Below are 57671 nucleotides of genomic sequence, written 5' to 3'. Positions count from 1 at the left end.
GTGGCGGACGCGGCCGGTGCCGAGGTTGTCGTCCTGGAAGTGGACCCGCACCGTCGAGCGGTCGCCGAAAAGCTCGGCATCCGCGCCCTCGACCCTGCGCTCGGCGACGTGGCCGCCGAGGTGGATGCCTGGACCGCCGGCGCCGGACCGGCCGTCGCCTTCGAGGTCTCCGGCTCGGCGGCTGGCCTCACCACCGCCGTGGACCTGCTGGCCACCCGCGGCCGGCTGGTCGTGGTGGGCATCCACAACCAGCCACGCGAGCTGGACGTGTTCCGGTTCTTCTGGCGCGAGCTGTCCCTGGTCGGCGCCCGGGTGTACGAGCGCGCCGACTACCAAACGGCGATCGACCTGCTCACCGACGGCACCATCCCGGCCCGGACGCTCATCACCCACGTCGAGCCGCTCGCCAACGCCGCCGCCGCCTTTGCCGCCCTCGACGGCGGCGGCACCGTCATGAAGGTCCTGATCGACTGCCGGGAGGTCACCGCATGAATCCTTTTGACCTGTCCGGCCGGCTGGCCGTCGTCACCGGTGCCCGGCGCGGCATCGGCCTGGCCATCGCCGACGCCCTCGCTGCCGCCGGCGCCGACATCGTCGCCGTCAGCGCCCACCTCGAAGCCACCGGCAGCGAGGTCGAGAAGCGCGTCCGCGGCCACGGCCGCGCTTTCACCGGACGCCGGGTGGACTTCACCGACCGCGCCGCCGTCACCGACCTGGCCGACCGGCTCCAGCACGGCGACCGGCCGGTCGACATCCTGGTCAACAACGCCGGCACCATCAAACGCGCCCCGGCCGCGCAGCACGACGACGCCATCTGGGACGAAGTCCTGGCGGTGAACCTGTCCGCCCAGTTCATCCTGACCCGCCAGGTCGGGAACAGCATGCTGGCCCGCGGCCGGGGGAAGATCGTTTTTACCGCCTCGCTGCTCAGCTTCCAGGGCGGCATCAACGTGCCCGGCTACACCGCGGCCAAGTCCGGGCTGATCGGCCTCACCCGGGCGCTCGCCAACGAATGGGCGGGCCACGGCGTCAACGTCAATGCGATCGTTCCCGGCTACATCGCCACCGACAACACCGAAGCCCTGCGAGCGGACCAGGACCGCAACGCCGCGATCGTCGCCCGCATCCCGGCCGGCCGTTGGGGACGCCCCGACGACCTGGCCGGCACCGCCGTCTTCCTGGCCAGCACCGCGTCCGACTACGTGCACGGCGCCGCCATCCCGGTCGACGGCGGCTGGCTCGGACGCTGACCGAACACCGCCCGACGAGCCCGGCCAGAACGCCCGCGAACCGGGCTGACCCCACCGCTGGACCGCGGCCCGGAACGGTGCCGGCCGGCAGCACCGGCCCGACGAACGGGCCGACCCAGGAACAGCAACGAGCACCGGAGGTGATGTCGGTGATCCAGGATCAGCACCACACCCACGGCGGGGCGCCGGTGATCAGGCAGGTAGCGCTGCCACGCCGGCCCGCGGTAGCGGTGAGCACGCTGAGCTTCGGCGCCGCGCAGGCCGGCAACCTGTACAGCGCCAGAAGCGAGGAAGACATCGCGGCCGCGATCGACGCCGCCTGGGACGCGGGCATGCGCTACTTCGACACCGCGCCGCACTACGGGCTCGGCCTGTCGGAACGACGACTCGGTGCCGCCCTGCGCCGCCGGCCCCGGGACGAGTATGTCGTGTCGACCAAGGTCGGACGGCTCCTGACCCCGTCCCCGCACACCGCGCACCTCCGTGACGCGGAAGGCTTCGACGTTCCGGCCGATCTCCGGCGGGTGTGGGACTTCAGCCGCGACGGCGTACGTCGCAGCCTGGAAGCGAGCCTCACCCGCACCGGCCTGGACCGGATCGACATCGTCTACCTCCACGATCCCGACGACCACGCCGAGCAGGCCATCACCGAAGCGATACCCGCCCTCATCGAACTGCGCGAGCAGAAGGTCATCGGGGCGATCGGCGCAGGCATGAACCAGTCCCGGATGCTGACCCGCCTCGTCGAGCAGACGGACATCGACGTGGTCATGTGTGCCGGCAGGTTCACCCTGCTCGAACAGGGCGCCCTGAGGGACCTGCTGCCCGCCGCCCGACGACAGGACGTCGCGGTCGTCATCGCCGGCGTCTACAACTCCGGCCTGTTGGCCCGGGAACGCCCGCCGACCAACGCCAGCTACAACTACCAGCCGGTCCCCGCGGAACTTCTCGACCGAGCCACCCGGATCGCCGGAATCTGCGAGGACCACGGCACGACGCTGCCCGCGGCCGCCCTCGCGTACGCCGGCGCACACCCGGCCGTCGTGTCGACGACGATCGGGTTGGGCAGCGCCCGGCAGGTGCACGAAACCGTCCAGCGGGCATCAGCCGCGATACCCGCCGCGCTCTGGCCCGCCCTGCACGAAGCCGGACTTATCAGCTGGCTACCGCTGACCCCACCGCCAGGCGACCCGCTCACCTGATCGCCGACGCGGGTGCCTGACCCGCTCTCCGCAGGTCAGGCACCCGGCTAGCGTCGGCTCAGCTGCGGGTCCAACGCTGGTTGTCGCCGCCGTTGCAGGTCCAGATCGCGACCGGGCTGCCGTTGCCGGTCGCGGCGTTGCTCACGTCCAGGCACAGCCCCGACTCCACCCCGACCACGGTGCCATCGGCGTTGAGCCGCCATTGCTGGTTCGTTCCGCCGTTGCAGGTCCAGATCTGCACCCTGGTGCCGGCGGACGTCGCGTGTCCCGGCACGTCCAGGCACTTGTTGCCGTACACGATCAGCTGGTTGCCGGCCGTGGCCGTCCACTGCTGGTTGCTGCCACCGTTGCAGTCCCAGATGTTCAGCAGGGTGCCATCGGTCTGGCTGGCGTTCGGCACGTCCAGGCACCGGCCGGAGCCGACCCCCCGCAGCACGCCGCTGGACCCGCCGGTGCCGCCGCTGCCCGGCGTCACGGTCAGGTTGTCGAACTGGGCGGTGATGCCCTGCCCGGTGGCGTAGCCGACCTGCCCGGCACCCGACGTGTAGTCGGTGACGGTGCCGACGGTGGTGCCGTTGATGCTGGCCGTGATGGTCGCGCCGCTGAACTTGAGCGCCAGGGTGTGCCAGCGCCCGGTGCCCAGCGCCGCGACGGTGCCGCTGGCCAGGGTTCGCACCTGGCCGCTGGTGTTGTTGCTCAGGATCGACCACGACCCGCTGCTGTTGACCCGCAGGTAGTAGCCGTTGAGGTTGGCCGGCGACTGGAACTGGTACGCGGCGGCCCGGCCGATGAGCTGGGCGTAGCCGGTCTTCTCCAGCATCACGTCGGACGAGACGGTGTAGTTGGTCCAGCTCAGGTCGCCCAGCAGCGTGTACGGCTCGGCCAGCTGCGAGGTCCATTTGATCGGCGCCTGCTCCGACATCTGCCGTACGCACCGTCCGGACCGGCCACCGCCACACGCCACGATCTCGAACGAGCCCTGCGCGTCCATCAGGTACTTGGCCTCGCCGGCGACCGGGTAGCTGTCGAAGGTGTCGCTGTAGGGCAGCGGCAGCGTCCCCTGCGCCGGACTGGTCGCGCTGCCCTTCCCCTGCCCGCTCGTCGTGGTGATGCTGTAGACGTAGCCGGGCTGGACGGTCAGTGACATGGTGCCGCCGGACGGCGTGAGGTCGGCGCCGCGCACGAAGTGGTCCGCCGGGTTGTTGGACCGCACGTTGGTGGACCAGACGTGCACGGTGCCCTGGGACAGTCCCCCGGTGACGGTGAAGTTGAGGGTCTGCGCGCTGGTGGCGTCCATCGTCTCGATGATGGTGCTGTAGTCGCTTCCGGTGGGCGACCGGAGGGACACGTAGCTGCCGTTGTTGCGGTTGCCGCCCAGGTAGCCGCTGGAGGAGTCGAGATAGCGCCAGCCCGGGGTGGCGAACTGCGTGGTCTGCGCCATCACCCAGGCGTTCTTACCGATCGAGTAGTAGCCCGACCACGGCTGCGGGGCGACCGCGACGCCCATGGTGGCCCACGGGATGTTCGGCGTGATGGCCGCGATGATCGGCCAGTTGATGTACGCGGTCATCTTCCCGTCGAGGTAGCCGCGGTTGATGCCCCGGGCGAGCGCGTTCGCACCGGCGTTGTAGTCGTCGGACCCGTTCTCGCTGGCCCACAGCGGCTTGCCGCTGTTCACGGCGTTGCTGGAGCTCGGGCAGTTGGTCTGGGCGCTGCGGTACCCGCACACGTAGTGCGAGCCGAAGACCGCCACGGCCCGGCCGAAGGCCGGATCACGGAGGGCTTCGTCGGCGGCGCCCCAGCCGAAGTCGTCCGAGGCGACGATCTTCACGGCGGAGTACCCGCCGGCGTCGAGCGCGGCCCGCAGGTTCTTGTACCAGGTGGCGTTGAAGCCCTTCTCGTTCCACCCGCCGAGGTAGTCGACGGTCAGTCCGTGGGAGGTGGCACACCCGAGCCAGTGCAGCAGATAGTTGATCGAATCGGTGGTCCAGAAGTCGCTGCCGATCCAGCCGGGAGCACCCCAGGTCAGGCCCACCAGCCGGACGCCGGGGTTGCGGGCCCTGGCCTGTTCGGCGAGCCACCACTGGTACCCACGGTCGCAGTTCACCACGCCACGCGTGTGTTCGTGGCTCGGCTCGGCGCCGGACGTCGTGTTGGTGTCCCCGCCGATCTCAAGCTTGAGCAGCTGCACCCCCGCGCCGTAGCCGGGCTTGAACAAGTAGTCCAGCAGCTGGGTGCGCTGCGGTTCCGGATAGTCGATGAGCAGGCGGCTGTTGCCGCCGCCGCCGCTGATCGCGCCGACACCGTCGAACACCCGGCCCCCCGACGAGCCGTTGATGGTGATCGACGTGGCGGCCTGGGCCGGCGAAGCCGTCAGGAACGTCCCGGTGGTGGCGGCGACGACCACCATGGCCAGCGCCATGGTGATCGTTCGGGCGCGGGCCAGTTGGGCGGTGGCGAGGCGGCGCAGGGCGCCGCCGGGATGAGACCTCATGTGTCCGTCCTTACCTCAGGGTCCACTGCTGGTTGGTCTGGCCGTTGCAGGACCAGAGGATGACCTTCGTGCCGTTGGCCGTGGCCGCGCCGTTGGCGTCCATGCACAGCCCCGACTGCACACCGGTGATCGTGCCGTTGGAGTTGACGTTCCACTGCTGGTTGGTCTGCCCGTTGCAGTCCCAGATGATCACCTGGGTGCCGTTGGCCGTGCCCTGACCCGAGGCGTCGAGGCACTTGTTGCCGTACACCTGTAGTTGCTTGCCCGACGTGTACGTCCACGACTGGTTGGCCTGGCCGGTGCAGTCCCACAACTGCATCTGGGTGCCGTTGGCCGTCGTGGCGTTCGGCACGTCGACGCAGCGGCCCGACTGGCCACCCACGAGCTGACGACCGCCGGTCGGCGGGTCCGACGACTGGACCCCGGCCGACGTCATCACGGCCTGGGCCCCGGACGGCCAGTTGTTGTTGGTGACCGTCACGTTGCCGGAGACCACGTTGCCGCGGTCACCGTTGGTCACGTTGGTGCCGCTGCTGGTGCTCCAGTTGTTGGTGAGCGTGAAATTGCCCATGTTCTCCGCGAACCAGTAGTTGGCGGTGGCCCAGGTGCCGATGGACGAGAAGACGTTGTTGGTGGCGGTGTAGTAGCGGGAACCCTCGTCGAAGTAGAGCCCGAACCAGCCGTTGGTCCGCAGGCAGTAGTTGTCGCGGATCAATCCGCTCGGATTCGCCGAGAGGGTGTAGATGCACCCGCCGTCGGTCATCTGCTGCATGACGTCGTGGACGTAGTTGCCGATGAGCCGGTTGTTCGACGCGGTGGTCGGCGTGGAGTAGCGCGGCTGGTAGTTGTAGAGGCCGCGGTCGACGTAGTGGTTGCTGCCGCCGGCATCGTTCGCGCCCCAGCCGTACCCGATGGAGATGCCGGTGTACGGCATGTTGTAGACCTCGTTGTACGACAGGGTCGCGTTGGTGACGTAGGTGGTGAAGGCGGAGACGACGCCGCGGTATTCCAGGCCGAGGTCGTGGATCCGGTTGTTGCTGATGGTGATGTCCCGGTTGACCATCCGGGAGTCGCTGGGGTGGTGGGCGTCGGCCCGCACACCGCCCACCACGATGCCGCCGGCCGCGTTGCGGGCGATCTCCGAGCGGCTCACCGTGATGTTGCTGGCGCCCAGTCCGACCCCGCTGGCGTGGGCGTTGGCGTCGTTGCCGATGCCTATCGCGGTTTGGCCGAGGTTGACGAACTGGTCGTTGGTGAAGGTGATGTTGTTGGCGGCGGAGACCTGCACCGCGGCGGGCATCTGGCTCCAGTTGGGCCGGGCGGCTTCGAACTGCTGACACCCCTCGTTGCAGGATCCGAAGCTGGGCCACGACCAGTTACCGGCGATGTAGGAGCCGGTCTGCTGGTCGGCGTAGCCCTGGTTGCTGCTGGCGCCCAGCCAGCTCGTGCCGGTGAAGGTGATGCCGGAGAACGAGAGGTGGTGTGCCGGTGCGTCGTACGTGCCGCCCACGCCCACCAGCGACTGCAGGACCGGCAGTTCCACGCTGGCGGTGCTCATGTTCTGGCCGGACAGCGGGATGTAGTAGAGCGTCCCGGTGCCGGTGTTCAGGTACCACTCCCCCGGCGAGTCGAGGAATTCGTAGGCGTTCGTGAGATAGAGCGGTCCGGCCCGGTGCGGGCTGTTGAGGACGTCGTACCCGAAGTTGTTGTTGTTCCAGCCGGGTTGCTGCATCGTGATGGCGTTCCCGCTGATGCTCTGCACCGAGACGTACCGGTCGGTGAAGGAGTTGACGCTCTCCACCTGGATGCGGCTCTGGTTGGCCAGGTTGTTCAGGTAGGTCAGCGAGCTGTTGGAGAACCGCATCCCGGATCCGTTGAAAGTGAAGTCCGCGCGGTTGAGCGTGGTGCGTGCCCGTACGGCGAGGGCGCCGTTGACGTAGAGCTGCCGGGGATCGACGCCGGTGCCGACGTTGGCCCGCCAGATGTTCTTCCCGCTGTCGGCCACCGACCATCCGGTGACGGCGCGGGCACCGCTGATCACCGGCCGCGCCGACGGGGCGGCCTGCCAGCTCACCGTGTGACCGTTGGTCCCGGAGTCGGCCGCGGTGAACCGCAGCGGCGCCGACAGCCGGTACACGCCGTCGGCCACCTGGACGACAATGTCGTCGGTCATGTTGCTCGTGAGGGATCGCACCGCGGACTGGGCGGCGGACAGCGAGCACGGCTGCGCCGCGGTGCAGGCGGTGCCGGAGCCGGACGGCGCGGCATAGATCGTCGCCATGGCCGCGAACGCCGGCGGAGCGGGCGCCACCACGGCTCCCACGGCAAGCACGCTCGCCGCCGTGGCACCGGTCAGCACCGCCCTGCGCAGCGCGGGACGAATGGATCTGAACATCAGGTCTCCCGAGGTGTGCGAGGGGCTTCGACTAGCGGCGGCCCGCGGCCACGACGTTGGCCCGGACCGAGTTCTCGGTGGAGTCGGACGGGTAGCCGGCGACGATGGCGCCCTCGTGGAAGGTGCCGGCGGTGCGGCTCGCGCCACCCGCGAGCAGCCGTCGGCGGCTGATCCCTGAGCAGGATTCGGGCATCGCAGGTCCTCTCGAAGCAAGGTCGGTCGGTGGTGGGGCGGGTGGTGCACCCGGGTGGTGTTAGCGCTAACAACAGGCCGCCGGTGGCACCGGTTGCCGATCTCCGGTTGGGGGCGTCGACGTAAGACGTCTGATGGCTGTGGAGACTGCCAGAATGCTCGCGAGCATTCAAGAGGGTCGTTTTCTTATTTGGCCCGTCCCGGGTGCTGCGCCACTCGGCCGGGCCGCTGGCGACCGCCCGAACAAGGCGTTCATAACAGTTTTTCGGCGGTTTCTCTGAGGCCGGGACAGCCCTCGTGCGCCGACGGCGTGTTCCCGGCCGCTCGCCGAGACACACCCCCGTCACGCGGTGGCACCAGCCGGACCGGTGGGTCGGCTTCCACGAACCCTGATCAAGCAGGCGGAGTTGGTCCGCGTCCGGGAAATGCGCAACCGGCGGGCGCGCACCGCGATCCCGTCACCCCTATCTCCGCACCGGCCCGATCCACACCGGAATCCGCCGCCGAAACAGACAGGGCCGGCAATCCCCCGGGGTACGCCTGGCCGACAAGGGCGACCTGGTGAGCGCCCGGCGGATCATTCGGGGCGGCCGGCGGCCATCGTGGCGGCCAGACCGGCGACCGTGGGATCGGAGAACAACGTCCGGATCGGTAGGTCGATGCCGTAGTCGGCGCGGATCCGGGCCATCAACCGGGCCGCCGTCAGCGAGTGCCCGCCGAGGGCGAAGAAGTTGTCCCGCACGCCGACCGGCGCCGGCAGCAGCAGCAGCTCGGCCACGATCGCGGCCAGTCGGGCCTCGACCGGTGTGCGCGGGGCGACCCGCTCCGGGCTCGACGACGCGGTCCACTCCGGCTCGGGCAGGGCGCGGTAGTCGACCTTGCCGCTGCGCGTGAGCGGCAGCTCGGGCAGCACCATGTACGCGGCGGGGACCATGTAGTCGGGAAGCGTCTGCCGCAGGTGTTCACTCAGCCCGGCGGGCGGCTGTTCGGCGCCGTTCGCGGTGATGACGTAGCCGACGAGGCGCACGTCGTCACCGCCGCCGCGCACCGACACCACGGCCTCGGCGACGTCGGGGTGGCTTCGGAGGGCCGCCTCGACCTCGCCGCTCTCGATCCGGTACCCGCGAATCTTGATCTGCCGGTCGACCCGGCCGGCCAGCTCGATCCGGCCGGTCCGGCGCCACCGGCCGACGTCCCCGGTCCGGTACAGCCGGGCGCCCGGCCGCGGGTCGAACGGGTCCGGCCGGAAGCGGGCCGCGGTCATCCCGGGCGAGCCGTGGTAGCCGTGGGCCACCCCGGCTCCGCCGATGCAGACCTCCCCGAAGACGCCCGGCGGGACCGGTCGCTGCCGGCCGTCGAGCACGTACAGCCGGGTCCCGGCGATGATCGACCCGATCTCGATCGGGGCCGGCGATCCGGCGACGGCGTCTCCGCCGGAGTAGATCGTCGTCTCGGTCGGGCCGTACAGGTTCCACACGCGCGCTCCCGGACCGGCGCACAACACGTCGGCGAGGTCCCGGGGCAGCGGCTCCCCGGCGGTCATCCGCAGCGACACGGTGTCCGGGATGCCGCCGGCGTCGACGAGCATCCGCCAGCCGGCCGGTGTGGCCTGCAGGGCCGTCGCGCCGCTGTCGATCAACAGTTCGCGCAGTCGGGCCGGGTCCTTGACCTGGTCGGTGTCGGCGACCACGACGCGTCCGCCGGCCAGTACCGGCGCGAGCAGCTCGACCAGGGCGATGTCGAACGCGAACGTCGACACGGCGACGAACCGGTCCCGCGGGCCGAGGGCCAGCTTCGGCACGACCGCGTCGAGCAGCGCCGCGATGCCGCCCTGGGTCACGGTGACCGCCTTGGGCCGGCCGGTCGACCCGGAGGTGAAGATGGTCACGGCCGGGGCCGACGGCGGCCGGTCGAGTACCGGCTCGGGCTCCTCCAGGGTCGCGGGGAGCGCGGCCAGGTCGACGACCGGTATCGGCGCCGCCGCCGGTGGGAGGGCCGGTGCACCCGCGACCCCGCTGTCGACCACGATCGCGGCCGCCCCGGCATCGGCCAGCATCATGGCGATGCGCTGTTCCGGATAGATCGGGTCCAGCGGTATATAGGCCGCGCCGGTCGACCAGACACCGAGGATCGCGGGCAGGAGCCGGGCGCCGCGGGGCAGCAGGATCGCCACCCGGTCGGACGCGCCGACGCCCCGGTCGGCCAGCGCGGCGGCGATCCGCCGGGCCCCGTCGCGCACCTGCGCGCCGGTCAGTTCGCCGTCGCTGCCGGTGATGACGACCGAGTCACCGGCACACGCCGCGTGCAGCCGGGCCACCGCGGTCGCGTCCGGGTCGAGGTGCGGGCCGCCGTCCGGCCAGCGGTGAGTGACCAGGGCCGACAGGTCGGGAGACATGATCTCCGCGTCGGCGACGGCCCGGTCCGGGTGCTCGGCGAGGCAGCGCAGGATCGCCTGGAAGCCGTCGGTCACGAGTTCCCCGGTCGCGTCGTGGAACAGGTCGCGGTTGTAGGTGACCCGCACCTGGGGGCCGGCCGCCGTCTCGGTGACGGTCAGCTCGATCTCGAACTTCGTCGTGCCGTTCTCCACCAGCTCGGGTCGCCAGTGGAGCCCGCCGCGGTCGGGGACGGCCCAGGACTCCTCCATCGCGAACATCACCTGGGTCAGCGTGAACCGGGCCGGGTCGCGGTCGGGGCGCAGCAGCTCCACCATCCGCTCGAACGGCAACTCCTGGTGGGCGAGCGCCCGCGCGGTCGCGCGGTGGACCGATCGCACCAGGTCGCCGAGCGTGGCGTCCCGGTCGATCCGGACCCGGATCGGCACGGTGTTCATCAGCAGGCCGACCATCGTCTCCGTCTCCGGCCGGGTCCGAGCGGCCATCGGTACCGCGATCACCAGGTCGTCACTGTCGGTCAGCCGGGACAACACGACCGCGTAGGCGGCCAGCAGGACGGCGAACATCGTGGTGCCCTGCCGGGCCGCGAGCTGCCGGAGCGCGTCGGCCAGGCCGTTGTCCAGTGTGGTGTGGATGGACCGGCCGGCGAAGGTCTGGCGGACCGGGTACGGCTCGTCGTTCGGCAGCGACAACGCCGACGGCGCGTCGGCCAGTTCGTGCTGCCAGAACCGGTCGGCCGGCGCGTACCCGCCGTCCTCGGCGTGCCCGAGCTGCCAGATGGCGTAGTCGGCGTACTGGATCGCCGGCTCCGCGACGGTCGGGGCGCCGTCGCGGACGATCGCCTCGTAGTCGGTGGCCAGTTCGTCGAACAGGACGCGGAACGACCAGCCGTCGGCCACGATGTGGTGGGCCACGACCGCGAGGACGTGGGCCTCCGGCGACATCCGGACCAGGGTGGCCACGGCGAGCGGCCCGGTGGCCACATCCAAGGTGATGCCGGCCATGTCGCGGATCAGCGCCTGGGCGGCCGGTACCCGCTCGCCGTCGGGCAGGTCCTCGACCGAGGTGATCAGCAGCGGCCGCGGATCCGGCTCGTCGTCGACGATCTGCACCGGCACGCCGGCCTCGTGGCGGAACGTGGTGCGTAGGGATTCGTGCCGGGCCAGGGCCGCGTCCCAGGCTCCTCGCAGCGCGTCGACGTCGAGCGGGCCGTCCAGCCATACCGCCCAGGAGATGTTGTACGCGGGCAGGTCGGGGTCCATCTCGACCAGCAGCCACATCCGCCGCTGGGCGAACGACGTCGGAAGCTCGTATACAGTCACGCCTCAGCCTTCCTGACTCTGGTCAGCCGTCTTCTGGTCCACTGCGACCAGGCGCAGTTCGCTGGTGTAACGCTGGCCGTCGGCATCGACGAGCCAGGTCTGATCCGGTTCCGGCAGCATCTCGACGACGGTCACCGTCGCCTCGGCCCCGCCGTGGTGGCGACAGCGTCGGACCGACCGGGAGATCAGGTCGATTGACGCGAGGCTGGTCAGGTCCGCGTAGATCGGCTTGCGCTCGCCGGCGAACCGGAGGAACACGTGCCGAGGCAGTCCGTGGCCGGTCACCCAGGCCCGGGCCTGCAGGTAACGGCTGCTCTCGTCGGCCGTCGCGGCGAACGCGAGGTCGGTAGCGGCGAACGTCCACCGCTCCCGGCCGACCACGAGATCGTCGATGGTGACCCGGGGCGTGTGGGCGGCGGGTGGCACCGGGTCGAAGCTGTTGATGATCACGCTTATGATCAGGTCGCCGAGGACCGGGAGCAGGTCGCGCTCGAATGTGCCGTCGCGGTGCCGGACCCGCAGCCCGGTCGGCGAGTCGATCACGTCGCAGTCCCCCACGGCCAGGGTCGAGGACGGGTCGTAGCCGTTGGCGTCGTGCGACCAGACGAGCCACCGGTCGCCCGGGGACACCAGCGCACCGGCCTGCCGGGTGGCGCTGCCGCTGATCTCGGCCGTCTCGGCCTGCCAGACGACCGGTCCGGCGAGGTCGTGGCGCATGGCCGCGTGGTAGCCGCCCGGGTCGTCGTGCAGCTCCAGCCACGTGCCGTAGCGGGCGGTGATCTTGCTGGGGTGGACCTCGCCGAGCACCCAGGTGAGCCGGCCGCCGGCAGCGGCGTCGGCCCCGGCGATCATCAGGTCCGGGCTGTGGAACACGGCCGTCGGCCATGGCCGCGGCGGGGCCGGGAACCGGCCGGCCGCCCGGCGCCGCAGGTCGGCCGAGCGCAGCTGGACCCGCCGGGAACCTTCGGGCAGGTCGAGGATCGCCGACCAGTGCTCCTGCAGCGCCGCCACCGCAGGCTGGATGAGGGTCGGCGCCCGGTGGAACAGGGCGTCGTTGACGAGCAGCCAGAAGTCGGCGAACGGCACGACATCGGTGCCGAGCGCGGCGGCCCGCTTCCGGTAGGCCGCCTCGAACTGGCCGGTGTACACCTCGGCACAGGCGCCGACGAACCATCGGGCGCTGTCGAGCACCAGCGCCAGCGCCTCCCGGATCCCGTCCAACGTGTCGGCGCCGAAGCGCACGGTGTCGGCACGCCGGCACTCCTCGTAGGCGACCGTACGGCCGGCGTACAGTTCACCGGCCCGTCGGGTGGGCGGGACGCCGGCCAGGCGGGTGAACGTCGCCTCCAGGTCGGCCATGGCCGCGGCCAGCCCTTCCGGGTCGCCGGCCGCGCCGGCCAGCTCGTCCCGGGCGGCGGTCAGCTCGTCGAGCGCCCGGGTGGCCGCCGCCCGGACGTCGTCGTCGGTCACCCGGGCCAGCAGCGCCCGCATGGTCCGCTCCGGATGGATGTCGGGCGGGGAGATCTCGACCTGCCAGGCCAGCCGGCGCTGGTCGGCCAGCCGGGCCAGCACAGCGAAAACCTCGTCGACGTCCCGCAGCCCGGCCGACCCGTCGGCGAGCACCCGCTCGGCCACCGCGCCGGCGTCACGCCCACCGTCGACGGCCCGCAGGACCGCCGCCTCGGCCGGGGTCAGCGGCACTGGCGGCGCCAGCGGCACGCGGAGCTGGGTGCCGTCGAGACCGACGAACGGCATCCGCCGCGGCACGAGCCAAGGACGAAGGGCCATCGTGTGCTCGGCCAGGATCGCGGCCACCGCCCAGCCCTCCAGGTAGGTGATGCGATCCGCCAGAAACCGCCCCGCCGGGTCGTGGGTGATCCGGACGCCGGCGCCGTCGTCGATCCGCGACCAGCTCACCGGGCCGAAGAAGCCGATGGTGTCGTTCTTCGCGCAGTACCGCTGCAGGTAGCTGGCGATGAGCGCCTCGTGCTGGCGGGCCTTGGTGTCCCGCTTGGGCGGCTCCGGCCCGCGTCGGACCACCGGATCGAGGCCGGTCGTCAGCGCGTGCCGGTTCTGCCAGGCGACCGCTTCCCGCAGCGCCGGCCGGCTGGCCGCCTCGTGCAGGGTCGCGGACTGGCGGCGCATCGCCGCGGTGAACTCGGCGGAGTAGGCGGCCCTGGCCTGCTCGCCCACGGCGACGACGGCGTCGGCCGCCGCGGCCAGGTCGGCGGCCCCGAGGCCGGCCAGCAGGTGGGCCGGGAAGCCGGCCGCCCGCAGGCAGACCGTCCGCCACAGCGCCCAATCGCCGCCCAGGTGCACCAGATGCGGCGCTAGTTTCGGACCCGGCGGCGGCTGTGGGGCGCGAGTGCGGAAGGCACGGCGGTCCTGGCGGCCGATGGTGGCCGGTCGCGCCGGACCGGTCGCCGCCCGGTCGCGGGCGGCGTCGATCGCGGCGGCACAGTCGACGAGCGTGGGCTTCTCGTAGAAGGTGGCCATGCGCAGCTCGACGCCGAACACCTCACGGATCCGGAACATCAGGCGCGACGCCAGGAGCGAGTTGCCGCCGAGGGCGAAGAAGCTGTCCTCGCGGCCGATGTCGTCGCCGTACGGGCCGCCGGCGGGCAGCAGCCGCCGCCAGACGTCGGCCAACCGCTCCTCGGTGTCGCCCCGGGGCGGGGTGACCGGCCCGCGGGTCTGGACCTCCGGCGCGGGCAACGCGGCCCGGTCGATCTTGCCGTTGGCGTTGAGCGGGAACCGGTCGAGGACCTTGAACCCGGTGGGTACCAGGTATTCCGGCAGTCGACCGACCAGGAAGTCGCGCAGCGACGCCGGCCGCAGGGTGCCCAGGTCGGCGCCGTCGGCCGGCGTCACGTACGCGATCAGGTGCCGCTGCACGCCCTGACCGGCCACCAGGACGACCGCGTCGGCCACGTCCGGATGCGCGCGGAGGACCGACGCGACCTCGCCGGGCTCGACCCGGAAGCCACGGATCTTGATCTGGTCGTCGGCGCGGCCGACGAACTCGAGTGTCCCGTCGGCACGCCAGCGGGCCAGGTCCCCGGTCCGGTACAGGCGTGTGCCGCACCCGTGGGGATCGGGCACGAAGGCCCGCGCGGTGGCCGAGGCGTTGCCGACGTAGCCGCGGGCGAGGCCGTCCCCACCGGTGAACAGCTCGCCGGTCACACCGACCGGCACCGGCTGGCCGCTCTCGTCGAACAGGTGCACGGTGGTGCCCTGGATCGGCCGGCCGACGGGCACCGTCGACGCCACCTGGTCCGGGTCGGTCATGACGTGACACGTGGTGAACGTGGTGTTCTCGGTCGGGCCGTACCCGTTGACCAGCGGTCGGCGACCGCGGGCCGACAGCACGGCGCGCACCGTGGCCGGGTTGAGCGCGTCGCCGCCGGCCAGGAGGACGGGGACACCGGCGACGGCCTCGACATCCGCCTCGGCCAGCTGGTGGAACAGGCCGGCGGTGAGCCACGCGACCGTCACGTCGGCGGAGCGCAGCAGGGCGGCGATCTCCGGCAGCCCGAGCGGGCCGGGCGGCGCGATCACCGTCGTCGCGCCGGTCAGCAGCGCGCCCCACAGCTCCCACGTGGACGCGTCGAACGCGACCGGGGCGAGGTGGAGGAGCCGCTGGCCCGGGCCGAGCGGGGCGAACGACGGGTCGTGGACGAGCCGGACCACGCCGCGGTGTGGCACGGCGACACCCTTCGGCACGCCGGTCGAGCCCGAGGTGAAGCTGATGTAGGCCAGGCTGTCCGGGTGGGACAGGTCCGGTGGCGGCGTCCGCTCGTCGGCGGCGTCGATGGGCCCGGCGTCGACGCACACCGTGTCCACTCCGGGTATCCCGGTCAGGTCGGTGGCCCGCGTCGCCAGCAGGAGCCGGGCGCCCGCTGCGGCGACCATGGCCGCCACCCTGGGCGCGGGGCTGCCCGCGTCGATCGGCAGGTACGCGCCGCCGGCCTTCGACACGGCCAGCAGGGCCACCACGAGGTCGGGGCCCCGCTCGATCGCCACCGCGACCGGCACGTCAGCGACCACCCCGCGGCGGCGCAGCCGCATGGCCAGGGCGTTGCTGCGCCGATCCAGCTCCGCGTAGGTCATGGATTCGGTGCCGAAGAGCAGCGCCGTCGCGTCCGGCCGGATCGCGACCTGGGCCGCGAACAGGGCGGGGATCGTGCGGCCCGGCTCGGCGGCGGGCACCGCCGGCCCGCGGCTCCAGCGCTGCAGCCGTCGCGACTCGTCGTCCGGCATGAGCCGCAGCCCGCCGATCGCGGTGTCCGGTCGGGCCAGGGCGTCGGCGAGCAGGTTCAGGTAGTGCTCGACCATCCGGGACATGGTCGACGCGTCGAACAGGTCGGTCGAGTACTCCCAGATCAGGTTCAGATCGTCGTCCTCGGGCCGGGACTCCCGGCCCACCCGCTGCGCCCCGCGCGGCACCACGATGACGTTGAGATCGGCCTTGGCCGAGCCGTTCGCCCGCTCGGTGACCGCACCGGTGAGCCCGCCGAAGTCGAGGTCGGGCACGGCCGAGTCGTGGAAGCTGAACATGACCTGGAACAGCGGCAGCCGTGCGGAGTCACGTTCCGGCCCGATCGCGTCGATCACCGTGTCCAGCGGGGTGTCCGACCAGGCCAGCGCGTCGAGCACGGTCTCCTGGACCTGGTCGAGCAGGTCGGTGAACGACATCCTGCCGTGCGGCCGGGTCCGCAGGACGACCGTGTTGACGATCATGCCGAGCAGCGGCTGGAGCTCGGGCAGGCTCCGGTTGGCCATGCCGGTGCCGACCAGCAGGTCCTGCTGCCCGGTGTACCGGTGCAGCAGCGCGGCGAAGGCGGCGTACATGGTCGAGAACAGCGACACCCGGTGCTGCCGACTGAACGCGCGCAGCGCGCGGGCCAGCTCGGCCGGCACCTTGATCCGCGGCGCCGCACCCCGCAGGCTCACGACCGGCGGCCGCGGGTGGTCGGCCGGCAGCTCCAGCCGGTCGGACGCGCCGGCGAGCCGGCTGGTCCAGTGGTTGACGTGGGCCTTCAGCACCTCGCCGTCCATCCACTCCCGCTGCCAGATCGCGTAGTCCGCGTACTGGACGGCCAGCTCCGGCAGGGGCGACGGCTGACCGGCGGCGAACGCCGGATAGAGCGCCGACAGTTCGGACAGAAACACCGCGAGTGACCAGCCGTCGTGGATGAAGTGGTGTTCGACGTGGACGAACGTGTTCTCGCCGCCGCCGTGGCGCAGCAGCAGCCAGCGGGCCAGCGGCGCGCTGGTCAGGTCGAACGGCTGGGCCAGCTCGGCGACGACCACGTCGTCGGCCTGCTCGCGCGGCACGTCCAGGACGCGCAGCGGGGCGGCCACGCTCGCGACTGGCTGCTGCACCGCGACACCGTCGACGCTGACGAAGGCGGTCCGCAGCATCTCGTGCCGGCGCACGATCTCGTCGAGCGCGGCGCGGAGGGCCGCGGTGTCCACGTCGCCGCGCAGCGACACGGTGGCCTGGAAGTTGTAGGCGATGTTGCCCGGGGCCAGCTGCGCGAAGAACCACACCCGTCTTTGCTGGAACGACAGCGGAATCGGCCGGCTGCGGTCGGCCCGGGTGATCGGCGGCGGGGTCGGTGGGATCGGGGAGTCCAGGTCCAGGCCGGTGTCCACCTGCGGTCGGCCGGTCCGCTCGTCGACCAGGTCGGCGAACGCGGCGATCGTGCGGGCGCGGGCCAGCTCGGCCAGGCTGAGCTTCGCGCCGAGCTCGACGGCGATCCGGGCCGAGAGCCGGCCGACCAGCAGCGAGGTGCCACCGAGAGCGAAGAAGTCGTCGTCGGCGCCGACCGCCACGCCACCGAGCAGGTCGGACACGATCCGGGCGACCGCGCCCTGGGTCGGCGTGCGCTGGGGTGCGGCCACCGCGGCCAGGCCGGCGGCCACCCGGTCGGGTGCGGGCAACGCGGCCCGGTCCACCTTGTCGTTGGCCGTCATCGGCAGCGCGGGCAGCACGACGACGGCCGCGGGCACCATGTACCCGGGCAGCCGGGCCGCCACGAACGCGATCAGCTCGGCCGGCGTGGCGTCCGCGGCGACGTAGGCGTGCAGCACCGGGTCGGCGGAGCCGGTGCGCCGGGCAGCCACATAGGACTCCCGGACGGCCGGGTGCTGCCGCAGGACGGCCGCGATCTCGCCGGGTTCGATCCGGAATCCACGGATCTTGACCTGGTCGTCGAGCCGGCCGAGGTACTCGAAGGTCCCGTCGGGCCGGCGGCGGACCAGGTCGCCGGTGCGGTACATCCGCTGGCCCGGGACCGCGACGTCGGGCACGAACGACCGCGCGGTCGCGGCCGGGTCGTCCAGGTAGCCCCGGGCCAGGCACGCGCCGGCCAGGCACATCTCGCCGGGCGTGCCGTCGGGCACCACGTCGAAGCCGTCGAGCACGTAACAGCGCACACCGTCGAGGGGCACGCCGATCGGCGGCGGCACCGGCCCGCCCGGCGGCACCACGGCGGTCGTCGCGACCACCGTGCACTCGGCCGGGCCGTACACGTTGACCAGGGTGAACGGCAGGCCGGGCGGCATGCCGCGCTGCAGCGCGGAGCCACCGGTGTGCAGCCACCGGAGCGCGGTGTGCGCCGGCCACGGCACGTCGAGCACCGCCTCGGCCAGCGGCGTGGGCAGGAAGGCCGCGGTGATCCGCTCATCGGCCAGCCAGGCGACCAGGTCCGGCGGCGAGGCGCGCACGGCCGCGGGCGGCACCACCAGCGTGCCACCCGCGGCCAGCGTGGGCCAGGTGTCCCACACCGAGACGTCGAATCCGGGGGCGCACAGCAGCGTGGTGCGGTCCCGCTCGCCCAGGCCGAAGGCGTTCTCGTGCCAGCGCATGAGGTTCGCGAGGCCGCCGTGGCGGACCGCGGCCGCCTTGGGCCGGCCCGTCGAACCCGACGTGAAGATGACGTAGGCCAGCGCGTCGTCGGCCGGCCGCGGGACCGGCTCGTAGCGTCCGGCGGGCGGCCGCGCCAGGTCGACGACCTCGGGGTCGCCGAGCTCCGCGCCGGCCGACAGCAGCGGCCGGGTGGTGATCACGGCGGTGGCCCCGGACAGGCCCAGCAGCTCCGTGGTCCGCGTGCTCGGGTGGGCCGGATCGAGCGGTACGTAGGCGGCGCCGGCCAGCAGCACGGCCAGCTCGGCGACGACGATCTCGGCGGACCGGTCGGCGTAGACGGCGACCACGTCACCCGGTCGGACGCCACGCCGGGTGAGCCGGGCCGCCAGGCCGGCGGCGTGCCTGGCCAACGTCAGGTAGGTGAGCCGCCGGTCGCCATCCTGCACGGCGATCGCATCCGGCGCCTGGGTGACGCGGGAATGGAATTGATCGAGGATCATCACGCACGCTTTCTCTGCTGGTGGCGGCTTGATTCGCGGCGCCGTGGGTCAGGTGCCCGACGCCAGGGCGCGGCGCAGGCTCAGCGGACGCATGTCGGTCCAGATCTCCTCGATGTGGGCCAGGCAGTCGGCCTCGGGGCCGCGGAAGCCTTCACCGCGCCACCCGGCCGGCAGGTCACGGTCGGCGTCCCAGATCGAGTACTGCTCCTCGTCGTTGACGACCACGAGGTAGGTGCGCTCCATCGTCAGTTCCCCTTTCGCGTGGACCGGCCGGCCACCGACAAGGCGCCGGCCATGGTCACCGTTGTCCCGGACCCGGCCAAGGCCCGGCTGATCGGATCGGGCACCCGCCCGTCGGCGATCCGCACCGAGGCCACCCCGCCGGCCAACGCCTCACGGGCGGCGACGAGTTTGAGCGCCATACCGCCGCCGGCGACGGATCCGGGTGCACCGGTCGGGGGCACCTCGTAGGTGCTCTGCACGCTGGTGTCGTCCCCGGCATCGGCGAGCACGCCGGGCGCACCGGTCAGCAGCACCAGCCGGTCGGCGCCGAGCGCCACCGTGAGCGCCGCCGCCACGCGGTCGGCGTTGACGTTCACCGGGTGGTCGTGCTCGTCGATCGCCGGCGGTGAGACCACCGGCACGAAACCGGACCGCAGCAGGCCGTCCAGCAGTTCGGTGCGGACGGCGCCGAGCTGGCCGCTGTGGTTGTCCCGCACCAGCACGGTCCGGCCGTCCACCACCGCCCGGACGGCCGGTTTGCGGCGGGCCCGCAGCATGCCGCCGTCGAGGCCGGTGAGGCCGACGGCCGGCACCCCGAGGCCGGACAGCGCGGCGACGAGCGCCGGTTTGACCGCCCCGGCCAGCGCGAGCACGACGACCTCCAGCATCGCCGGATCGGTGTACCGGGCCGACACCCCGTCCGGGGCGACCAGGGTGCGCTGCGGCACGTCCAGCTTCCCGGCCAGCCGGGCGATCTCGCCGGAGCCGCCGTGCACCAGGACGACGGACTCGCCCCGCTGGACGAGCCGGGCGACGTCGGCGCAGATGCCCGCGGAGTCCACGGCCGGGTTCCCGCCACACTTGACGACCGTCAGCAACCTGGTCACGGCTCTCCTAGGCGGGGTGCAGGCCGGGGAAGGACAGGCCGAAGCTCTCCGGCCAGCCCATGCGGATGTTCAGGCACTGGACCGCGTTGCCGGCGCCGCCCTTCATGAGGTTGTCCAGCGCCGCGATGGTGATCAGCCGGCCGGTGTCCTCGTCGAACGCGAACCCGACGTCGCAGAAGTTCGAACCCGAGAGGATCTTCGGCTCCGGGAACCGGTACCGGCCGCGCTGCTGCGCGACCAGCCGGACGAACGGCTCGTCGCGGTACCGCTCCCGGAACGCCTGGCGTACCGCCTTCCCGTCGACGCCGGGTTTCGGGTTGACGTGACAGATCGTCTGTACGCCCCGCACCGCCTCGACCCCGGTCGCGGTCATGGTGACCCGCACGCCGACGTGCCGGGCGATCTCCGCTTCGTGCCGGTGCCCGGTCGGCGCGAACACCCGCATCGCCCCGCTGCGGAAGGCGTGTAGGTTGCCGTCTCCGGCGGTGGCCCCGGATCCGCTCGACCCGGTGCGCGCGTCCAGGCGGGCGTCCGGTCCGATCATGTTCCGGATCGGGTGGAGCGAGAGCACGCCGGCCACCGCCATGCATCCGGGCACGCTGACCAGGTCGGCGCCGCGTAGGCGCTCCCGGTGCAGCTCCGGGATCCCCGGAACGAACTCGCCGAGCAGGTGCGGCGCGGCGTGCGGGGTCCGGTAGTAGCGCTGGAAGACCTCGGTATCGGCCAGCCGGAAGTCGCCGGTGAGGTCGATGACCTGCTTGGTGTGCCCGATCCAGCGCTCGATCTGGGTCATCGCGGCGCCGTGCGGCGTGGCCAGGAAGACGGTGTCGTACTCGTCCACCTCGTCCACCGAACAGAACAGCAGGTCGGTGGCGGATCGCAGGTTCGGGTGGACACCGTCGACCCGTTTTCCGGCGAATCGGGAGGAGACCGCGGCCGTCACCTCGACCTCCGGGTGGCCGACGAGCAGTCGCAGCAGTTCCCCGCCGATGAACCCGGCCGCGCCGACGACAGCGACGCGGATCACTCGCCCCAGTCCTCTTCGATCTCGGGGGCGAGCGCGAGCACCGCCGGACCCAGGGCGACGATCTCCAGTTCGTTCCGGCAGCCGGCGCACTCGATGATCTCGTTGAGCCGTACCGATTCGCTGATGGACACCTCGTCCGCGCATTGCGGGCAGGCCGACATGGTGGTCATGGGTGACGTCCTTTCACTGGTTGGTCGAAGTGAGCCATCGCGTCGAGTGCGGTGCGGACCATGGTCACGATCCGTTCCGCCGTGATGTCGTAGTGCGTGAGCAGGTATTCCTGGTTGCCGACCGCGTCGACGAACTGGTCCGGCATCCCCAGCCGCAGGACCTTCGTCGGCGTGGCCTCGGCCAGGGCTTCGGTCACCGCGCCGCCGAGGCCGCCGCCGCGCCAGTGCTCCTCGACCGTCACCACGAGCGCGGCCGGTCGCGCCGCCTCGATCAGCGTCTCGGTGTCGAGGGGTCGCACCGTGTGCAGGTTCAGCACGGTGGTGTCGATGCCGCGCCCGGCGAGGGCGTCCGCCGCGGCGAGGCAGGCCAGCGTCGGGTAGGGGCCGCAGCACGCGAGGACCGCGTCACCGCCCGTTCGCAGCGTCTGCGCGCGACCGATGACCGGGGCAGGGGCCGGCGGCAGCGGCGGCGACGCTTTGCGGTCGAGCCGGACGTAGAGCGGTCCGGCCAGGCTCAGGCTCTGCGCGACGAACGCCTCCGTGGCCGCCGCGTCGGCCGGCACCACCACGGTCATCCCGGGCAGCACCCGCAGCACGGCCAGGTCCTCCAGGGCCTGGTGGGTCGGGCCGAGGTGGCCCGCGGCGAGGCCGCCGTGGGTGGCCATGATGCGGACCGGCAGCCGGTTGTACGCGATGTCGATCTTGATGGCTTCCAGCGCCCGCGAGGCGGCGAACGCGGCCATCGTGTTCACGAACGGCATGCGCCCGCACGCGGCCATGCCCGCGGCGATCCCCATCAGGTTGTGCTCAGCGATGCCGAGGTTGAGGTACTGGTCCCCGGCCGCCGCGACGTGCTCCGGGCGGAACAGGCCGGTGTCGGTGTCCAGGCAGATCACCTCCGGATGCCCCTCCAGCAGGGACAGCAGGCGGTCCCGGTACGCCTCCCGGACGGCGCGGCTCATCGGACGGCGTCCGGGACGGCCAGCGCGGCGAGCGCCCGGGCATGGTTGCGCGGCGACAGCGTCACGTAGTGGCTGTCGGCCCGGCCGGCGAGGAACGACAGCCCGTGCCCCTTGACCGTGCGGGCGATCAGCACACTCGGCCGGCCCGGCTCCCACGGTGCGGCGGCGAGGTGGTCGGCCAGTCGGGTCGCGTCGTGGCCGTCCACCTCGCGGACCGCCCAGCCGAAGCTGCGCCAGCGTTCGGCCAGCGGCTCCATCGGCGCGATCCGCTCGGCCGGACCGGTCAGTTGCAGCCCGTTGCGGTCCACGACGGCGACCAGCCGGTCCAGCCGCAGCGACGCGGCCGCGATGGCCGCCTCCCAGACCGAACCCTCCTGGAGTTCACCGTCGCCGAGGAGCACAAAGCTGCGCGAGTCGCGGCCCGCGTACCGGTTGGCCAGCGCGAACCCGCAGGACAGCGCGAGACCGTGGCCGAGCGACCCGGTCGGCAGCTCGACACCGGGCACCGCGCGCACCGGATGACCCATCAACCGGCTGCCCGGCCGTCCGTATCCGGCGAGCTCCGCGACCGGAAAGAAGCCCCGTTCGGCGAGCGCCGCGTACAGGGCCAGGGCGGCGTGGCCCTTGCTGAGCAGGAAGCGGTCACGGTCCGGGTGGTCCGGCCGCCGCGGGTCCACGTTGAGCACCGAGAAGTACAGTGCGCTGAGCACCTCGACGCAGGACAGTGCGCCGCCGAGGTGGCCGCCTTCCGGCCCGGCGCACATGTCCACGACGTGCGCGCGGATGCGGCTGGCGACCGCCTCCAGGGTGTCCTCGGCCGTGGTCATGACGCCGCCGCCGCGAGCGTCGCCACCGCGTCCCGGTTCGCCCAGACCTTCTCGAACGCGTCCGCGTAGAGGCTGAGCAGCTCGCCCGATCCCGGATTGAGGTGACGCTTCTGGAGGGTGAGGGAGTCGGCGATGATCGCGCGGGCCACCGGGTGGTCCGCGGCGGCCGGGGCCGCATCGCCGGTCACCGTCCACGGATAGCCGCCGCCGAACCCGACGCGGTCGACGAACACCTTCTGGTCGGGCAGCGGCATGAGCTGGTACTGCGACATCGGCACGCCCTCGGCGCGCAGCAGCCGCCGCAGCGCCGAGCGCAGCGCCGCCGGCCGTACGTCGTCGGAGAGGCCGAACCCGGCCCGCTCGAACCGGAACCGCAGGATGTGCCAGGCGTGCGTGGTGTCCGGGAGGGCGGTCGGTACGCGCAGGCCGGGCAGCGCGGCGAGCCGGGCGAGGAAGTCGGCGACATTGCGTTGCCGTTGGCGTTCGTACTCGTCGAACCGGGCGAGCTGCGCGGTGGTGAAGGCGGCCTGGATCGCGTTCATCTTGTGGTTCCAGCCCAGGCCGTAGGACACGTAGTCGCGGTCCCGGCCGTTCTCGATCACCTCGCCGAACTGCCGGGCCCGGCGGACCGCCTCGGCCAACTCGGCGCGGCCGGTCACGAGCAGGCCGCCTTCGCCGCAGGTCGGGATGTTCTTCGTGACCTGCAGGCTGAACGCGCCCGCGTCGCCGATCCCGCCGACCGGCCGCCCTCGGTAGGTCGCGCCGGGGGCCTGGGCCGCGTCCTCGATCACCGCGAGGCCGTGCCGGCCCGCGATGTCGAGGAGCCGGTCCATGTCGGCCGGTGCGCCGTGCAGGTGCACCGGGATGATCGCCGCGGTCCTCGGCGTGATCCGGCGCTCGACGTCGTCCGGGTCGAGGTTGAACGTGACCGCGTCGACGTCGGCGAACACGGGAGTGGCCATCTGGTGTACCGGCGCGAGCCCGGTGGCGATGAAGCTGAGCGCGGGCACGATCACCTCGTCGCCCGGTCCGATCCCGAGCCCGGCCAGCGCCAGGGACAGCGCGGCCGTACCGGTGGACACCGCCACACAGTGGTCGAAGCCGAACCGCTGCGCCCAGTTCGCCTCCAGGGTGGCGACCGGGTTGCTGCCCTCGGTGTTGGACACCAGCCGGCCGCCGTCGAGCGTGTCGAGGACGGCCTTGCGGTCCTCGTCCTCGATCAGCGGCCAGTCCACGCCGCGCCGGTCTTTCGGTACGGCGGCCGTGCCGCCGAACGCTGCCAGCTTGCTCATCGCTGCCTCTCCGGGTACTCAGATCGCCGCGCTGACGGCGTCGACGGCGTACGCGTACTTGCCGCGCAGGACGGTGGCGTGGTGAGCGATGTCGGCGGACACCGCCCGGGCGTCGGCGATCCCGTGCGCGCCGGTGATGCGCAGCCCGGTCCAGGCGTGGGCGACCGCCTCGACGGCCCGTCCGGCTCCGGCGAGGGCCGGATCGCCCCACTCCCGGCCGCAGCGGCGCAGCAGTTCGCCGTGCAGCGACGCCTGCGCCTGCATGCCCCAGCCGAACGGGTACAGCTCGCGCAGCGCGGTGGCGTCCCCGGCCCGGCATCTCTCGACGAGTTCTTCGGCGAACGCGTCGAACCCGGCGAGACCGGTGCGGGCCGCGGTGGCGGTGGTGAAGTCGTCGACGTCGACGCGCAGGTAGCCGTCGAGCAGGTCGGGGGTCAGCGGCGCGGGTGGGGCGTCGAGCCGGACGTCGAGACAGCGCCGGCCGATCCGCGAGTCGCTGAAGAACGCGTCCTGCACGTCGGCCGGGTTGGTCGAACCCCAGCTGTTCAGGAACTCCTCGATCGGGACCGGACCGCGGTAGGCCGGCGGCATCGCGTCCGAGACGTACACGAGTCCGCGGTCCTCGTCCAGGCCGTAGATCACCACGAGGTGGGCGGCGTGCACATCGCCGTAGGCGGGCCGGAACGGCAGGTAGAAGTTGTCCACCGCGGCGATGACCGGCTGGTCGCCGGCCAGCGACTCGCGGACCTCCCGCCAGACGTCGTCCCCGTCGGCCGGCTGCCACCAGCGGGCCCGCAGCTCGTGGTGCGGGGCCAGGGCCGCGCCCAGGTCGCCGTCCGGACAGGGGTAGTAGAACTCGTCGAACCGGACGTCGCCGGGCAGGTGCAGGAACCGCCAGCCCGCCCCGAGCACGGCCAGCGGGTCGGCGCCCAGTCGGGCCACCAGCGTGCCGAACGTGGCCTGCAGGCAGCTGATCAGGTCGCGGTACCACAGCTCCGGCTCGCCGGTCAGGTAGGTCCGGGCCGTCACCTCACTGGTCATGGTCGACCCCCGCGCGTTGGAGCGTGACCGCGAAGATGTGCATCGCGACGTTGCGCGGCAGGCGGATGCCGGCGAGGTCGGCCCGCCGGGTGACCGGCACCCGTTGGGCCCACATGACCGCCGGCACGCCCCGCTGCACGTGGTGCGGGTAGTGCATGACCGGGCTCTGGAACGCCAGGAGTTCACCGAACCAGGCCGGCGCCGCCCAGAAGTCGGAGACCCGCAGCGGCTCGGCGTCGACCGGGCCGTCAGTGAAGTTCAGCTCGACGGTGTCCTCGCAGCGCCGCTCGGCCGCCGCCAGGACGTGTACCCAGTCGTAACGGCCCTCCGCCACGGCGATGAACTGTCCTTCGCAGCGGATGTTGTCCGGGCCGGCGCACACCGGCGGGAACCGGAAGGGCACGCCTGCCACGTGGACGAGGCTTCCGCCGGCCGGCAGGTGCTCGGCGGCGAACGAGTTGCCCCACACGTTGAAGTGGCCGGCCTTCGTCGCCGTCGCCGACGAGATGGCGGTGTTGTTGCGGTGACCGGATATGTCGACCGGATCGCACCGGTGGGAAACGGCACTGGAGGCGAGCATGTCTCTCCCTCACTGGAACGCTCTTCGGTGAGACCAATCTAGGTCACTGAATCCCTCATTTCGTCTGCACAACGATTACCGCTAATGTCCAAATTGACCTCTTGAGGTGCTCTCCGGGTAATCCAGCTGACTATTTCGACGCCGGCGATCAGGGCCGGAGCGCAGCCCCGCGCAACCGCTCGTAGTACGGCAGGTGGTAATCGCGGTAACCCCGCAGCACCGGATTCGCATCGACCACCGCGGCACCGCCGCCGGCTGTCCGCCGCCCGAAACCCCCGGTCCGGCTGGTCGACTGGTGCCACCGGCCGGTCGCCTGCCACTCCGGCCGCATGCCCGGCTGCCAACTCAACGCCTCCGGCACGAACGGGATGCCCACCGCCGCGCAGTACGCCCGCACGGTGTCCTCCGGCCGGTCCAGCAGGTCGTCCGAGTCGATCACGATCGGCGTCGTGCCGGTGGCCGACCGCACCGCGTCGAAGACCTCGTACAACCAGGCGAAGCCGATCTCGTCGCGGCCCAGGTTCGGGTTCAGGGCGAAGTGCGAGGCGATGGCCTCACTCGGGTGGCGAACGATGAACGTATGGGTGGCGGCCCTCAGGAAGGCCCGGTCGGCGAGCAGCGCCGGGTAGTGGAAGTCCATGGTGTCCTTGAAGAACACCGGCCGCTCGGCGGCGAGCGCGCGCAGGGCGTCGAGCACGTCCTGCTCGGTGTGCACGACCCGGTCGCCCACCTTCGCCGCGCCGAAATCGACCACCTGGGAGAACGGTTCGTGCACCACGAGGTGGTCGTTCCGCTCCGTCATCATCCGGGCGAAGGCGGTGGAGCGGCAGCGCGGCGCGCTCCACAGTGCGAGCACCGGTATCCGTTCGGGTGTGTTCTTCATCTGATTCCTTCCGCTATGACGCATTGAACGCCGCCCATTGTCGTACCGGCCGGGCGCGGATCAGGTAAGCGAAATGCGCAACCCGCGGGCGGAAATGTCAATGTAACGCGTCGCCCCGGATGAACCTCGCGCGGACGCGTCGAGGTCGGGCCGCCCGTAGCGTCACGAGGCAGCCGAGTTGTGCCGTCCTATTACGGAGGTCATGGTGCCATCGATACCAGCGCGCCACGACGGCGGCCGGATCGCCGTGTTGGCCAGCCGGGTCGGCGCGGACGAGAAGCGGCTGTTCGAGGCGCTCGATCGGCGTGGTGTCGACTTCGACCAGGTCGACACGCGCCGGTGTTGGTTCGCCGCCGGGCAGCGCGACCTGCCCTGGCGGCTCGTGCTGAACCGGGAGATCGGCCAGGTCCGGGCCGAGTACGCGGCCCGCTGCCTCGCCGCTGCCGGCGTCGACGTGGTCAACAGCGCCGACGCGACCGCGGTGTGCGGGGACAAATGGCGGACCACCATGGCGTTGCAGGCGGCCGGGCTGCCGGTGCCCCGCACCGCGCTCGGCCTCACCCCCGAAGCCGCGCTCGACGTGCTGGACGCCATCGGCTATCCCGCGCTGCTCAAACCGCTGGTGGGGTCGTGGGGCCGGCTCGTGGTCCGGCTACCCGACCGCACGGCCGCGGAGGGCGTGTTCGAGTACGTCGCCGCGCTGCCCGGCCCCCAGTCGCACCTCGGGTACGTGCAGGAGCTGGTCGACAAGCCCGACCGGGACATCCGGACGGTCATGGTCGGCGGGGAACTGCTGGGCGCCGTCTACCGGGTCGGCGAGGTGTGGCGGACCAACGTGTCCCTCGGCGGGCGGACCCGGCCGTGCGAGCCGACACCCGAGATCATCAAGCTGTCGACCGACGCCGCCGCCGCGGTCGGCGCCGACATCGCCGGCGTCGACCTGATCGAGGACAGCGACGGCCGGCTGCTGGTCCTGGAGGTCAACCACCGGGTCGAGTTCTCCGGCTTCCAGGCCGCGCTGGGCGACCGCGTCGACGTCGCGGACCGCATCGTGGCACACGTATTGGAGCGAGGGCGCCGATGAACTTCGCATTCACCTCATCCGGCGCGGTCACCGAGACGTACGCCGTGGGCCTGCTGCGCGGGATGCTGGAGGTCCCGTCCCCCTCCTACCAGGAGCGCGCGCTGGCCGATTACCTGGCCGACGCCATGGCGATCCTGGGTTTCCGCTCGCACATCGACACGGTCGGCAACGTCATCGGCGTGATCGAACGGGGCGACGGGCCGACCCTGATGCTGCTGGGGCACCTGGACACCATCCCGGGCGAGATCCCGGTCCACTGCGAGGACGGCAAGCTCTACGGCCGGGGCGCGGTCGACGCGAAGGGGCCCCTCGCGGCGATGATCTGCGCCGCGGCCAGCGCGGTGGACTTCCCCGGCCGGCTCGTGGTGGTCGGCGCCGTGGAGGAGGAGACCCCCTGCTCGCGCGGGGCGATGGCGATCCGGGTCACCCACGACCAGCCGGACGCGTTGATCGTCGGCGAACCCAGCGGCTGGTCGAGCGTGGTGCTCGGCTACAAGGGCAAGCTCGACCTGCGCTACACGGTCAGGCTTCCGTCCACCCACCCGAGCAATCCGGCGCCGAAGGCCTCCGACCTGGCGGTCGCCTGCTGGACCGCGCTGGTCGACCTGCTCGGGCCGGACGCGAGCCTCGGCGCGTTCGACCGGCCGGGCGCGACGCTGTGCCAGCTCAACGCGGACCTGACCACGGCGACCGTCGACCTCAGCATCCGCACCCCACCGGGCCACGACGGCGAGGCGCTGGTCCGCGACCTGCGTGACCGCCTGCCGGCCGGCGATATCGAGGTGCTGAACTCGGTCGCGGCCTGCCGTACGGGCCGGTCCACGCCGGTGGCGCGCGCGCTGATGGCCGGCATCCGCCGGCTGCACGGCCAGCCGCGGTTCGTGGTGAAGACCGCCACCTCGGACATGAACACCCTCGCCGAGGTCTGGGACATCCCGATGGCCACGTACGGCCCCGGTGACAGCCGGCTCGACCACGCCGACACCGAGCACATCGTGTTGTCGGATTACCTGCGTGGCATCGACGTGCTGTCCATCGCCATCTCGGAGCTGGCGCACCTGTCCGTCCGGTCGGGCGGCGATCAACCGGTTCCCGAGAAGACTCTCCAATGATCGATGCGACCAACCCGAAGGGGAGCTTCGCGTGAGCTCAGACGTGAGATCAGTGCCGGGAAGTGTCGCCGGCAACAAGAAGCAGTCGCTCGCCGCGATGTTGGCCAACGCGCGTGCGAGGGTCACCGACGGGCCGCGGCCCCGACAGGATCGCGACAACGTGCCGCTGTCCTATTCGCAGAACACGTTGTGGTTCGTGGACCAGCTGCAACCGGGGGAAACGACCTACAACGTCGCGTTCGCGTTCCGGCTCGACGGCGAGCTGAACGCCGACGCCCTCGCCGCGGCGCTCGCCAGCATCGTCGCGCGCCACGAGGCGCTCCGGACCTACGTCCTGGTCGAGAACGACCAGTACTTCCAGGGGATCGTCGAGGACCCCGAGGTCGTCGTGGAGCGGTCACCCGCGGACTCGGAGGCGGAGGCGAGCCGGATCCTGGCCGAACTCGCCGAGACCCGGTTCACGCTGACGACGTTCCCGCTGTGGAAATTCGACCTGGTCACCGTCCACCGTGACCTGCACTTCCTCAGCGTGGTCTTCCATCACATCATCTTCGACGGCGTGTCCTCGGCGATCTTCTTCGACGAACTGGTGCGGGAGTACAACGCCCGGCGGGTCGGCGTCGAGCCGGAGATCGAACCGCCGGCCGTCCAGTTCGCCGACTTCAGCGCCTGGCAGCGCAAGCGCCTGCAGGCCGGGGCGTGGCAGGCCAGCGTCGACTACTGGACGGAGACGCTGCGCGACGTCGAGGTCATGGACATTCCCGGTGACCGTCCGCTGCCACCCGAGGCGACCTACGCCGGCAGCTCGGAGACGAGCGAATGGAAGGGGGTCGCGGCCGACGTCAAGCGCCTCGCCCTGGCCTTGTCGACCACGCCGGCCACGGTGTACGCGACGGCCATGGCCTGCGTGTACCACCGGTACTCCGGATCCGAGGACGTCATCTTCGGGATGCCCAACGCGAACCGCGGCGAGATCGAGACCGAGCGGACCATCGGCTTCTTCATCAACATGCTGCCGCTCCGTTGCCCGGTCGCACCGGACGAGACGTTCCAGGAATGCCTGGCCGGGGTCCAGCAGCGGCTGCGCGGCGCCCAGGCGCACGGCTACCTTCCGCTCGAGGAGATCATCGCGCACACGAACGTCCAGCGGGACTCCTCGCGGTCGACGCTGCTGCAGTACACGCTGACGATCAACGAGTGGAGCGACCAGCTCCAGCTCCTCGACGGTGTCACGCTGACCGGCATCCTGCCCAGGACGACCCGCGCGAAGTTCTTCCAGCAGTGGACCCTCAACCAGGCCGACGAGGACCTGGAGGTCAACACCGTATACAACACCGACATCTTCGACCTGGCGACGATCCAGAGCATGCAGCGGGTGTTCGTCGGGTTCCTGCGCCGGGCGCTGGCCTCGCCGGACGTCGGCATGCAGCGGCTGTGGGACGCCGACGAGGAGTCCCGGCAGCTACAGGCCCGCCTGGGCGTCGGCACCCGGACGCCGGTGCCCACCGGCAACGTCTTCGCGCACTTCCGCGACGTCGCCGACGAGCACGAGCACCGCGTGGCGGTCAGCACGCCCACCGCGCGGCTGACCTACGGACAGCTCCTGCGCCGGGTCGACCTGCTGCGCGCCCACCTGAGCGCGGCCGGGGTCGGCGCCGGCAGCCGGGTGGGCGTCGCGCTCGAACCGTCGCCCGACTTCCCGGCGACCGTGCTGGCCCTCATGTCGCTGGGCGCGGTCTACGTCCCGATCGACGCGATGAACCCGCGCGGCCGCATCGAGGCGATCATCGACAACGCCGATCTGTTGTCCGTGATCTGCGACGCGACCACGGCCGGGATTTCACCGGAGCTGGAGTGGCGGTTGCCGGCCGACGCCGAGCCCCCGGCCGACCGGCCGGAGGTGGCCCGCGGCGAGGACGCGGTCGCCTACCTGATGTACACCTCGGGCAGCACCGGGACGCCCAAGGGCGTGCTCATCAGCCACGACAACATCCTCGGCTTCATCCGCAACGTGCGGACGCTGTTCGAGCTCTCGCCCTCGGACCGGGTGCTCGGCTACGCGTCCTGCGGATTCGACGTCTCGATCTTCGAGATGTTCGGTGCGTTGCTGAGCGGCGCGTCGCTTCACCTCGTGCCGTCCGGTCAGCGGCTGAGCATGCCGGATGTCCAGCGGCTCCTGGAGGAGCGCCGGATCACCGTGACGGACCTGCCGCCGTCGGTGATGAAGCTGCTCGATCCGGCACCGCTGCACGACCTGCGCATCGTGTTCGTCGGCGGCGAGGCGTTCTCCCACGAGCTCGTCCGGGCGTGGGGCAAGGGCCGCCGCATCTTCAACGGATACGGCGTGACCGAGTGCACCGTCACCAGCATCGTGAAGGAGCTGCGGGAGCCGCTGTCGCCGGCCGCCCTGCCCATGGGCGGACCGATGGACAACCACACGGCGTACGTGCTGGACGACCACCACCGGCCGGTACCCCAGGGGGTCATCGGGCAGCTCGCGCTCGGCGGCGTCGGACTGACGTCGGGCTACTGGCGCCGGGACGAGGACAACCGGGAGAAGTTCATCGCGGACCCGATCGGTCCCGATCCGACGGCCCGGGTCTACCTGTCCGGCGACCTGGCGCGGCTCAACGGCAGCGGCGACCTCGTGTACGTCGGGCGGCGCGACCGACAGGTGAAGATCAATGGCGTGCGGATCGAGATCGGCGAGATCGAGAGCGCGATCCGCGCGGCCGACGGGATCAAGAACGTGTACGTACAGGTCCGGCCGGACGGGGAGCAGAAGCGGGTCGTGGCGTACTGCGCGACCGGGGCGGGCGGCACCGTCTCCGAGGCGGTGCTGCGGGAGCACTGCCGCAAGCGCCTCGTGTCCACGATGCGACCCCACACCTTCGTGATCATGGACGAGCTGCCAATCAACGCGAGCGGGAAGATCGACGAGCGGGCGCTGCCCGCCGCCGACCCTGACGCCGTCGTCGAGTCCACGCCCGTGGAGCAGCTCAGTGACATCGAACGCATCATGCTCACCGAGGCGTTCGGGCCGATCCTGGGCCGCGTCGACTTCTCCAAGACCGCCAGCTTCTTCGACCTGGGCGGGACGAGCCTCCAGGCCGTCCAGCTGATGTCCAAGATCAAGAAGTTGTTCGCCACGACGATCTCCCTGGTCGTGTTCTTCAACGACTCGAGCGTGCAGAGCATGGCCCTGGAGGTCGAGCGGGCCCGGCTGGCCAGCATGTCGGCCGAGGAACTCGAACAGGCCATCGAGCAGATGAGCGAAGAAGACGTGGCCCGACTCCTGGCCAGCGAGTAGGCCGACATGGATGACGGCAAGCGCCTCAGCACCTACCTCAGTGCACGGTCGACGGCGACCCGCGTACCGGGCCTCGTCGCGATGAACCAGCCGGACCAGGCCGAGCGGACCCTCCTGTTCGCGCATCCGGTCGGCGGCAGCCTCCTCGCGCTCCAGCCGCTGGTGCGCAGACTCCCCGACTACCGGTGCGTCGGGCTGGAGGCCGCGCTGGACGTCCTCCTGGACGGGGAGCCGGCCTCGTCGATGCAGGAACTCGCGCGGCGGTACGTGGCGGGCTTCGGCGATCGGTGTCCCGACGTCGACGTGGTGTGCGGCTGGTCGTTCGGCGGCGGTCTCGCCTGGGAGATCGCCTGCCTGCTGGCCCGGCAGGGAGTCCGCCCGAAGGTGGTCCTGATCGACTCGACGTGGCGGTTCCGCGAATACCAGGAGCCCCTGCCGGGCGAGCAGCTACAGGGGTTCGTCGGCGACGCACTGAGGTCGGGCGGACAGGACGGCGAGTGGCTGGCCGACTCGCCGGCGGCGGCCGCCGACGCCCTGGGCATGGACATGGAGACGTTCTCGGAACGCTTCGAGATCTTCGTGCACAATTCCCGCCTCATCGGCACCTGGTGGCCCACGCCCGGCGATCTCGACATCGTCTCGATCCGCGCCACGGCGTCCTCCAAGTCGGACTGGGGCGCGATGACCTCGGGCGAGGTCGACGTGCAGGACCTGCCCGGCGGGCATTACGACCTGCTCAACAACCCGGAGAACCTGACCGCCATCGAAAAGATCATCCGGCACGCTCTGCCGGCCGCGGACACCGTCGCGGGCACGGACACGGACACGGACACGGACACGGGCACGGGCACGGGCACGGGCACGGACGACGGGAACGCCGCGCCCGACCTGTTCGCGTCGCTGACCGAGCTGATCGACACGGCCCGGTGGCGCGACCTCGTGATCCGGTCCCGGCGGATGGACGGGCAGGCCATCGCCGAGGCGTACCGGGAACTCGGCCGACGTGGCCTGCTCACCCCGGACTGGCCGCGCGGGTTCGGCGGCTCGGGGACGCCGACGTGGGTGAGCGTCGAGCTGTTCGAGCGGTTCATCGCGACCGGCCTGCCCGACCTCGTGTACGCGCTCACCGTGCAGATCGTGGGCTACTTCGTGCTGAAGTCCGGCTCCGACCGGCTCAAACGCGAACTGCTCCCGCGCATCAGCCGGGGTGAGGAGTTCGCCACCGTGCTCTACAGCGAACCGGGCGCGGGCAGTGACCTCGCCGCGCTCCGGACGCGGGCCGAGCGCCGCGGCGATCGGTACGTCATCAACGGCGTCAAGGTGTTCAGCATCTACAGCGACATCTCGGGTTCCGCACTGGTTGCCGCACGCACCGGCACGGACGGCAACAAGTACGACGGCATCACCCTCTTCGTCGTCGACCTGGCCGCACCCGGCGTGACCGTCGAACTCGTCGAAACGATCCAGCCCGAGCGCATGTGCCGGGTGACGCTCCGCGACGTCGAGGTCGAGAGCTGGCGCCGGATCGGTGCGGACGGCCGCGGGTGGGGGCTGCTCGACGGCGCCCTGGCCATCGAACGCACCGGCATCGACCACGTCGTCCGGGCGGCCCGATGGCTGACCGCGCTCCGCGCGGCGACCGGCCGACCCGACGACCTCCAGCTGCTCGAAGGGCAGGTCGAGTGCGCCACGACGGTGGCCCGCGCGGCGACCGAGGTGTTCCTGCGCCCCGATGCCGCGGCGACCGACACCGCCGTGGCCAAGCTGTACACGAGCGAGACCTGCCAGCAGGTCGGGCACGAGGTGCTGCGCCGCTGGCGGACGCTGGCGGACCGGACCGACCTCGACGATCTCGTCCGCGAGGAGCTGTACTCCGCGCTCACCGAGTCGCCCGGGCTCACGCTGTCGGCCGGCTCGTCGGAGATCATGCTGTCCACGATCAAGGTGGACCTCGGCGAGGAGTACTCCCGCCGCTGTCGGGAGATTCCCCTCCGTTTCGGGCCGGAGCTGGTCGACACGCTGGTGGAGGTCCTCGAACCGGTCGGCGCCGGCGTCCGGGCGCAGCCCTTGTTCGCCTACTCGCCGAACCGCCGCAGGGCGCTGGCGGACACCCTGGCCGAGCTGGGGTTCGACCGCGTGGAGCGCCCCGAGGACGAGGGCGGTCTCGGGCTCGGGCTCACCGCCGGGTGCGCGATCAGCCTGAGCCTCGGGTATCTCGGCTACGAGAACGCCTACCGACCTGGTCCCACCGGATCGCCCGAAGACCGCGTACGCCACGCGGCGTACGTGCTGGGCCTCGGCGTCGGGCTGTTCCGCACGGCCTGGGAGTACGCGTCCGGCCGCGAACAGTTCGGTCGGCGCCTCGTCGACCTCGACGCGTTGATGTTCCCACTCGTGCGCTGCTACGCCGAGCTGCACGCGGTGGGCACGCGCCTGTACGAGATCGCGAACACCGCGGCGCAGCTGAACGAGAGCGCGCTGCGGCGCTTCGAGCTGGTCCAGCAGGACGCGATGGTCCGCGTCGTACGCGCCTCGATGCAGGTCATGGGTGCCCGAGGCATCACGGCGTGGTCGGTCGCGTCGCGCTTCTACCTGCGGTGCGCGGAGAACATCGGACTACTCGACCCACTGCCAGGCAAGGAGACGTGCTGATGCGAGTCGATCTCGGCGCTCCCGGAGCGTCGGACCTCTACGACGAGTCGCGGTATTCGGACCAGGGCATGCACGCGGTGTGGCGGGAGATGCGCGCACTCGGTGGACTCCACCACCAGGTCACCCCCGATGGTCAGGAGTTCTTCGCGGCGGTGCGCCACGCCGACGTCCGGGAGGTGCTGAGCAACCACACGGCGTTCTCCTCGGCGTACAGCACGATGCTCAGCGTGCGCGGCGACGGGGACGTCGCGGCCGGGGCGGCGATCCACCTCACCGACCCACCGGTCCACCCCGAACTCAAGCGCATCTTCACCCCGCTGATGACGGTGCCGGCGACGCAGCGGCTCGCGCGGCGGATCGAGGAACGCATGCGAGAGTTGTTCGACACCATCCGCGGCCGTGAGTCGTTCGACTTCTGTGCGGACATGGTCACCCTGCCGATGACGGTCACCGGCGCGCTGATGGGCATCCCCACGAGTGAGTGGCCGGTCACCGGCCGGGCGACCGTGCGCGCGATGGGCGCAACGGACGCCGCCGAGTCGGAGTACCAGCGCCGTCTCGACCTCTTCGAGGCCCACACGACGATCATGACGGTGCTCGGGGACGTCCTGGAGGACGCCCCGCCGGATGACACGGTGATCGGCCGGTGTCCACGGACCGCCGCCGTGGTCGACGACTCCGGCCGGGACGTCGCGTTGCTGAACGCCTACGCGTTCCTGATGGGAGCGAATCCGACCATTCCCCAGACGATCAATCAGATGTTGATCCTGCTGGCCGGCGATGACGACCTGTGGTCGTGGTTCACCCGCCAGGAACGCACGGAACAGCGGTTCGTCGACGAGGCCCTGCGGTGGGCGAGCCCCATCAACCACGTGCTGCGGCGCACGACCGCCGACCTGACACTCGCCGGAACCGAGGTCCCGGCCGGGTCGTTGGTCAGCGCATGGCTCGCCTCGGCGAATCGCGACGAAGAGGTGTTCCCGGAGCCGTTCCGGTTCGTCCCCGACCGTTCCCCGAACCAGCACACCGCGTTCGGATTCGGTGTGCACCGGTGCATCGGCCAGCACGTGGCCATCGCCGGGATGAAAACGTTCTTCGATCTCTGGCGCGAGAGCGTCCGATCCGTTTCCCTTGCTGGTGAGCCCAGGCATCTCGTGTCGAACTTCCTGAACGGCGTCGTGAGCCTGCCGCTCTCGGTCAACTGGAAATAGGCGGCACCCACGCCGCGGAGAGAAGGACGTGTGAGTGACCTGATGGCAACCGTGGTCGGCCCGGACGACTGGCCGAGGGTGGAGCGGTTCTTCGGCCCGAAAGGGCTCACCGAACACTGCTTCTGCCAGTACTTCCGGCTGGAGCGGAAGGACTACGCCGCATGTCGTTCCGCAGCGCGACGGGACCGCCTCGCCGAGCTGATCACCACCGGTGAGCGGGTCGGAATCCTCGGTTCGATCGACGAGGTACCGGTGGGTTGGATCGGGGTCGGTCCCCGCCTGGGCTTCCCGCGGCTGCGCACCTCCCGCGCGGCGAAGCTGCTTCCCGGGGACGACCCGGCGCGCATCTGGTCCATCGTCTGCGTCTACCTCGCCCGCGAGCAGCGGCACCAGGGCCTGCTCCGGGTGCTGATCAACCGGGCCGTGCAATGGGCCCGGGACGAGAAGGCCGACCTGATCGAGGCCTATCCCGAGGACGACCGGGACCCGGCGACCCGAATCGACCCCCGCAGCTTCCGCGGCCGGGTCACCACGTTCGAGGCCTGCGGATTCGCTGTCGTCGAGCCCCGGTTGCAACACCGGGCGCTGATCCGCAAAGACCTTCGATAACCTGTTGAGGAGTGCACATGGGCCTGGGGCGTAGTTTCAACCGCCTGTGGTTGTCGCAGGGCTTGTCCAACACGGCAGACGGCCTGGTGTCGGCGGCCATACCGCTGCTCGCCGTGGCGATCACCCGGGACCCGCTGCTGATCGGCGGGATGACCGTGGCGAACTTCCTACCGTGGCTGCTGTTCACCCTGCCGTCCGGTGAGCTCGCCGACCGCATCGACCGGCGCCTCATCATGGTCGTCGGCAACGTGTTCCGCGCGGTCGCGTTCGGCCTGCTCGTCCTGGCGCTGCTCGCCCACCTGCACAGCATCGTCATCCTCTACCTGGCGGTGTTCCTCGCCGGCTCGGCCGAGACGATGGTCGACAACGCGGCGCTGACGGTTCCGCCGCGCCTGGTCGAACGCAAGGACCTCGAGCGGGCGAACGGACGCCTGTTCGCCGTCCAGTCGGCCATCAACACGTTCGTCGGTCCGCCGGTGGGCGCCGCGCTGTTCGCGGTGTCGGCGTGGCTGGTCTTCACCACCGGGGCCGGGCTGTTCGCGATCGCCGCGCTGGCCCTGATCACACTGCCCCGGCTGCTGCCGACGGCCAGTGAGGTCAACAACTCCCGGCCCACGCCCGGGTCCATCGCGCGCAACATCCGGGCCGGCTGGTCCTACTTCTGGAACCACAAGCTGCTGCGTCGGGTGGCGTTCATCTCCGCCTCGATCAACGGTTTCGGAGCCGCCACCGGCGGTCTGATCGTGCTCGTGGCCACCGGGCCGCTCGGCGTCACGCCGGCGTGGTGGGGCGTCTTCATCGCGGTACCGGCGGTGGGCTCCATCGCCGGCTCGCTGATCGCGTCGAAGCTGGTCCGGGTGATCGGCGGTGGGCCGGTGACCTGGCTCGCGGCCCTGGTGCCCGCGGCCACCTACGCCGCGTTCGGCCTCAGCACCAGTGTCGTCCTCGTCGAGATCTTCCTGTTCTGCAGCGCGGTGGCGACCGCGATGAACCAGATCGTGGTCAGTACGCTGCGGCAGGCCTCAGTGCCCGACGAACTGCTGGGCCGGGTCACCGCCGCCTATCGCCTGATCGTGCTCGGCGTCGTACCGCTGGGTGCGTTGCTGGGCGGGGTGCTGGCCCACTACCGGGGAACCTCGGCCACGTTCATCGGCGCCAGCATCGGGTTGACGCTCGCCGCGCTCGTGTTCGCCTCGCGGGTGACCACGCGGGGCCTCCGCGGGGCCGAGCAGGCCGGCCACCCGGGGACGAGCGCGCCGTCGCCCGGACCCGACCGGAGCGATGCCGACTCGGGCGAGCTGGCGGACACCGAGGTCGTCACCCAGCAGAACTGACAACGATGCGCGGACGAAGCTGACCCCGAACGGTTTCGGGGTCAGCTTTGCGCGTGGCCGGGGGCACGTGGTGCCTTCGCCGATTCGAGAACGGGTCCGGATGGCGGCCGGCCGGGGGGGTCCCCCGGCCGGTGTCTGCGCAGCCCACCGGTGCGGCTCGGGTCGGGCCTCCGCCCGTAGGTCGGAACCGCCCGCCATCTGTGGCAAGACTTCGGCCATACGAACATTCACGTCGGGAAGCATGTGTGATTCGCTGTCCGGAAGGCGCCGGACATCGACGTTCGCGCACGCAGGCGATCGCGTGGATCATTCACTCCGAGCGTTCTACAGCATCGGATATGGGAGGCCGCGATGCCATGGACTTGGCGCTGCAGTTGCTAGAGCAACTATGCCTGGACCTACGGCAACTCCGACTCCAAGCGGGCGGCCCCAGCCTGCGTGACCTGGCCGACCTCGTGGGCATCAGCAAGAGCCAGCTGGGTTCGATCCTGTCCGGGCAGGTTCGCCGGCTGCCCGACTGGGACGTGGTCAAAGGTCTGGTGGAGGCGGTCCGCAAGTACAGCGCCGACCGCGGGCGGCTGGGCCAGCTGTCGTTGACCACCGGCGTCGACGAGTTCTGGCGGCCCCGTTACGCGGCGGTCGAACACGCGTTCAGCTACCGGCAGATCCACCGCTCCGAGACACTGCGGATCCCCGAACCGGCTCCGCCCGAGCCGCACCCGCCGGCCGTACCGCACCAGCTGCCGCCCGCCGTGTCCCACATCAGCGGCCGATCGGCCGAGCTGGCCGCGTTGGACGCGGTGATCGCACCCGACGCACCGGCCGGCTGCGCGGTGATCGCGGTCATCGGTGGCATGGCCGGCGTGGGAAAGACGGCGCTGGCCGTGCACTGGGCCCACCAGGTCGCCGGTCGCTTCCCCGACGGACAGCTGTACGTCAACCTCCGCGGGTGTGATCCGGACGGGCCACCGATGCCTCCCGACGCGGTCGTGCGGGACTTCCTGACCGCCCTCGGCGTACCGGCCGGACAGATTCCCGCGACCACCGCCGCGCGCATCGCCCTCTACCGTTCCCTGCTCTACAACCGCCGGATGCTGCTGGTGCTGGACAACGCGCACACGGTCGAGCAGGTGCGGCCCCTGCTGCCGGCGAGCTCGGGCTGCCTGGTCCTGGTGACCAGCCGGAGCCGGATGGCTGGTCTGATCGCCGCCGACGGCGCCCGCTCGGTGATGCTCGACGTACTGGCCGTCGACGCGGCCGGGGACCTGCTGGCACGCCGCCTGGGGGCACACCGGGTAGCCGCCGAGCCGCACGCGGTCCGCGACGTCGTCGAGCGGTGTGGCGGGCTGCCGCTGGCGCTGGTCCTCGTCGCCGCCCGGGCGCTGGCCCACCCCGGCGTGGCCCTGGACACGCTGGCTGTCCGGCTGTTCGACCGCGGCCGCGAACCGAACGCGCTCGGCGGCGATCCGGCCACCGAGCTCGAGACCGCGTTCTCCTGGTCGTACCGCCGGCTCAGCCCGCCGGCCGCCCGGCTGTTCCGGCTGCTGAGCCTGCACCCGGGGCGGGACGTCCGCGCGGCCGCGGCCGCCAGTCTGGCCGCCCTCCCGCTGGCCGAGGCGATCCTCCGGCTGTCCGAACTCAGCGGGGCGGCCCTGGTCACCGAGCGGAGGCCGGGCTGGTACGCGCTTCACGGCCTGGTCGGCGCCTACGCCGGCGACCTCGCCGCGCAGACCGATCCCGAAGACGCCCGGCACGCCGCGACGGTCCGGCTGCTCGACCATTACGTGCACAGCGCGCGGGCTGCCGCGGCTGTCCTGGATCCCGGCGACGATCCGGACCCGGTGCCGCTCGCCCCGCCGGCCGCCGGCGTCATCCCCGAGCCGCCGCACACCGACCGGTCGCCTGCGACGGCCTGGTTCGACGAGCGGCGACCCGTGCTCCAGAGCGTGCTGCATCACGCGATCGGCGCCGGGTTCGCCGCCCACGCCTGGCACCTGGCCTGGAGCCTGGACACGTATCTGGCGCACGGCGGCCACCGGCCCGACCGGGTGGACGTCTGGCAGGTCGCGCTGCGCGCCGCGGATCGACTCGACGACCCGGACGCCCGGGCGGTGGCCCGCCGCCGGTTGGCCGACGCCTCGATCCGGCTGGACCGGACAGTCGAGGTCCTCGCCCACAACGAGCGCGCCCTCGCGCCCCACCCGCGTCGCGGCGGCGCCCGGCGCACCGCCTTCGACGGCGAGGTCAGCTCGCCCGCTTCTCCAGGTCGGGATCGTGCCCAGCCGATTGGATGAGCCCGGACCGGTAGGCCAGCGACACGAGCTGCGCGCGGTCGCGGACGCCGAGCTTGGTACGCACCCGGTAAAGGTGCGTACGCACGGTGGCGACGCCGATGATCAGCTCACGGGCAACGTCCTCGGTCGACATGCCCCGGGCCACCATCTGGGTCACCTCCCGCTCGCGCGGGGTCAGGTCGGTCACCTCCGGATACTGCGTCGAGGCCGTGCTTTCCGGTTGCTCGCGGAACCAGGTGACCAGGCGCTGCGCGACGTTCGGGGCGAGCATGGCCCGACCCGCGGCCGCCGCCCGGATCGCGGCGACCAGTTCCTGCGGGCTCGCGTCCTTGCCGAGCAGGCAGCTCGCGCCCGCGTGCAGTACGTCGCTGACGGTCTTGTCGGCGTCGGACGCGGTGAACACGACGATGTTGGGTGGCGGGTCTTCCTTGCCGAGCCGGCGGATCATCTCGAGGCCGGAGATGATCCGCAGGTTCAGGTCGGTGACCACGACATCGGGCCGCGCGGTACGCACCAGCATGATCGCCTCCATGCCGTTGTCGGTCGTCCCGATCACGTCGATGTCGGGCACGGCGTCGAGTAGCGTCCGCATGCCGTCCCGGACGACCGGCAGTTCATCGCAGATGAGTGCGCGGATGGTCATCGCGTCCCGCCTCGGGACGGGTCACCGGAGGCCTGGTCGACGAAGGCCGCGACACCGGCCACGGTCGGACGGTCGAATAGATCGAGGAGTGTCATATCCACTTGGAAGTCCGTCCGCACCAGCGCGACCAGTCGCGCGGCGAGCAGGGAATGGCCGCCGAGGGCGAAGAAGTTGTCATCGACGCCGACCCGTTCCCGGCCGAGCAGATCCATGAACAGGGCGGCCACCCCCTGTTCGGTCGGCCCGCGGGGTGCGCTCGGGTCATCGACGCCCTCGCCAGCCGGAAGATCCGCCGTGTTCGTTCGCTGCCACACATCAGCCATCTGTCCGTTGTTCTGCTCGCCGGTATTGGCGGGCTATCCAACAGATATCGGCAGCGGAGAATGCGTGCCCGGCCCGCCCTCCCGGATTGGTGGATCTCGGGTGTTTCGCCCGGTTGCCCGGTCGACGGGGAGTCCGCCGCCGGTCGCTGATACACCGGGTCACCGCCGCAACGGGCGCCGGTGATCGCCAGACGATAGGCGATCGATACCGTCCCCGGGTTGCCTGGTGCGCTGGGGAGACAGTGAAGGGGTGGGCGGTGGAGTTGACGACGTGGCGGCAGCTGTGCGATCGGGGACGTGACCTGGTCCTGTGCCTGGACTTCCCGGGCGGGCGGGCCGCCGCCGGCTTCGCCGACCTGGCCGCCGGGGCCCCCGTCGAGCTGTGCTTCCTCCACATCGCCTGGTCGGGCCTGCACGCGGATTCGCGACTGGACGCGCACATCGCGCAGTGGGTGGGCGAGGCGCTCGCGAGCCGTCGCCCGGTGCGGGCCGTACTGGGCTTCTGCGCCGGGACGGCCCTGGCGACACGTGTCGCGGACGCGGTCAGCGCGACGGCCGGCGCGACACCACCCGCGGTCCTGCTGTTCGACGCGGCGGCGGTGCCGGACGCTGCGCTCCGCGACCAGTTCGTGTCGGCGGTCCAGGCCTCCGCGCCCTACCTGGCCGATGGCGAGCTGGACGACGCCCGGCAGTGGTCGCGGGAACTGCTCGCCACCGGCCGGGACGACCTGCCGCGGGTCGCCACGGCGTTGGTCGACCGGTACGACCAGCTCATGTCGGGCATCGCCGACCGGCTGTCCCTGGGTGAGGTCCTCCGCCGGGAGCTCACCGACGGATTCGCCGCGTACATGGCCTACCTGCTCCTGGCCGCCCAGGGCGGACTGGATCTGCGGGTAGGGACTCCGATGTTCCTGTCCTCGCGGGACCACAGGCCGCCGGTGGATACGGCGCGCGGCATGTCGTTCGGGGTCGACCGCGAGCGGCTGCTGGGCGACGCCGACGTGTGGCGGGTCGTCGCGGGCGTGCTGGGCGAAGCGCGGCCGTAGTCCGGATCCGGGCCGCGCCGCTCCGCCAGTCGCAAGCCGGGCGGTTGGCGACCGGGCTCCCCCGACTCCCGTTCCGGCCTCGCCGCATTCCGCAGTTCGCCGCATATCCGCGCGAAAAGCGCGCCTCGCCGCGGGATTCCGGACGCGTCCATAACTGTCCGCAAGATTTGCTGGACACGCGCGGACGACCTGCGCGTACGGTCCAGCCGTCCGCAGCCTGTCCGGAATCAATGAGCATCGATCTAGCGGTGCGCAACAATTCCCACACACGGCGTGCGGTCCGAGGTATCGCTAGTACGGGGATTGTCCAGCGCGGTATCACCAATTTTGTCACAACCACGCCGAAGCCACCCCATATCGGGGAGGGAGCAGATCTGTGTGGTTTCGCGTTCTCGGTCCATTGGAGGCCGTCGGCACGACCGGTCACCTGTCGTTCCCGCCTCGGCAGCAGACCGTTCTCGCCATGCTGTTACTCGAACCCAACCGGGTGGTGACCGTCGATCGCCTCGTCGACGCGGTCTGGGACAACACGCCGCCACCGACCGCGAAGGAGCAGGTACGGATCTGCGTCTCGGCCATCCGGCGAGCCCTGACCGCCAGCGGCCGGCCCGACGCGATCGTGACCCGCCCGTCGGGCTACTCCATCCAGTGCAGCGACCACGAACTGGATCTGCTGAAGTTCAACGATCTCGTCGCGCACGGCCGGCGACTGCTGGGTCAGGGCCGGCCGCACGACGCGGCCGACATGCTCCGCGACGCCTTGCGGCTGTGGCGGGGCGCTGTCCCGCTGGCCGGCGTACGCAGCCAACTCGTCCAGTCGATCGGCACCCAGCTGGCCGAACGGCGACTGGCCGTGATCGAGGAGTACGTCGACGTACGGCTGCGGCTCGGCCAGCACCACGAGTTGACCGGCGGGCTGGCCGAGCTGGTCACGGCGAACCCGTTCCGTGAGCGGCTGCGGGCGCGGCTGATGATCGCGCTGTACCGGGGTGGCCGGCAGGCCGAGGCGCTGCACACCTACCGGGTCGGCCGGGAGTTGTTCGTGGAGCAGCTCGGCCTGGAGCCCGGGGCCGAGCTGCGCCGGTTGGAGCGGGCGATTCTCGCCGGCGAGGTGGCCGACCTGCTGGAGCCGGAGGAGACGTCCCGTCCGGTACCGGTGCGGGCAGCCGTGCCCCGCCTGCTACCCGCCGACATCGGCGACTTCACCGGCCGGCGGGACCTGATCGGACGGGTGTGCACGGCGCTGCGTGAACCGCGCGACGCCGGGTCCCGCGCGATAGCCATCGTGGTTGTCGCCGGCCGGCCCTGGTTGGGCAAGACCACCCTGGCCGTGCACATCGCCCACGCCCTCGACGGGGAGTATCCGGACGGCCAGCTGTTCGCCCGGCTCGGCGGCGCCGCCCGCCCGGCCGACGCCGGTGCGGTGCTGGCCCGTTTCCTCGGCGCGCTCGGCGTGCCCGGCCGCGCCGTACCCGACACCCTGGAGGAGCGGACGGACATGTACCGCAACCTGCTCAGCGGCCGCCGGGTTCTCGTGGTCCTCGACGACGCGGCCGGCGGGCAGCAGGTGGCGCCGCTGCTGCCCGGCGGCCCGACGTGCTCGGTGATCGTGACCAGCCGGACCCGGCTGCCCGCGCTCGGCGGCGCGACCACGCTGGGCATCGGCCCGCTGGATGCCCAGGAATCGGTCGACCTGCTCACCAAGGCGGTCGGCCGGGAACGGGTCGACACCGAGGCGGCCGACATCGCCCTGCTGGCCGACCTGTGCGCCGGTGAGCCGTTGGCGCTACGGCTGGCCGCCGGTCGGCTGAAGAGCCAACCGCACTGGCCGGTACGCGGCCTGATCGTCCGCCTGTACGACGACCGCCGCCGGCTGGCCGAACTGTCCTACGGCGGCCTGGACCTCGTGGCGATGGTCAACGAGATCTGGCAGGGGCTCAGCCCGCTGGCCCGGCGCCTGCTGCGGCGGGTGAGCCGGCTCGACGACCCACGCTTCCAGGGCTGGATGTGCGCGCCGCTGCTGGACGTCGCCGAGCAGGACGCGCAGGACGCGCTCACCGAACTGCTGGACGCCGGGCTCCTGGACATCGAGCGGCAGGACGGCCAGGTCGTGTTTCAGCTGCGGGGCCTGCTGCGGGCGTTCGCCCGGCAGCTGGTGGCCGAGGAGTCGTCCTTCGACGACACCGGCCGCGCGGCGGAGCGGCCCGACGAGAGCCGCGACGACATCCGCCGGGACAACGCCCGCCTCGGCTCGTCCACCTCGAAGGCGCCGCCCGAGCCGGCGTGATCGCGCCTCGGGGAACCGCGACGGCCGCCTGCCCGCGGATAACCGATCTCAATCCCGCGAGTGACGGTGAGGCCAGACCGCCGTTGCGTCTCACGGTGTCACTGGCGGGCTGCCGACGCTGCGCAGTCTGGCGCCCAGTCGGTCCCGGCGACCTTCCCTGTGGCACCATCAGTTCACCAATTGCAGGTAAGAGAACTCTCGGCACGCGACGCCGAGCCGGCCGACAAAGGCCGAGGTCTACCGACAGCCGGGTCCAGCAGCGGCAGAGGGCCAGTTCACCGGTGGTGGTATTGCGGCGGATCAGGAGGCTGTGGTGGCCGCCGTCGTCGGGGTCGGCGTCGGTGCACACGTCGTCGAGGCAGGCCCAGTCGTAGAAGCGGGGGCCTTTGGACCCGGCACCGGCTGGGCGCCGCTGCCAGGCCGATACCGGTAGTTCGGCGGCTACCTGGTCGGCGCGAGCCTTGACCTTGCCGCTGTCGAGCGGGATCAGGTGGCTGCAGGACACGGCGAGGACGTAGCCGAGCCCGTGTTCGCGCGGGTGGGTGCGGAACGCGGCGCTGTTGCCGTATGCCTCGTCCGCGGTAGCCCAGGCGGCCGGAACGCCGGCGTCGATCGCGGCGGTGATCATGTCGGCGGCCAGGTCCGGCTTGGTGGCGAATTCGATCTCCTCGGGCACTCCAGCGGCCTAACACCGCTGCCGGTCGCCGGTCCACGACGCCGGCAGCAGCCCCGGCGTCGCCAACGAATTCGCCCTACGCCTCCACAGCATCACCACCGGCGACCAGACGCGATGGGCCCCCTTCGCCGACTTGCCCCGCCGCTGATCAGCCGTCGATGCCTACCACGTCGACTGATCGCACAGCAGCCGCCACTCCCCCACCCCGGCTGCGGCGGCGATGCGCACCAGTTGGCCAGGCAGCAGCTGCGGTCCCGGCGCACCTCGGTCGCGTGAGGATGACCCTCTTGGCTATCGCCTGCACCCTCTGCACGGCCACCGCGCCGTCCTGGCACAGCAGGGCCACGGCGCCCACGGCGGTCAGAGACCGGAGCCGGACGCCCTGCTCCCAATCTGCTCCCAACTTAAGGGGCAACAGCGCGAAAGCCCGTTACCGGCGATCCCGGCGACGGGCTTCCTACCTGCTCATATTCATGGTGGACGATGCTGGGATCGAATCAGTGACCTCTTCGGTGTGAACAGGACGCCCCACCGATTCTGACCTGCGGAAACGAGAACGCGCAGGTCGCGGTGGGTGCAGTTGGACGCCGTCCAGAGCCATTGGAAGCCATTCAATGCCGTTCGGCGCGTGCAGTTGCTCCCACCCTGCTCCCCCAGTCTCGGCACGAGACCGCCGACAGATGGTCGGCTTTGCTCCACGGGGGCAGCGCGGAACAGGCCCGTCGACGGACACTGACGTCATGGATCTCACCCCGGATCTCGACACGCCAAGCCCCGCACGGGTTTACGACTACTTCCTCGGCGGGTCGCACAACTTCGCCTCGGACCGCGCGCTGGCCGCCCGGATGGAGCAGGCCATGCCCGATATCGGGCACATCATGCGAGCCAACCGCTCGTTCCTGCGCCGCGCGGTCCGCACGCTCGTCTCCGCGGGCATCCGACAGTTTCTCGACCTCGGCTCCGGCATCCCCACGGTCGGCAACGTGCACGAGGTCGCCGGCCAGTCCGCCCCGGACACGGTTGTCGCCTACGTCGACGTCGACCCCGTGGCGGTGAACCACAGCCGGCGCCTCCTGGCCGACGACCCGCGGGCCGTGGTGCTGCACGCCGACCTCACCGAGCCCGACACCGTGCTCGACGACCCGACGCTGCGGAAAGCGATCGACTTCGAACAGCCAGTCGCGGTACTGCTGGTGGGCGTCCTGCACCAGCTCGCCGACGACCCGGCCCCGATCATCGCCCACTACCGCGACCGGCTCGCCCCGGGCAGCTACCTCGCCCTGTCACACGCCTCCTCGGACGAACGGTCCGACGCGCTGGCGCTGCGCGACACCTACGACCAGGGATACGCCAACACCGCCCGGATGACTCTCCGCACCCGGCCCGAGATCGAACGGCTCTTCAGCGGCTTCACCCTCGTCCCGCCAGGGCTGGTGCAGCTGCCCGAGTGGCGGCCCGACTGGCCGGTCGAACCAGACGAGGACCCCCGCCGCTTCGCCACGTACTGCGGAGTGGGCCAGCTCAGCTGACTGATCGGATCACCGGCCGTGCTGCAGCCCGCCCAGCTCCGCAAGCTGGTCCGCATAGTCGCCAAGCGTGGCGGTGACGCGATCACTGACGGGCGGCCGGACCGACAGTAGGCTCTCGACCTGCCCGACCGGGTGCTGTGGAGGGCTATCCGCTGCGCACGAACCTGACCATGCGCCAGATCAGCCCGCTGCCCGCGGTGTCGCACCGCCGCACGCCGAGTCAGCGACGCCGTCGGCCCCTCGCTGGCCTTGGCGCCGGTGCCCGGCGGCCGGTCGACCAAATCCCCGTCGTCGACCGGCGCCCTGATCCCCATCCCCGATCACCGCCTGGCCACCAAAAGCAAAACTACCCGGTACTCGACGAGCCTGCAGGTCACGATCGACGCCAGCACCCGGCTGGTCTTGGCTGTCGGCGATCCGCAGCCCGGCAACCGCGACGACACGATCGTCTACCGCACCAGCGGCATCCAGGACAAACTCAACGGGCGGCTCGTCATGGCCGACGGCGGCTACCGCGGCAACTCCGCGGTAGCCAATCCCCACCGCAAGCCCCTCCACGGCGCTGTCCTCCCAGCCCGGCGAGAAGAGCTGAACAGCCACCACCACACCGTCCGCGACGGAGTCGAACATGCCCTCGCCAGAATGAAGTGCTTCAAGATCCTGCGCGACGACCGACGCGCCGCCCACACATCCGCGAAGGGCTCGGCGATCACGGCCGAGGCTGCACAGTTGCCGCTCACTGAGCCGGTATCAGCATGAGCTGGCCAGCTACCGTACGCCCCATCCCTGATCTGTCGCGCCGACCTGCCATGATCATCTGCGACCCGCCGAGGGCGGCGACGGTTCACGACCGATCGCGGCCCCGCTGGCCGACTGGCCTGCATCGCACCATGACCAGGAGACACACGAATGCGCAAGACCATCGCCGTTGGAGCCCTCGGACTGGCCCTGCTCACCGCTGGCTGCGGGAGCGAGGACACCACCGAGCCGGCCACCCCCGCCGCCCCGGGTGCCGCCTCCGCGGAGGCCAAGGCCGACAAGCCGCAGCAGCCGAAGACGGTAGAGGCGGCCAAGGCGCTAGCTCAGAAGGAGTACGACACCTACGCGGCGGGCGACTGGAAGGGTGCATGGGACCTCTGGACCAAGGAGGGCAAGGCGGCGATCATCCGCGACGAGTACGCCCGCCTGCACACCGAGTGCAAGACCATCACCGGTCTGACCTTCGAGATCACCGGGGCCCGGCTTGAGGGCGAGGACGGGGCGGTCGTGAACTTCAAGCGGTCGATCGCCGCCGGGATGTCCGAGATCCGGTACGAGGACGGGCAGTGGCGGTACCAGCCGGACGCCGATTCGATGGCGGACTACGCCAAGAGCGTCGACAAGGTTGTTGCCGAGGGACAGGCCAGCGGGCGGTGCCAGAAGTAGGCGGGGCACGCGAGTAGCCCTACAGGCTCGACTCTCTCAATCGCGAGGGGGTCGGGCCCCTTGCTGTAGCTGCCTCAGGCTGGCCCGCCCCGGCTCACCCAGCCGGCATGGTGCTTCACCCCTCATGCCGCGAGCGGCGGGGACGGTGGAGCCCGACCGGCTGCACGTCCTGACCGCCGACGGCGCCCGCATTAAGTCCAGCCCGTCCCGGCTGTCCCAACGCGACCTCGCCCGGCTCGTGGCCGACGGCGGCAGCCCCGCCGGTCCACCCCCACTACCCTCGGTCGAGCCGCATACCACCGCCGTCGAGGTCGATCGGGTCGTCAACGCCTGCGGCGGCATCAGCATCGGTGGCCGGCAGATCAGCGTCGGCATGCCCCTTGCCGGTCAACGCGTCCGGGCTCGCCTCGACGGATCCTCCTGCACGTCATCGACGAAGCCGGCCAGCTGCGCCGCACCCTGCCACCGACCGCCTGCGGCCGCATCCGCGACGCCCGACCGGCCTCCCCGGTCCCACCACCGGCCACCGCCCCCACGGTCGAGCGGGTCGTGTCCGTCAACGGCAGCTTCCAGGTCGCCGGGCAGAAGATCCAAGTCGGCAAGGTCCACGCCCGCAAACTCGTCACCGTCGCCCTCGACGAGCACACCGTCACCGTCTACGACGCCGACACCCCGATCACAGCCGTGCCCCGCCGCGGCACCACCGGCCTGAACCGCACCATAGCCACACACCAGATCACTATCCCGGGCCAGGCTCAGGAGCCTCACCTTCGTGCGTTACCCGACGAGCTTTCGTCGGCTATGCGGTCAACCTCAGCCCGAGCGCGCTGTGTTCGATGAGGCCCGCAGGGAGGTCGGTGCGCCCGGACTCCTGCGATGTCAGCGCGACCAGCTCGGCGCGCAGCTCCACGGCGGGCTCACCGAGCACGATCGCGCTGAGCACAAGCTCGACCATCACCCGGTCGTATCGATCGGAGGTGCGACGGTAACGCGACGGGTCGGACTCCACCGTCGCCGCTGAGACACGCCAACCACCGCCGCTAACGGCAATGCCGCGTAGTTAGGGTTCGGGGCGGGTTGTCAACCGGGTCGTGATGGTGGTGGTCGCGGCTGGGTGGTTGGTGCGGTCGATGTTGCCTTTGGCGCGGTGTTTGGAGATGGCTGGTTTCACCACTCGGGGGCTGTTGCGGGTGCGGCGTTCGGGGAGCGGGTCGTTGAGGATTGCCCGGCCGATGGCTCCGACCAGGTCGATGACGGTGCCGGCGATGACTGCGGCGGCGTGGATGACCTGGTCGCGGGCGGTGTTCAGGGCGATGGTGAAGCTGGCTCGGTCCGGGTCGGTGTCCGGGTCGCTGTCGGTGGCGTCCGTCATTGCCAGGCGCAGTGCCTGGTAGGCGGTGAGCAGGGCGTAGACCTCTTGGTTGATTCCGGCCGGGGTGCGGGCGCGTAGGACCCGGCCGCTGAGGGTGGTGGATTTCAGTTCCAGGAACGCCGTCTCGATTTCCCACCTTTGGTGGTAGAGGGCGACCAGGTCCAGGGCGGGGAAAGTGTGGTGGTCGGTCAGGGTCGTCAGCAGCCGGTATCGGCCGGTGTGATGCGGCTGTCCGCCGGTGGTCACGGTGATTTCGGCTTCGATGACCCGGACGGTGACGGTGCCCAGCTTGCTCAGCCAGGAGCCGTCCGGGCAGCGCCGGATCGTGGAGAGTTTCCGGTTGTCCTTGCAGCGGATGAGCAGGTCCGCGCCGCGGGCGTGGATCTGCTCGGCCAGATCACGCACGGCGAAGTTGCGGTCGGCCAGCAGCAGCATTCCCGGCCGCAGACAGGCGAACAACCGCGGCGCGTATCGGATTTCAGCGACGCCGATCGTGCCGAAGACCGCGTCGATGATAGTGCGGGTGCCGCAGGCCACGACCGTGACCAGGCGCAGCAGCGGATACCCGGAACCGCCGTGGGAACCGGTCTGCCGGCCGTAGACGGCGAGGTTCGCCGGGCTGTCAGGAACCGACATGGTGGTCCCGTCGATCGCGCAGACCAGCAGTCCCCGCCACCGTTCGGCACCGGCAGCGGGCCCGGCGAGCAGGGCGAAAAGTGCGGCCAGAGGTCTGACACCGATCCGGCGTCGGGCCTGGGCCAGCGCCGACGACGTCGGCACGGCCACCGCCAGAGCGTCCAGGCCGCTGGTCAACCTGGCCCAAACCTGCCGATAGCCGCACTCGGCGAACAGGCCGGCGGCCAGCAGCAGATAGACCACCACCCGCGACGGCAGGTCCCGGATCCGAGACTGCACCGCGCCGGTCGTCGCGAGGATGTCATCGACCATCTCGAACGGCACGATCTGCGTCAGCTCACCCAGATGTCCCGGCGCGAACCGGCCTGCGGCTACCTGGATCGTGCGATGGATGACAGAATGCTCGGGCAGCGGAACTCCCAGCTCGAAGGGTGTCTTGTGAGGACAACCCCTCTATAGCGGGAGTTCCGCTGTTTCCTACGCATCGACACACCCACTTGACAACCCGCCGCCACCACTAACTACGCGGCATTGCCGCTAACGGGCGAGAACGCTGCTTCGAAGATCCCGTTGCCGGTCCAGCTGCGATGCAGGAACGCGACCTGGTCCTCAACGAACACGTTCCACTTCTCGTCCATGCCGCGAGCCTCGTAACCGAGCTTGATCCGTTCCCAGTGCTCGTCGGACCAGATGCGGGTCGGCAGCTCGGCCATCGGCATCGGCATCGGCATCGGCATCGGCGCCACGATCGGCGACACGTGCTGCAACGACGATCGGGTGACCGGCGACGGTTCGATCATCAGCAGATCCTACGGGCGCGGCGGCTGACAGGACCATGGCGGCTCAGAAGCCTGACACCCGTACCACCGACCGCAAGCACCGGACCTATTCGATCTCGACCTGGCGTCAAACCTCCTTCGACGCCGTTCCGTCAAGCATCATGCGAGACCAGGCAGCTCCGAGGCCGTCAGTCACAATCACCCTGGCCGCGCTCGCCCTGGCCGAACACCTCCTCGCGTGACTCCGCTGTGAGGTACAGATGGGACGGGTTCAGCTGCGCGGCTCGTACGCGCTACCGCGCACGACCAGGTTCGGTGCGACGACGACATATCCCGGCACGCCCGACCCATCTGCCGAGAGCCGGTCGACGAGCAGTTGCAGGGATCGTCGGCCGAGCTCCCCGAAGCCCTGGCGGACCGTGGTCAACGGCGGCATAAAGTAGGAGGCCTCGGGGATGTCGTCGAACCCAATGACGCTGACGTCGCCGGGCACCTGCCGGCCCGCCTCGTGCATCGCGCGCAGCAGGCCGAGCGCCATGTGGTCGTTGGCGCAGAAGACCGCAGTCACGGTCGGGTCGGCCGCGAGCCGCCGGCCGGCCAGGTAGCCGGAGCGACAGCTCCAGTCACCCGGAACCGGCTCCGGCACCGGCGCCCCGGCCCGCTCCAGCTCCTGACGCCACCCCTGCATCCGGCCGATCCCGTCGAACCAATCCGTCGGCCCCGCCACATGGTGGACGGTGCGGTGGCCGAGCCCCAGCAGATGGCGGGTGGCCAGCACCGCGCCTGCGCGCTGATCGATCCCGACGGTCGGCACGCCCTCGGTGATCCCGCTGGCCGCCCCGACCAGGGGTGTGCCGGCCGCGGCCTGCTCCAGGGCGCCGGCCACCGCGACCTGCGGGGCGATTACCACGATGCCCTCGACGGCCTGGTCCCGCAGTCGGCCGACCGCCTCCACCAGGGTGTACCGGTCTATCGACCGGAGACTGGCGATGCTGACGAAGTAGTCCGCCGCCCGGGCGGCCTGCTCGATGCCGTAGAGCATCGACGCCGGGCCGTAGAGAGTGGTGTCGAAGCTGATCACGCCGAGCGTCTGCGATTTACGAGTGACCAGCGTGCGGGCGGCGGAGTTGGGCCGGTAGCCCAACTCCGCGATCGCCGCGAGCACCCGGCCGCGGGTCTCGGCCCGGACGTTGGGATGGTCGTGGAGGACGCGGGAGACGGTCTGGTGCGAGACCCCAGCCAGCCGGGCGACGTCCGCCATGACCGGCGGCTGCTGGACTGTCATCGGGCCCCCTCCCTGTGCCTGCCCAGTCCGTGGATCCCGCCACGCGAATTGGCGATCTTCACCCGGTGCGCGTCAACCCGTCGCCCGGTTCATCGCACAGTCCCCGCACGACGCTTGGTGAAGACGTCGAAGGCCACCGCAGCCAGCAGCACCAGGCCCTTGAAGAGCATCACCTGCTCGCTCGGCGCACCGATGAGGGACATGCCGTTGTTGATCACGCCCATGATGAGGCCGCCGGTGATCGCGCCGACCACCTTGCCGACACCACCTTGGACGGCTGCGCCGCCGATGAACGCCGCCGCGATCGCGTCCAGCTCGAAACTGTTACCCGCGGTGGGCCCGGCCTGATTGAGGCGTCCGGCGAAGACGATGCCGGCCACCGCGCCGAGTACGCCCATATTGACGAACAACCAGAACGTGACCGACTTGACCTTGATACCGGACAGCGTGGCGGCGTTGAGGTTCCCACCGATGGCGTAGATGTGACGGCCGAACACCGCGCGGTTGGTGAGCAGTGAGTACGCCAGCACCAGCACGGCGAGGAGGACGAGCACCCACGGCAGGTTCTTGAACCGGGCCAGCTGCACGATGACGAACGTGACGACGGCCGCGGCCACCGCCATCTTCGCGATGAACATCGGCAGCGGCTCGACCGACTGGCCGTACCGCGCCCGGCCGGTCCGGCTGCGCCAGTTTGTCACCACGATCCCGGCGATGAAGGCAAGTCCGATCAGGAGGGTGAACAGGTCGGCCCCGTCCAGTGGGCCGAGACCGATGTTGCCCAGGTACGTCGGCATGAAGCCGTTGGCGATCGTGCGGACCTCGTCCGGGAACGGGCCGATCCCCTGGTTGCCCAGCACGGTGAGGGTCAGCGCCCGGAAGAGCAGCATGCCGGCGAGCGTCACGATGAACGCGGGGATCCCGAAGTACGCCACCCAGTATCCCTGCCAGGCGCCGATGGCGGCCCCGGCGATCAGCGTGATGACGATGGCCAGAGGCCAGGGCATGTGGTTGTTCACCATGAGTACGGCCGATATCGCACCGGTGACGGCGACGACCGAACCGGCCGACAGATCGATGTGGCCGGCGATGATGATCAAGATCATCCCGATCGCGAGAATCAGGATGTAGGAGTTCTGCACGACGAGGTTGGAGATGTTCTGCGGTGCGAGCAGGTCCCCGTGGGTGAGGATGGAGAACAGCGCGATGATGAGGGCGAAGGCAAGGTAGATGCCGTTCTGGCGCAGGTTCGCCGAGAAGAGCCGGCCGGAGAACCGGTCCGGTGCGGCGGGCGCCGCGAGATCACTCGCGATCGCCGCCGACACGGCGGTGCTCGGGTCGGTCGTGGGGCCGACGCTGGTCATCTGACTATTGCTCCTTCACCTTGGTCATAAACTGCATGAGTCGCTCGGGCGTGGCTTCGGCACGGGTCACCTGGCCGGTGATCCGGCCGGCGGACATCGCGTAGATGCGGTCACAGATGCCCAGTAGCTCGGGTAGCTCGGAGGAGATGACGAGCACGGCCTTGCCCTGGTCCGCCATCTGGTTGATGATCGAGTAGATCTCGTACTTGGCGCCGACGTCGATGCCGCGGGTCGGCTCGTCGAGGATCAGCACGTCGGCGTCGGTAAAGATCCACTTCGACAGCACGACCTTCTGCTGGTTGCCGCCGCTGAGCTTCACGGTGATCGCCGAGACGTTCGGCGCCTTGATGTTCATGCTCGTGCGGAACTCGTTGGCGACCCGGTACTCCTCGTTCTCGTGGATCCAGCCCCGGGTGGCCAGCTTGGTCAGCGCGGCCGCCGACACGTTGCGCTTGATGTCGTCGATCAGGTTCAGGCCGTAGCGCTTGCGATCCTCCGTCGCGTACGCGATGCGGTGCCTGATCGCATCGCGCACTGTCTTCAGCTGGATCTCGCGGCCGTCCTTGAAGATCCGGCCGGAGATGCCGATGCCGTAGCTGCGGCCGAAGACGCTCATCGCGAGTTCGGTGCGGCCGGCGCCCATCAGCCCGGCCAGCCCCACGATCTCGCCCCGGCGCAGGGTGAGGTTGGCCCCGGAGACCACGACCCGCCCATGCTGGGTGGGGCTGTGCACCGTCCAGTCCTCGATACGCAGCACCTCTTCGCCGATCGTCGGCTGGTGCTCGGGGAACCGGTGCTCCAGGTCCCGGCCGACCATGCCGGAGATGATGCGGTCTTCGGTGATGGCGTCGTTCTTCATGTCCAGCGTCTCGATCGTGCGGCCGTCGCGCAGGATCGTGGTGGAGTCGGCGATCGCCTCGATCTCGTTCAGCTTGTGCGAGATGATCACGCAGGTGATGCCCTGCTCGCGCAGCTCACGGAGCAGATCCAGCAGGTGCGCGGAGTCCTCGTCGTTGAGCGCGGCGGTCGGCTCGTCGAGAATGAGCAGCCGAACCTGCTTCGACAGCGCCTTGGCGATCTCGACCAACTGCTGCTTGCCTACGCCGATGTCCGACGCGAGCGTGGCCGGGTGCTCCCGCAACCCCACGCGCTCCAGCAGCGCGGCAGCCTCCGCGTGGGTGCGGTTCCAGTCGATGAAGCCGCGCGGGGCGCGCTCGTTGCCGAGGAAGATGTTCTCCTCGATCGACAGGTTCGGGCAGAGCGCCAACTCCTGATGGATGATCACGATGCCGAGGCGCTCACTGTGGCGGATGTCGGAGAACTGGACCGGCTGGCCGTCGAAGACGATCTCTCCGGTGTACGAGCCGTGCGGGTAGACCCCCGAGAGCACCTTCATCAGCGTCGACTTGCCGGCGCCGTTCTCACCGCAGATCGCGTGGATCTCCCCACGTCGTACCGTGAGGTTGACGTCCTTGAGGGCGGTGACCCCCGGGAACGTCTTGGTGATGTCGCGCATCTGCAGAATCACCTCGGTCAAGGTGTCCTCCTTCTCCCCCTGATCGGTCCGTCCGGCCACGCCAGGCGCGGCGCCCGGCCGGCTGGGCACCAGCCGGGCGCCTACTGCACTACTTGAGCTGGCCCTCGGTGTAGTAGCCGGTGTCGACGAGAACCTTCTTGTAGTTGTCCTTGTAGACGACCACCGGTTCGAGCAGGTACGACGGGACGACCTTGACGCCGTTGTTGTAGTCCTTGGTGTTGTTGACCTCGGGCTTGCCGCCCTTGAGCACCGCGTCGGCCATCGTCACGGTGACCTTCGCCAGCTCGCGGGTGTCCTTGTAGATCGTGGCGAACTGCTCGCCCGCGATGATCGACTTCACCGAGGCGACCTCGGCGTCCTGTCCGGTCACGACCGGGTAGGGCTGGCCGGCGGTGCCGTACCCGTTGCTCTTGAGCGCCGACAGAATGCCGATGGAAAGACCGTCGTACGGCGAGAGGACGCCCTGCACCTTGTCACCCTTGGAGTAGGTCTTGGTGAGCAGGTCCTCCATGCGCTTCTGCGCGGTCGCGGGGTCCCAGCGCAGGATGGCGACCGTCTTGAAGTCGGTCTCGCCGCTCTTGACCTTCAGGATGCCCTTGTCGATGTACGGCTTGAGGGTGTCCATCGCGCCGTTGAAGAAGAAGGTCGCGTTGTTGTCGTCGGGCGAGCCGGCGAACAGCTCGATGTTGAACGGGCCCTTGGCGGTGCCGTCCGAGCCGTCCTCCTTCTTCAGGCCCAGGCCGACCAGCAGCGAGGTCGCCTGCTGTACGCCGACCTTGTAGTTGTCGAAGGTGGCGTAGTAGTCGACGTTCGGCGAGTTACGGATCAGGCGGTCGTAGGCGATGACCGGGATCTTCTTGTCGGCCGCCTCCTGCAGCTGGGTGGTGATCGCGGTGCCGTCGATCGAGGCGATGATCAGCAGCTTGGCGCCCTTGGTGATCTGGTTCTCGATCTGGTTCACCTGGGTCGGGATGTCGTTCTCCGCGTACTGCAGGTCCACCTTGTAGCCCAGCGCCTCGAGCTGGCTCTTGACGTTCTCCCCGTCGTGGATCCAGCGCTCGGAGGACTTGGTCGGCATCGTTACGCCAACCAGCGCAGCGGCGTCACCATTCTGCGCCTTGTCGACAGTCTTGGTGGCAGAGCCGCAGGCGGCGAGGCCTGTGGCGACGATCAGGCCGACCGTGGCGGCGGCCAGCTTCGCAAGCTTCATGTCACTCCTCTGGGGAACGGCCCGGGGACCGGAAGATCAGATTGCTAACGCTCACATCAGCAACTGGCGGGGGATGTTTACGAGGGCAGGATGGATTGTTAGCGTTCACATGCTTGGTTTATCGGCCACTCCTGGTCAATGGCAGGGAGGTAACGGTTACGTTACGGCCACGAGCCTTGACGGCACCTCGCCGACGTCCCAGCCACTCGGGCCGGAGCCGACCCCCGGCGCCTGCTCGCTCGATCCCGACCCGCTCCCGGCCGGCCAGCCGCGGCTCCCGACGCGGCCCGGCGGCAGGATTTCCCGCTCGCCGACCATCACCCGCCGTGACGGACCCGATGACGTCGTACACCCGCCCGCGCCGCCCCGGAAACTTTGATGCCGATCATCTGGAGCCTGGAGTGATCAGGTCGCGAAACCTGCCGCAGGCCATGGAACCGCCGCATAACCTGCCAGCGGCTCGATCACGGCCACCTCGACACCACACACCACGGCTCCGCCGCGGTGCTACCGCCTGCCCACTCATTGATCATTTTCGAGTCAGCCTGCCTCCGCCGGCGGACCGCGTTCAGCGGACTGGCAGCGCCTTCGTGCCACTGTCCTTGATCGAGCGGGTCACCTTCAGGCCCCCCGGCCAGTAGAAGCAGCGGATCCCCCGGTCACCGCGCGCCCACGCCTCCGCGGCCGGCACCTGGTACGAGGTGCCCGTCCGGTAGCGCAGCACGCCGTCGACCGGGACCTTCGCGTACCGGGCCACGAGGACCGGGCACTTCGCGTGCACGCCGTCCTCGTCGCGGCCCGCGTCAACGTACGGGGTGTCGGGCGCCGTCCACGACCCGACGTACTCGAACGTGCGAGGCCGGGCGCAGCCGGTCTGCTCGAAGGCGCCGTACCGGTCCTCGTTCAGACAGCCGAAGGCCACCCGTCGCCTGGGCGATGACCAGGACAGCTTGCAGGCTGCGATTATCGAGGTGATGCACGCGGATCGGGCGGCCAGCCGCCGCGTGGTGCGTGAGCTCGCCACCGGCGACACGCCGGAGCTTCGGCGCGTGGGGCTGTGGGCGCTTGGGTTCGCATGATGTGGAGCTGCTTGCTGCGGCCGCGGCCGACCCGGATCCGAGGGTCAGGTCCCAGGCGGTCGGCTCGATCCCTGACCCTGTCGGCGACGATTGGGCATTCGCCGTGCTCTACGCGACGTTGGGCGACCTGGATGAGCAGGTGCGGGTGTCGGCGGTGAGTAGGCTCGGCTATACCGGCCGGGCTGACGCGGTGGCGCCGCTGGTTGCTCTCGGCGCTGACCGGTCTCGGGGCTTGACCCCTGATCCTGGACACGGGGTTTATGCGGCTGGGGCCAGCGTAGCTGGCGCTGGTCGGGTGTTGTTCTCGTAGGTGATCGGGGCTTGTTGTCCGAGCCGGGAGTGGCGTCGGACGGTGTTGTAG

The 57671-nt window shown here is 70.8% G+C and carries 42 protein-coding genes and 2 pseudogenes (1 of these 44 running past the window's edge); 17 read left to right on the top strand and 27 right to left on the bottom strand.

Features of this window, described 5'->3' with window-relative positions; all coding sequences use genetic code 11:
- The 3 genes from AB0I11_RS03525 to AB0I11_RS03515 all read left to right on the top strand — a co-directional run.
- A protein-coding gene (locus AB0I11_RS03525) for an alcohol dehydrogenase catalytic domain-containing protein (protein WP_357312167.1) crosses the window boundary here: on the top strand, positions 1-492 show its 3' portion. 537 nt of this gene lie to the left of the window's left edge; only the last 492 of its 1029 coding nucleotides appear in the window; its start codon lies off the left edge, out of view; the stop codon is at positions 490-492.
- A complete protein-coding gene (locus AB0I11_RS03520; protein WP_357312163.1) occupies positions 489-1250 on the top strand; it encodes an SDR family oxidoreductase in 762 nt (253 codons plus the stop codon). The genes AB0I11_RS03525 and AB0I11_RS03520 overlap by 4 nt, the downstream gene beginning before the upstream one ends.
- 149 nt (positions 1251-1399) lie before the next feature.
- Positions 1400-2452, top strand: a complete 1053-nt coding sequence (locus AB0I11_RS03515) for an aldo/keto reductase (RefSeq protein WP_357312159.1) — start codon at positions 1400-1402, stop codon at positions 2450-2452.
- A gap of 58 nt (positions 2453-2510) precedes the next feature.
- On the opposite strand, the gene AB0I11_RS03510 is transcribed toward AB0I11_RS03515, so the two are convergent.
- The 15 genes from AB0I11_RS03510 to AB0I11_RS03440 all read right to left on the bottom strand — a co-directional run bounded on the left by AB0I11_RS03510 (position 2511) and on the right by AB0I11_RS03440 (position 26513).
- A complete protein-coding gene (locus AB0I11_RS03510; protein WP_357313456.1) occupies positions 2511-4874 on the bottom strand; it encodes a ricin-type beta-trefoil lectin domain protein in 2364 nt (787 codons plus the stop codon).
- An 82-nt stretch (positions 4875-4956) separates the two neighbouring features.
- Entirely contained in the window at positions 4957-7341 is a 2385-nt protein-coding gene (locus AB0I11_RS03505) for an RICIN domain-containing protein (protein WP_357312154.1), read from the bottom strand.
- Between the two features lie 31 nt (positions 7342-7372).
- Positions 7373-7534, bottom strand: coding sequence for an arabinofuranosidase catalytic domain-containing protein (locus tag AB0I11_RS03500; RefSeq protein WP_357312151.1), 162 nt, complete (start codon positions 7532-7534; stop codon positions 7373-7375).
- Between the two features lie 576 nt (positions 7535-8110).
- Positions 8111-11248: an amino acid adenylation domain-containing protein gene (locus AB0I11_RS03495; RefSeq protein WP_357312142.1), complete on the bottom strand. Its 3138-nt coding sequence runs from the start codon at positions 11246-11248 to the stop codon at positions 8111-8113.
- Positions 11249-11251: 3 nt separating this feature from the next.
- The gene (locus AB0I11_RS03490) at positions 11252-18622 is read right to left on the bottom strand and encodes an amino acid adenylation domain-containing protein (RefSeq protein WP_357312136.1); all 7371 of its coding nucleotides are present in this window, start codon (positions 18620-18622) and stop codon (positions 11252-11254) included.
- Positions 18623-18670: 48 nt separating this feature from the next.
- Positions 18671-18865: an MbtH family NRPS accessory protein gene (locus AB0I11_RS03485; protein WP_357312132.1), complete on the bottom strand. Its 195-nt coding sequence runs from the start codon at positions 18863-18865 to the stop codon at positions 18671-18673.
- A 2-nt stretch (positions 18866-18867) separates the two neighbouring features.
- Positions 18868-19731 (bottom strand): [LysW]-aminoadipate kinase, encoded by an 864-nt coding sequence (locus tag AB0I11_RS03480; protein WP_357312124.1) that lies wholly within the window; start codon positions 19729-19731, stop codon positions 18868-18870.
- A gap of 7 nt (positions 19732-19738) precedes the next feature.
- On the bottom strand, positions 19739-20758 hold the full coding sequence (gene argC / locus AB0I11_RS03475; RefSeq protein WP_357312118.1) for an N-acetyl-gamma-glutamyl-phosphate reductase: 1020 nt from the start codon (positions 20756-20758) through the stop codon (positions 19739-19741).
- Positions 20755-20928, bottom strand: a complete 174-nt coding sequence (locus AB0I11_RS03470) for a lysine biosynthesis protein LysW (RefSeq protein ID WP_357312115.1) — start codon at positions 20926-20928, stop codon at positions 20755-20757. The genes argC and AB0I11_RS03470 overlap by 4 nt, the downstream gene beginning before the upstream one ends.
- On the bottom strand, positions 20925-21890 hold the full coding sequence (locus tag AB0I11_RS03465; RefSeq protein ID WP_357312112.1) for a transketolase C-terminal domain-containing protein: 966 nt from the start codon (positions 21888-21890) through the stop codon (positions 20925-20927). Before AB0I11_RS03465 ends, AB0I11_RS03470 begins: the two co-directional genes overlap by 4 nt.
- Positions 21887-22717, bottom strand: a complete 831-nt coding sequence (locus tag AB0I11_RS03460; protein WP_357312108.1) for a transketolase — start codon at positions 22715-22717, stop codon at positions 21887-21889. Before AB0I11_RS03460 ends, AB0I11_RS03465 begins: the two co-directional genes overlap by 4 nt.
- A complete protein-coding gene (locus tag AB0I11_RS03455; RefSeq protein ID WP_357312105.1) occupies positions 22714-24009 on the bottom strand; it encodes a DegT/DnrJ/EryC1/StrS family aminotransferase in 1296 nt (431 codons plus the stop codon). Before AB0I11_RS03455 ends, AB0I11_RS03460 begins: the two co-directional genes overlap by 4 nt.
- An 18-nt stretch (positions 24010-24027) precedes the next feature.
- Complete coding sequence (locus AB0I11_RS03450; RefSeq protein ID WP_357312101.1) at positions 24028-25050, bottom strand: BtrH N-terminal domain-containing protein; 1023 nt, start codon at positions 25048-25050, stop codon at positions 24028-24030.
- A complete protein-coding gene (locus AB0I11_RS03445; RefSeq protein WP_357312098.1) occupies positions 25040-25630 on the bottom strand; it encodes a hypothetical protein in 591 nt (196 codons plus the stop codon). Before AB0I11_RS03445 ends, AB0I11_RS03450 begins: the two co-directional genes overlap by 11 nt.
- Positions 25631-25778: 148 nt before the next feature.
- Entirely contained in the window at positions 25779-26513 is a 735-nt protein-coding gene (locus AB0I11_RS03440; protein ID WP_357312095.1) for a hypothetical protein, read from the bottom strand.
- Positions 26514-26718: 205 nt separating this feature from the next.
- On the opposite strand from AB0I11_RS03440, the gene AB0I11_RS03435 reads away from it, so the two are divergent.
- The 8 genes from AB0I11_RS03435 (at position 26719) to AB0I11_RS03400 (ending at position 40119) form a co-directional block, all read left to right on the top strand.
- Entirely contained in the window at positions 26719-27597 is an 879-nt protein-coding gene (locus tag AB0I11_RS03435; RefSeq protein ID WP_357312092.1) for a RimK family alpha-L-glutamate ligase, read from the top strand.
- On the top strand, positions 27594-28709 hold the full coding sequence (locus tag AB0I11_RS03430; protein ID WP_357312082.1) for a M20/M25/M40 family metallo-hydrolase: 1116 nt from the start codon (positions 27594-27596) through the stop codon (positions 28707-28709). Before AB0I11_RS03435 ends, AB0I11_RS03430 begins: the two co-directional genes overlap by 4 nt.
- Before the next feature lie 31 nt (positions 28710-28740).
- Entirely contained in the window at positions 28741-32019 is a 3279-nt protein-coding gene (locus AB0I11_RS03425) for an amino acid adenylation domain-containing protein (RefSeq protein WP_357312079.1), read from the top strand.
- A gap of 6 nt (positions 32020-32025) precedes the next feature.
- On the top strand, positions 32026-34671 hold the full coding sequence (locus AB0I11_RS03420) for an acyl-CoA dehydrogenase family protein (RefSeq protein ID WP_357312075.1): 2646 nt from the start codon (positions 32026-32028) through the stop codon (positions 34669-34671).
- A gap of 68 nt (positions 34672-34739) precedes the next feature.
- Complete coding sequence (locus tag AB0I11_RS03415) at positions 34740-35882, top strand: cytochrome P450 (RefSeq protein ID WP_357312071.1); 1143 nt, start codon at positions 34740-34742, stop codon at positions 35880-35882.
- Between the two features lie 30 nt (positions 35883-35912).
- On the top strand, positions 35913-36491 hold the full coding sequence (locus AB0I11_RS03410; protein WP_357312061.1) for a GNAT family N-acetyltransferase: 579 nt from the start codon (positions 35913-35915) through the stop codon (positions 36489-36491).
- A 17-nt stretch (positions 36492-36508) separates the two neighbouring features.
- Positions 36509-37825, top strand: coding sequence for an MFS transporter (locus tag AB0I11_RS03405; RefSeq protein WP_357312057.1), 1317 nt, complete (start codon positions 36509-36511; stop codon positions 37823-37825).
- Between the two features lie 356 nt (positions 37826-38181).
- Entirely contained in the window at positions 38182-40119 is a 1938-nt protein-coding gene (locus tag AB0I11_RS03400) for an NB-ARC domain-containing protein (protein ID WP_357312053.1), read from the top strand.
- Here AB0I11_RS03400 and AB0I11_RS03395 read toward each other — a convergent pair.
- Positions 40070-40762, bottom strand: a complete 693-nt coding sequence (locus AB0I11_RS03395; protein WP_357312047.1) for a response regulator transcription factor — start codon at positions 40760-40762, stop codon at positions 40070-40072. The genes AB0I11_RS03400 and AB0I11_RS03395 overlap by 50 nt on opposite strands.
- The gene (locus tag AB0I11_RS03390) at positions 40759-40989 is read right to left on the bottom strand and encodes a phosphopantetheine-binding protein (RefSeq protein WP_357312042.1); all 231 of its coding nucleotides are present in this window, start codon (positions 40987-40989) and stop codon (positions 40759-40761) included. Before AB0I11_RS03390 ends, AB0I11_RS03395 begins: the two co-directional genes overlap by 4 nt.
- A 353-nt stretch (positions 40990-41342) precedes the next feature.
- Here AB0I11_RS03390 and AB0I11_RS03385 point away from each other — a divergent pair, with 353 nt between their 5' ends.
- Positions 41343-42131, top strand: a complete 789-nt coding sequence (locus AB0I11_RS03385) for a hypothetical protein (RefSeq protein WP_357312038.1) — start codon at positions 41343-41345, stop codon at positions 42129-42131.
- 376 nt (positions 42132-42507) lie between these two features.
- Positions 42508-43938: pseudogene (locus tag AB0I11_RS03380) on the top strand (BTAD domain-containing putative transcriptional regulator); the annotation flags it as partial.
- A 247-nt stretch (positions 43939-44185) separates the two neighbouring features.
- Here the strand turns inward: AB0I11_RS03380 and AB0I11_RS03375 are convergent.
- Positions 44186-45094: a transposase gene (locus AB0I11_RS03375; RefSeq protein WP_357312033.1), complete on the bottom strand. Its 909-nt coding sequence runs from the start codon at positions 45092-45094 to the stop codon at positions 44186-44188.
- A 740-nt stretch (positions 45095-45834) separates the two neighbouring features.
- Between AB0I11_RS03375 and AB0I11_RS03370 the strand changes: the two genes are divergently transcribed.
- The 3 genes and pseudogenes from AB0I11_RS03370 (at position 45835) to AB0I11_RS03360 (ending at position 48048) form a co-directional block, all read left to right on the top strand.
- The gene (locus AB0I11_RS03370; protein ID WP_357312028.1) at positions 45835-46623 is read left to right on the top strand and encodes an SAM-dependent methyltransferase; all 789 of its coding nucleotides are present in this window, start codon (positions 45835-45837) and stop codon (positions 46621-46623) included.
- Positions 46624-47382, top strand: a pseudogene (locus tag AB0I11_RS03365) (transposase family protein).
- 150 nt (positions 47383-47532) lie between these two features.
- Positions 47533-48048, top strand: coding sequence for a hypothetical protein (locus AB0I11_RS03360; protein WP_357312023.1), 516 nt, complete (start codon positions 47533-47535; stop codon positions 48046-48048).
- 387 nt (positions 48049-48435) lie between these two features.
- Here AB0I11_RS03360 and AB0I11_RS03355 read toward each other — a convergent pair whose 3' ends face one another.
- The 9 genes from AB0I11_RS03355 to AB0I11_RS03315 all read right to left on the bottom strand — a co-directional run bounded on the left by AB0I11_RS03355 (position 48436) and on the right by AB0I11_RS03315 (position 57153).
- The gene (locus AB0I11_RS03355; protein WP_357312020.1) at positions 48436-48693 is read right to left on the bottom strand and encodes a hypothetical protein; all 258 of its coding nucleotides are present in this window, start codon (positions 48691-48693) and stop codon (positions 48436-48438) included.
- A 154-nt stretch (positions 48694-48847) separates the two neighbouring features.
- The gene (locus tag AB0I11_RS03350; RefSeq protein ID WP_357312017.1) at positions 48848-49003 is read right to left on the bottom strand and encodes a hypothetical protein; all 156 of its coding nucleotides are present in this window, start codon (positions 49001-49003) and stop codon (positions 48848-48850) included.
- A gap of 105 nt (positions 49004-49108) precedes the next feature.
- On the bottom strand, positions 49109-50437 hold the full coding sequence (locus AB0I11_RS03345; protein ID WP_357313451.1) for an IS4 family transposase: 1329 nt from the start codon (positions 50435-50437) through the stop codon (positions 49109-49111).
- 140 nt (positions 50438-50577) lie between these two features.
- Positions 50578-50856: a hypothetical protein gene (locus AB0I11_RS03340; RefSeq protein WP_357312015.1), complete on the bottom strand. Its 279-nt coding sequence runs from the start codon at positions 50854-50856 to the stop codon at positions 50578-50580.
- Between the two features lie 250 nt (positions 50857-51106).
- The gene (locus AB0I11_RS03335; protein WP_357312013.1) at positions 51107-52120 is read right to left on the bottom strand and encodes a LacI family DNA-binding transcriptional regulator; all 1014 of its coding nucleotides are present in this window, start codon (positions 52118-52120) and stop codon (positions 51107-51109) included.
- Between the two features lie 89 nt (positions 52121-52209).
- Positions 52210-53433 (bottom strand): multiple monosaccharide ABC transporter permease, encoded by a 1224-nt coding sequence (mmsB, locus tag AB0I11_RS03330; protein WP_357313447.1) that lies wholly within the window; start codon positions 53431-53433, stop codon positions 52210-52212.
- A 55-nt stretch (positions 53434-53488) separates the two neighbouring features.
- Positions 53489-55021, bottom strand: a complete 1533-nt coding sequence (mmsA, locus tag AB0I11_RS03325) for a multiple monosaccharide ABC transporter ATP-binding protein (protein WP_357312010.1) — start codon at positions 55019-55021, stop codon at positions 53489-53491.
- 88 nt (positions 55022-55109) lie between these two features.
- Positions 55110-56231: a multiple monosaccharide ABC transporter substrate-binding protein gene (gene chvE / locus AB0I11_RS03320; RefSeq protein ID WP_357312008.1), complete on the bottom strand. Its 1122-nt coding sequence runs from the start codon at positions 56229-56231 to the stop codon at positions 55110-55112.
- Between the two features lie 568 nt (positions 56232-56799).
- Positions 56800-57153, bottom strand: a complete 354-nt coding sequence (locus tag AB0I11_RS03315; protein WP_357312005.1) for a septum formation family protein — start codon at positions 57151-57153, stop codon at positions 56800-56802.
- 89 nt (positions 57154-57242) lie between these two features.
- On the opposite strand from AB0I11_RS03315, the gene AB0I11_RS03310 reads away from it, so the two are divergent.
- A complete protein-coding gene (locus AB0I11_RS03310; protein WP_357312002.1) occupies positions 57243-57620 on the top strand; it encodes a HEAT repeat domain-containing protein in 378 nt (125 codons plus the stop codon).
- Positions 57621-57671 lie beyond the last annotated feature (51 nt).

Origin of the sequence: Micromonospora sp. NPDC050495 (assembly GCF_040655175.1) — a bacterium.
Lineage (GTDB): Bacteria > Actinomycetota > Actinomycetes > Mycobacteriales > Micromonosporaceae > Micromonospora.
This window is presented reverse-complemented; position numbering and strand designations above follow the sequence as displayed.

What these genes read in the sequence shown, in the direction of transcription:
- AB0I11_RS03520 (WP_357312163.1), top strand. Translation starts at nt 489, where the DNA reads ATGAATCCTTTTGACCTGTCCGGCCGGCTGGCCGTCGTCACCGGTGCC.
- AB0I11_RS03510 (WP_357313456.1), bottom strand. Translation starts at nt 4,874, where the DNA reads ATGGCGCTGGCCATGGTGGTCGTCGCCGCCACCACCGGGACGTTCCTG.
- AB0I11_RS03505 (WP_357312154.1), bottom strand. Translation starts at nt 7,341, where the DNA reads ATGTTCAGATCCATTCGTCCCGCGCTGCGCAGGGCGGTGCTGACCGGT.
- AB0I11_RS03500 (WP_357312151.1), bottom strand. Translation starts at nt 7,534, where the DNA reads ATGCCCGAATCCTGCTCAGGGATCAGCCGCCGACGGCTGCTCGCGGGT.
- AB0I11_RS03490 (WP_357312136.1), bottom strand. Translation starts at nt 18,622, where the DNA reads ATGATCCTCGATCAATTCCATTCCCGCGTCACCCAGGCGCCGGATGCG.
- AB0I11_RS03485 (WP_357312132.1), bottom strand. Translation starts at nt 18,865, where the DNA reads ATGGAGCGCACCTACCTCGTGGTCGTCAACGACGAGGAGCAGTACTCG.
- AB0I11_RS03470 (WP_357312115.1), bottom strand. Translation starts at nt 20,928, where the DNA reads ATGACCACCATGTCGGCCTGCCCGCAATGCGCGGACGAGGTGTCCATC.
- AB0I11_RS03465 (WP_357312112.1), bottom strand. Translation starts at nt 21,890, where the DNA reads ATGAGCCGCGCCGTCCGGGAGGCGTACCGGGACCGCCTGCTGTCCCTG.
- AB0I11_RS03460 (WP_357312108.1), bottom strand. Translation starts at nt 22,717, where the DNA reads ATGACCACGGCCGAGGACACCCTGGAGGCGGTCGCCAGCCGCATCCGC.
- AB0I11_RS03455 (WP_357312105.1), bottom strand. Translation starts at nt 24,009, where the DNA reads ATGAGCAAGCTGGCAGCGTTCGGCGGCACGGCCGCCGTACCGAAAGAC.
- AB0I11_RS03450 (WP_357312101.1), bottom strand. Translation starts at nt 25,050, where the DNA reads ATGACCAGTGAGGTGACGGCCCGGACCTACCTGACCGGCGAGCCGGAG.
- AB0I11_RS03445 (WP_357312098.1), bottom strand. Translation starts at nt 25,630, where the DNA reads ATGCTCGCCTCCAGTGCCGTTTCCCACCGGTGCGATCCGGTCGACATA.
- AB0I11_RS03440 (WP_357312095.1), bottom strand. Translation starts at nt 26,513, where the DNA reads ATGAAGAACACACCCGAACGGATACCGGTGCTCGCACTGTGGAGCGCG.
- AB0I11_RS03430 (WP_357312082.1), top strand. Translation starts at nt 27,594, where the DNA reads ATGAACTTCGCATTCACCTCATCCGGCGCGGTCACCGAGACGTACGCC.
- AB0I11_RS03420 (WP_357312075.1), top strand. Translation starts at nt 32,026, where the DNA reads ATGGATGACGGCAAGCGCCTCAGCACCTACCTCAGTGCACGGTCGACG.
- AB0I11_RS03415 (WP_357312071.1), top strand. Translation starts at nt 34,740, where the DNA reads ATGCACGCGGTGTGGCGGGAGATGCGCGCACTCGGTGGACTCCACCAC.
- AB0I11_RS03405 (WP_357312057.1), top strand. Translation starts at nt 36,509, where the DNA reads ATGGGCCTGGGGCGTAGTTTCAACCGCCTGTGGTTGTCGCAGGGCTTG.
- AB0I11_RS03400 (WP_357312053.1), top strand. Translation starts at nt 38,182, where the DNA reads ATGGACTTGGCGCTGCAGTTGCTAGAGCAACTATGCCTGGACCTACGG.
- AB0I11_RS03395 (WP_357312047.1), bottom strand. Translation starts at nt 40,762, where the DNA reads ATGACCATCCGCGCACTCATCTGCGATGAACTGCCGGTCGTCCGGGAC.
- AB0I11_RS03370 (WP_357312028.1), top strand. Translation starts at nt 45,835, where the DNA reads ATGGATCTCACCCCGGATCTCGACACGCCAAGCCCCGCACGGGTTTAC.
- AB0I11_RS03360 (WP_357312023.1), top strand. Translation starts at nt 47,533, where the DNA reads ATGCGCAAGACCATCGCCGTTGGAGCCCTCGGACTGGCCCTGCTCACC.
- AB0I11_RS03350 (WP_357312017.1), bottom strand. Translation starts at nt 49,003, where the DNA reads ATGGTCGAGCTTGTGCTCAGCGCGATCGTGCTCGGTGAGCCCGCCGTG.
- AB0I11_RS03340 (WP_357312015.1), bottom strand. Translation starts at nt 50,856, where the DNA reads ATGATCGAACCGTCGCCGGTCACCCGATCGTCGTTGCAGCACGTGTCG.
- AB0I11_RS03335 (WP_357312013.1), bottom strand. Translation starts at nt 52,120, where the DNA reads ATGACAGTCCAGCAGCCGCCGGTCATGGCGGACGTCGCCCGGCTGGCT.
- chvE (WP_357312008.1), bottom strand. Translation starts at nt 56,231, where the DNA reads ATGAAGCTTGCGAAGCTGGCCGCCGCCACGGTCGGCCTGATCGTCGCC.